Source organism: Cellvibrio sp. pealriver, assembly GCF_001183545.1.
Classification (GTDB): Bacteria; Pseudomonadota; Gammaproteobacteria; order Pseudomonadales; family Cellvibrionaceae; genus Cellvibrio.
Map to the genome: position 1 here is coordinate 326414 of NZ_KQ236688.1, position 57671 is coordinate 384084.

The window sequence follows — 57671 nt, forward strand, 5'->3', positions numbered from 1 at the left end:
GTTTTTAAAACCCTATTGATTAAAAGTTGGGCATGGCATTACACATAAGTATAGCATTGAAAAAACTGGCGCAAGAATTTGCGCTTTGGATGACCTGTACCCACATAAGATAAGCGCTAAGTGCTTGTTTCCACTCTGATAAAAAAAGAAGTAAAAGTGTTGACACGAACGGGGGCGATCCCTAGAATGCGCCCCACTTCTGACGCAGACACTCGTTTGAAAAAACAAGCTAAGCACAGATGGTCCGGGTCCCCTTCGTCTAGTGGCCTAGGACACCGCCCTTTCACGGCGGTAACAGGGGTTCGAGTCCCCTAGGGGACGCCACGTTTAGCGGGAATAGCTCAGTTGGTAGAGCATAACCTTGCCAAGGTTAGGGTCGCGAGTTCGAGTCTCGTTTCCCGCTCCAACTTCTCTCACCAAGGGAAGTTAAAGTAGTAAGTAATACGTTTTAATCTGTTAGTGAAGTACGTTTTATTGTTGTCATCTAGGCAGCTTTCAAAATGTCCCCTTCGTCTAGTGGCCTAGGACACCGCCCTTTCACGGCGGTAACAGGGGTTCGAGTCCCCTAGGGGACGCCACATTTAGCGGGAATAGCTCAGTTGGTAGAGCATAACCTTGCCAAGGTTAGGGTCGCGAGTTCGAGTCTCGTTTCCCGCTCCAGTTTTACGCAATCCATTTCTAGTTTCATCAGTAGTTATACTGACCAGTAAAAATCTCTCTGGATATAATTTGCCCATTTGGGCGATAACGCACTCCTTTGCGTTTACTCTCTTTTTAATGCATACCCATCGATTTTGCGCGTGCTTCCTTGTAGCTGAAAGGTGTGTTTTGCTGTTTTGCATCTTCGCGTTGCTCATCCAGTCGCTGAAAAACAGCAATTTCCTCATCTGGCATGTAATGTAAGCAGTCGCCGCCAAAAAACCAGAGTAGGTCGCGATACAGTAGCGGCATCAGGTGTGGGTAGCTGCCGACAACACGGCACATCAATACTTGGCCCTGCTCTAAAAAACCAGTCCCCTGTGGTTGTTTCAATAAAAGTTCGAGTGCAGCGAGAAATTCCTGATCGTCTTCGCTGGAGAACTCAGTGTTAAATGGTGGTAATTGCTGGATCTGCGTACTGAAGGCGGTGAGTAACTCCAGATGATATGTGTAATACTCTTTATCATAAATAGATGGTTCTGAACTTGAAATCGACATGTTGCGCCCTGATCTGGTGGTAGATTTTCTGACCTTCATTCATTTCTGCGAGGGGTTATGACTCCGGCACTCTCACTAAGAAACCTGCGTAAAGTTTACAACGAAAAATTCGAAGCCCTAAAAGGTATTTCACTCGATGTGATGCCTGGCGATTTTTTTGCCATGCTCGGCCCTAACGGTGCAGGCAAATCCACCACCATTGGGATTATCAGTTCCCTGGTGCGCAAAACATCGGGAACGGTTGAGGTATTTGGTAAAAATATCGATACCGATTTTTCCGGAGCAAAAAAATACTTGGGCGTGGTTCCGCAAGAGTTTAATTTTAGTATGTTTGAGAAAGTGGAAGATATAGTGCTGCAACAGGCGGGCTACTATGGTTTGCCACGTAAACAAGCCGAGCTGCAAACCGAAAAATATTTGAAACAACTGAGTTTGTGGGATAAGCGTCATACACCTGCGCGCATGCTATCGGGCGGCATGAAGCGGCGCTTGATGATCGCGCGTGCGCTGGTTCATGAGCCGCAATTGTTGATTCTCGATGAGCCAACAGCAGGTGTTGATATTGAATTGCGTCGTTCCATGTGGGATTTTTTGCGCGAAATTAATGCTGCCGGAACCACTATTATTTTAACAACACACTATTTGGAAGAGGCCGAAAGCCTCTGCCGCAATGTGGCGATTATTGATCGCGGAACGCTTGTGCAAAACACCAGTATTAAAAATTTGTTGCAGCAGTTGAACAAAGAAACTTTCATTTTTGATGTAAAGGGGCATTTACAATCCTTGCCTCACTTGAATGGGCATCATGTTACACCAATTGATAATCATTCATTTGAGTTGGAGGTAGAAAAAGGGCAATCATTAAATGCGGTGTTTTCACAGTTGACTGAGCAGCAAATCGAAGTTGTCAGTATGCGCAATAAAGCCAATCGACTCGAAGAGATGTTTGTCGCTATGGTAAGTGCTAATAAAAATGAGGTGCAATCATGACCGTCAGTGAGCAGTGGATTGCATTTCTTACTATTTTACGTAAAGAGATAAAGCGCTTTACGCGCATCTGGATTCAAACATTGCTGCCCCCGGCGATCACAATGATTTTGTATTTCGTGATTTTCGGTAAGTTAATCGGCAGTCGTATAGGAGAGATGGGAGGCTTCAGCTACATAGAGTTTGTTGCTCCCGGATTGATCATGATGGCGGTGATCACCAATGCTTATGCCAATGTGTCATCGTCATTTTTTAGTGCAAAGTTTCAGCGCAGTATTGAAGAATTGTTGGTGTCGCCTACGCCTAATTATATTATTTTGCTGGGCTACGTAATGGGTGGTGTTGCACGCGGTATGGCGGTTGGTTTGATAGTGACGGGTATGTCGTTATTCTTTACTAATCTGCATATTCATCACTGGCTTACTACATTGTTCATTGTGTTTATGACCTCTGTATTGTTTTCATTGGCTGGATTCATTAATGCAATATACGCGAATACATTTGATGATGTTTCAATTATCCCGACATTTATTTTAACTCCGTTAACCTATTTTGGCGGCGTTTTTTATTCGATCAATTTGCTGCCGGAGTTTTGGCAACAGGTATCAATACTTAACCCAATTTTGCATATGGTTAATGCATTTCGATATGGCATGTTGGGTATTAGTGATGTTCATATCAGTATGGCATTGATTGGCCTGACGTTATTTGTGGTAATTCTTTTTGCTGTCGCTATGCATCTTTTAAAAACGGGTAAGCGATTGCGCGCTTGATTATGGAATTAATATGAGTCATAACCCTCTTGGGCAGCAGACAGAATATGTTTCTGAATATGCGCCCCAGTTGCTATTTCCAATTACGCGAGCTGAATCGCGTAAACACTTGTTGATAACTGATGTCTTGCCATTTTATGGTGTCGATATTTGGACGGGGTATGAGCTATCCTGGTTAAATCTTTCAGGTAAACCACAAGTGGCTGTTGCCGAATTCAGGATTCCGTGTGACAGCAAATACATTATTGAATCCAAATCATTCAAGTTGTATTTAAACTCTTTTAATCAAACTCGCTTTGCAAGTCAGAAAGATGTTTTGGTTGTGCTTGAACGTGATTTATCTGCGATAGCAAATGCAACTGTTGAGGTTCAATTATTGCCCATTACCCATGGCCACCCAAGTGGGCATTACTTGGAGTTTATTGCTCAGCCGACAGCCATTGAATTAGATGAATTAGATGTTTCTATCGATACTTATCATCCCTCGCCTGAGTTATTAATGACTGGATCAGCTATTGCTGAAGAGGTATTGGTCAGCCATTTATTGAAAACGAATTGCCCGGTAACCGGACAGCCTGATTGGGCCAGTGTGTTTATTTCCTACAAAGGTAATCAGATACTGCATGATAATTTGCTGCGCTATCTTATTTCTTTCAGGGAGCATCAGGATTTTCACGAGCATTGTGTAGAGCGGATATTTTGCGATATTTTGCGTGAATGCAAACCGCAATCGTTGAGCGTTTATGCGCGTTACACGCGGCGCGGTGGATTGGATATCAATCCATTTCGCTCATCGAATGAGCATGACAAGCCCTTCGATATGAGATTGATCAGGCAATAAACGAGCGAAATATATAAATCGGTGTTAACAGCAAAGTGATTATTTAATAAGTTAAATAATCACTTTGTCTTTCAAGCGGGCAGCTGCTTTTTCCAGTGATTCAATCACTTTTTGTTTGTCATAGTTACGCACTTTTTCCATATCCAAATACATGGAAAAGCCTTCGGCACGATCTTCAAAGTAGCTCTGGTTTTTACCCATTTCTTTACGCAAATCCGCAACTTGATACACTTTGACGGGCATTGAAAAACCTTTAACCTGGATTTCGCCTTTGTCGCGGCACATCACGGTGTCTTTCACCAGTGACCAAGTCTCATGGGAAATCAGGATTTCATCTGGTTCTGCTGCTGACTCAAGGCGGCTTGCGAGGTTAACTTGTGTGCCTAGCACTGTGTAATCGAGGTGATTGGATGTGCCGAAAGTACCTACGGTACAGTAACCGGTGTTGATACCCATACGAACTTGTAATGGCTTTTTGATACCTTGGTTAAACCATTCTTGTTGCATGGATTTGATACGTTTTTTCATGGCGATCGCCATGGCAACACAGCGTGTTGCGTCATCTTTTACGCCTTTGCTTGCACTATCACCAAAAAGAACCATGATTCCATCGCCCATGAACTTATCGATAGTGCCGCCATAATGGGCAACAATTTTCGACATCTCGGTCAGGTAGTGATTGAGTAATTCGGTCAATGCTTCCGCTTCAATTTCTTCGGACAATTGACTGAAGTCTTTGATGTCTGAAAAAAACACGCTGATGCGTTTACGTTCGGCTTGCAGGTTTTTATCGTCGCCACGATTAATGGCTTGCCAGACGGTAGGTGGTAGGTAGCGAGATAACTTATAAGCGCGGATCTTGTGCCATTTTTGCTCATTTTCGAGCTGCTTTTGACTGAGCATCAATTTGTGAAAGCGTTGATGCATGTAAATCGCGTAAACTAAAAAATAAGTTGCCACACCAATCAAGCTTGCGGCGCTTATCTGAATGCTGCTGGAAAGCACAAGTTGCGGTTTGTGTATGATCAAACTCAGGAGCACACCTACAGCAAAGGCGCTGTTGTCCTCCATCAACTTACGTGCACCGCCACTGATTAATGCGTTGAATTGGATCATCGTCAAGAACATGATGCAGGGTAGGATGCTGAAATCCGTCAGGCTTAGTACGATACCAATAAGGGCTGCATCTACATGGGATAGCCAGCGATTGATGCGGCTCATCAATTCCGGGATTTGTTTGCGGGTGAAATGATAAGTGGCGTAGGCGTATATCAATAAAAAGACAATCACACCCATGTGGGTGATGCTGGGGTTGTCCCAGTCAATAAAGGAAGCGAGCGTGCCGGATGCGGCAAAACAGATAAGTGCGCGAAAGTAATACTGTTGTATCGGTGATTCTGTTTGCAGCGGCTGACTTTCAGTCTTACTGTTCATTGGACTAAAACCTTGTTGTTATCAGTCAGTAAGTCAATCCCTACAATATTATTAATGCTTGCCCCAAGCCAGTGAATTAAACGGGTTTTTGGTGCAAATGTCCACTTGTTGGTGGTGCGCTGCCTCTTTTTCCAGTTGCTTATTATTTAAATTTCAATTCAAGGTATTTTTCTTCCAATTCGGTATATTGCTTGCGTAGCTCAGCAAATTCATCCTGAATTTTTTGGATGCTTGCCGGGTTGCTCTCGGTGCTTTCCGATTTTTGTTCAAGGTCGCTTTTTAGCTGATCATTTTCTTTTTCTAGGTCTTCCAGATTGCCCAGCAGTTCTTTGCTTTCTTGGGTAAAGCTCTGCAGGGTTTTTTTGATGCGTTGGTTTTCCTCCTCCAACAAGTGGTCTTTACCTAATAATTTTGCCTGCTCTGCTATTTGTTCGTGAGCCTTGTTCAGTTCTTCCTCTAACAATTGGACACAGGTATCGGATTCCTGCACAAAGCGTATCTGCCGTTGCAGCTGCTGTTCAAGCTCCTTGATGACTTGTTCTTTTTCTTCCGCACTTTCTGCTGTTTCCAGCTGGCGCTGCAGATTGTTGATGATGCGATATTGATCTGCCGCAACATTGCGCAGTTTCATAATTTCTTCGGCTGCACGGGGATCCTGACGTATGATGTTGATAGTCTTGTTTTCTACCGGTTGGCCAGTGAGGGCAGAGTTAGTGGATTGTATGTAGTGGCTAATATCGTTATAGCTGTTGCTGTATTGCCCTAATAACAGCTCATATTGCTCGCGGTCTGCGACACTATCGGCCATAGCGTACAGCTCATTGTAATAACCCTGAGCATTGGCTTGGGCTTCATTCCAGCGCTTCTCTAGATCAAAAAATAGCTTCTTGAATTTTTCCAGATTTTCTACCCGTTTTTTATACATCTCCAGTTCTTCGTTATTCTCGCTTGTGTATGACTCGGTGGGCTCGATTGTTGTTGGCAATAGTGGTTCGAGCGTCTCCCGAAAAATATTCCAATAACCTTCACTTCCCTGTACTTCGGTGGTACCTAATTCTTCTGCGCGCAGGAAGGCATAACGCAATGCGACAATACGCTGGTTAACGGGTTGGTCTGATGGTTGGAAATTGGCAATTTCCTGGCGGGGGGCAATTAGTGCAAAGCGATCCTGGGTTATTTCCAGTTGCTCATAGATCTGTTGCTTATACGTTTTGGCTGGTGTGCTGGCGGGTGCACTTGATGCGTTAATTGTACTGATCAGCTCACGTAGTTTGTCTTGTTGTCGGCGAATCAGTTTCTTTTGTTTGAATGCATATATCACCAAGAAAAACGCGGCAATCAATAATGCTACGTAAATTTCAATGGCGATTATCAGAATGAGAATGGGGACTTGCATACAATTAGTGGCCGTAGACTGTTATTAATGAGGCGATCTGGGCAGTCATCCTGCGGTATCCTTCTATCAATCGCTGATTTGGCTATCTTCCAGAAAGTATGGTACAGAATTGGCCAATGTTCGACCTGGTTATAACATCTACTGTTCATAGGCCTTTAAGCGGCAACCGTTTTTAATAGTGAAAGAGGAATAAGATTTTATGGATGCAATTACGGCATTACACCAGCGCGTCTCCAGCCCCCGGCTTACCGCACCTGCACCATCAACTGAACAGTTGGATGTGCTGTTCAGGGCTGCCGGGCGGGCAGCTGACCATGGCAATTTGCGTCCTTGGCGTTTTGTTGTCATCGAAGGCGAGGGGCTGCTTCGATTGGGCGACATATTCGTGAAAGCCGCTACTGCAAAAAATCCTGCTATCACCCAGTCAGAAATAGAGCGCTGCATTGCAATGCCCAAGCGTGCGCCCATGATTATTCTCGCTATTGCCAAATGCCAGCCCAATCCGAAAGTGCCCACAATAGAGCAAATTATTGCAGCAGGAGCGGCAACGCAGAACTTACTCAATGCGGCGTTTGCCTTGGGTATTGGTGCGGTATGGCGTACTGGTGATATGGCGTATGATCCAGTAGTGAGGCAAGCATTAGGCGTAGAGAATGGTGAAGAACTCATCGGTTTTATCTACATTGGTACCGCTACAGCTCCACCACATCAGCCGCGTGAACAAAACCCCGGGGATTTTTTTAGTATATGGCCACAGGAATAAGATTGCGTTTGGAGGTGTGCTTGTGTACATTAGCGCGCCTTCGCAGGGGGTAGCTAAAATGCCGCCAAGTTTGCGAAATTTTAAAATACGGTGAGATGTCCGAGTGGCCGAAGGAGCACGCCTGGAAAGTGTGTATACCGCAAGGTATCGAGGGTTCGACTCCCTCTCTCACCGCCATTAGTTCTGTGCAAACGTACGCGCATCGCAGTAGTCAGAACACTGCTTGTACAGATTGATCGAATTTTGTAGTTCATTGATTTATAAAGCATTAATTTTCCTTTCCCGAAAAAGAAAATCAAATTAAAGCTTGACTCACAAGAACCTGATCAATAGAATGCGCGCCTCAACAACGCACTCGTAGCTCAGCTGGATAGAGTACTCGGCTACGAACCGAGCGGTCGGAGGTTCGAATCCTCCCGAGTGCGCCATATTACTGTACGATACAGTCCAAAATCGTCCTAAACCCCGCGTAATTGCGGGGTTTTTTGTTTATACTCCATCCGATACAGTCCGATGCGATACCCCCGAATCCGATCAAGTTTGGGGGTATATTTGGGGGTACATTGAAATACCCCCGAATTTGATACCCCCAGACTTGAGAAATACCCCCAACGCATCCGGCTTGCACCCACTCATACCCCTACGGGCAGGTGACAGGATGGCGCTCACAGATATTCAGGTTAAAACAGCAGCCCCGAGAGAGAAGCCCTACAAGCTGGCTGACTCTGGCGGTATGCATCTCCTTATTAATCCCAATGGCAGCAAATACTGGCGACTGAAATACCGCATAGCCGGTAAAGAGAAGTCTTTGCCCTTGGGGGTGTATCCCGATGTGAGCTTAAAAGAGGCGAGGGCGAAGGCGGCAGACGCCAAGCGTGATATAGGTCAAGGGGTTGATCCGATGGCCGAGCGCAAAGCCCAAAAGCTGCAATTACATGCCGCCCATGAAAACACCTTTGAGGTTCTGGCCAATGCGTGGTTTGCGATGATCTCACCCGAGTGGTCGCCCACTCATAAAGAGCGCACCCAAAACCTGCTCAAAAACCATTTATTCCCGTGGCTGGGGCAGCGCCCTATAAATGAAATAACACCGCCGGAATTATTGGCCGTGCTACACAAGGTGCAGGATCGCGGATTATTGGAAACCGCCAAGCGCGCCAAACAGACTGCAAGCCAAGTATTTCGCTATGCAATACGCGTGGGCAAATTAACCAGTGACCCAAGCCGTGACTTAACCGGCGCACTCACCACCCCCAAAGTCACCCACTTTTCGGCCATTACAGAGCCGCAAGGTGTGGCCGCTTTAATGCACGCTATCGATGCCTATACCGGATCACCCGCCGTAAAAGCAGCGCTGCAACTATCCGCTTTATTGTTCCAGCGACCTGGCGAAATACGCCAAATGCGTTGGGATCAAATCGACTGGGACGCGGCAGAGTGGCGCTACTTGGTCACTAAAACCGACAAGCAACACATTGTCCCGCTGGCCGGTCAAGCGTTAAAAATCTTGCAGGAACTACAGCCCTACACCGAGCGCAGCGAGTTTGTATTTCCATCGGCTCGGGGTGCCGCACGGCCAATGTCTGAAAATGCGGTAAGGGTGGCACTGCGCACTATGGGTTATACCAATGAAGAAATGACGCCCCACGGCTTTAGGGCAATGGCGCGCACGGTATTGGATGAACAGCTTGGTTTTCCAGCGGAGTGGATCGAACACCAGCTAGCGCACAAGGTAAAAGACCCCTTAGGCAATGCGTACAACCGCACCAAGCATCTAAAACAGCGCAAAGAGATGATGCAGAAATGGGCTGATTACCTTGATGCCCTGCGCCTGCAAGCCCAATCCCCTAACGTTATTACCGCGAATTTCGGTCGAGCTGGTTAAAACGTTTCGACTACGGCGGTTTTGTAGTGGGGAACGCGGGGACACTGGGGAACGGTTACTCTCTCACGTAAGAAAATCAAAGAGTTAGATATAGTTTTATGTGTATTTATCGTTCCCCACTTACTTTTTAGAGAGTGGGGAACGTGGGGAACAATTGGCGGTTTGCGGCAACGGGCGAAACGACAATAATGATAATTATTCGCATGAAAAATGCCCGTTGCGCAAACTTAATTACAAGGCGTAGCTGTTTCATGGGTAATGATGAAGAACAATTTATTAATGAAGCTTCGGCGCAACTTGAGGCTAGGTGCGATAAAGACCTTAAAAAGCTGCGGCGTCAGTTGCGCGCAGCTGAGGCATTTGAAAAGCGCAATCAACAAGAATTGAAGGCGGGCTATTTAGATGATCTCCGGCACTCTCTGTCTAAACTTGAATATGGCTTTACCGAAAATAAAAAAGACTATCCCGATTGGGCACCTCGATCTCTTTTGAATCGCCTCTCTATATTGGATGGCGAGACAGGGGATTATCTCGGGCAGGGTGAATATGTAGAGGTGTTAGAGCAGCTGTGTACCAATAATCGAATGCGCAGCATATGGAGGTGGCTCAATAAAAATTTTCAGAAAAGTGAGTCTATTCCTAATTTTGACGTATTGGCATATCGATTTTCTAAGTGTGTATGTCATGCCTTTCATGGAATGAAAAGCTGGAACTCACTGACGCAGAAACAAGGAGAAAAGAAACTCAAGGAGATAGTTGGTCTAATCGGAAAGCTTTCAATTTTATTAGATGAATTTCCCGTTTCTGAGTGCGTTTTAGATGATTTTACTTCCGAGGAATTAAAGGCACTCAGGGATAGATTTTTTGGACATGTTCTTCGGGATGTGCGCTCTGAAATTCCGACTTATTTTTTATGGAAAATAGAGGATCATGCTGAGGAGCTATCTAGCAATTACGGGGATTTATATTTTTCAAGAAATAATCTCACTCTTAGCGATCTACTTAAAAGGGTTGAGTGTAGGCTAAGCAGTTCTTCTTTTAATTCCATAACTACTAACAATAGTGAGTCTGGCAGGTTGCGCTATTTTATTAGGGTTATGGCCAAATTTATGGAAGACCATTACGGATCAAGAAAAGACGCTCAGCTCGCGGAAATTGCGAATATATTTTTTGATACTCATGATATTGATGCAAAACGAGTAGCTGACTTGTTTAAGTCAAAGGCATAAAAATAGTAAAATAACAACCCGTAAAAAATAGAAATATTTGCGTTTTTTTCAGGTTTTTAAATCGATTTAACGCCTATTAAATACATAACCATCTAAACAAGACTAAAGGAGTCCGACTAGATGGTTAATCCCACCCCAATCAAAAACCAAGAACTTGGTTTTTACCGCGTTCCACAAATCACCGAATTACTCTGCATATCAAAAAGCACTTGGTGGCTATGGGTGCAAAATGGCAAAGCGCCGAAAGGCCGTAAGCTATCACCTGGCGTCACTGTATGGAGCCGTTCAAGTATTCACGCTTTTATTGAAAAGTTAGAGGCCGAAAGTACCGATACCACCCCGCCCGAGGCCGCCTAATATGACCTCTCGCACTCACGCCCAATACACCCAAACCCAAATCATAGAGCGCTGCGCCTGTATCACTCTGGATGATCTTTTGTCCCGTGGTGCTAATGCGCTCAACCCCATGTTTAAACGCCTTGCCAGCTTCATGCAAAGCGCCGCTGCTTACGATTGCGGCGCTCATTTATTGGAGTGGCCGGACGGCTCGCTAGTGTTGGTAATTAGCCATAACGCCCGCGACTTTTCGCAGCTATCGCCCGAGACAATTACCGCCGCTTATAGCTACACGGTGCGCGGTTGTGGGCTGATTTATCGTGACGTTGGGGGTGCCGACAATGCCGCCTAGTCTGCCGCTATTTCCGTTTACTGCATTGGATATTACGAAACCAAAAATCTATGAAGAAAAAGAGGACGCTATTCATGATCTAAAACAGCACGATAAAAGGCTTAGCGATAAGCAATATCAAGAGTTTTGCATCATCGAAAAAAGAAGGGATTATCAAAACTATTTTGTTCGTTATTTGGTTTGGGGTGATGGTAATTGGTCATGTGTATATGACCGTTTTAATTGGCCTTTAAGGGCTATTCAGCCCGGACAAATTGAGGCCGCATATCACGCATGTAAGGTGCTAATCGATAACCCAAAACAAATACCTAAGCATTGGTTTCACTTAAATGTAGGGGCGTTTATTGATCTGACCATCATTGATGAGGTGCGTATTGATAGCTAATACCGGCTTAGTCTCGCACTGAATGCCGCCCTTATCGGGTGCGGGAATAACGTTTGTTCATTGAAAAAAGAGTTTTTTAGAATGGGTAAAAAACTGGATTTTAAGAAAATAAATTCACTGGCTTTGGCGCAAGCTGAATCCATTGTTAGCCACTACGCTCCGGACGGGAAATTAAATGGCCGCGAATGGGTGGCGCGCAATCCCAATAGAAACGACAGCAAGGCCGGTTCGTTTTCTATCAACGTTGATACCGGCGTATGGTGTGATTTTGCCACTGACGACAAGGGCGGCGATTTGGTGAGTTATGTGGCTTATGTGTTGCGCCTAAGCCAAGGGGATGCGTTTAAAACACTGGCGCATTATTTGGGGGTTAGTGATGAACCCTTGGGCGAATTTGAGCGCACCAACACGGCCACACCGACACCCCCAAAGGCACCTAAAGAGCCAGCCTTTAAACCGATATTACCGCCACCACCAGACGCCGCCAAAACATGCCCTGTGCATTTTCCGCAATTCGGTAAGGCTTCGCACTATTGGAATTACAAAAGCGCATCTGGTGATCTGCTTATGCGTGTGTGTCGCTTTGATCGCACTACCAGCGCAGGCGAACGCGCCAAGGAATATCGCCCCGTTGTGTATGGCACTGGCACCAGCAAAGGCAAAGAGCGCACTGGCTGGCACTGGCGACAATTACCGGACAATCGACCGCTCTATGGGCTGGATTATTTGGCCGCTGCGCTGGTATCGGCTCCCGTGGTATTGGTCGAGGGTGAAAAAGCGTGTGATGCAGCGCGTGGGCTGTTTAATGCGTTCCCGTGTATGACGTGGAGCGGTGGCAGTAAAGCGATTGGCAAAACCGACTTTGCGCCCTTGGTTGGCCGTGATGTGTGGTTGTGGCCGGATAACGATTTGGCTGGTGATAAAACTATTGATGTGCTGCGCCCTGTGCTGAATGCCATAGGAGTTAAATCGTTTCGGGTTTTTGATTTATCGGTGTTTGCCCGTTTCATACCTGGCACCGGTGGCCAGTTGGTCGAGGGTGAATATACATGGCCAGAAAAAGCAGACGCCTTTGATGCAGTTGCACAGGGTTGGTTATCGCCACACATAAACGAACTGGTGCAACGTAATGCGCTGTTATTGCCATTAGAAGGCGAGACACCAGCACCGCAACCCATCATCACCCCCAATGACGAAAACGCCACCAGCGATAAAACAAGCGCAATCCCTTATGGTTTTAAAGTCGATGATGACGGGGTGTATGCCTATGATCCCAAAGCCGAAAAACACCGCCGGATTTGTTCGCGGCTGGATGTGCTGGCCTATTGCCGTGATGCTAATGATGCAGGCGATAACTGGGGAATTTTGGTGCGGTTTAATAACCGTGATGGCAAAGAAAAACGCCTTAATTTTCCGCTGGAATTGTTCGGCAGTGATGGCGGTACCGAAGTCACCAAACGCCTATTAGGTATGGGGCTGGAATATGACGCCCACCGCGAGAGCAAGCGCAAAGTATTGGAGTATTTACAAGGCCATAAAACCCAAGAGCGTATCGGGTTGGTACACAAAACCGGCTGGCACAAAAGCGCGTTTGTATTGCCGGATCGCATTATTGGAGGCACCGAAGAAACACTATTGTTTTATACCGAAGGTGCAAGCCTGTGCAAATTATCCGAGCGCGGCACCTTGGCCGAATGGCAAGAAAATGTAAGCCGTTATTGTATCGATAACCCCTTGGCCTTGTTTGCGGTAAGTGCGGCTTTTTCTGCGCCCTTGGTTGATTTGCTGGGGGTGGAAACAATGGGTTTTCACTTTTATGGCGATAGCTCTTGGGGCAAGTCCACGCTGTTAAATATTGCGTGCTCGGTATTTGGTAAACCGGACGATTATAAAAAAACGTGGAGATCAACTTCTAATGGTATGGAGGCCGTAGCCGCTTCCCATTCTGAGATGTTGTTAGCTCTGGATGAAATAAACCAAATGGAAGGCCGATATGTGGGCGAGATAATTTATATGCTTGGCAATGGCAGTGGAAAGACCCGTGCAAATGATCGTGGCGGTGCGCGTGATGATTCGCACCGCTGGCGCTTTACGTTTTTATCCAATGGTGAAAAAACATTAGAGCAATACATGGGCGAAGCCGGTAAAACTCAAACCGCCGGAATGGAAATGCGCTTTTTGGAAATACGCGCAACATTGCACGATTCAGAGGCCGATATTAAACGCATGGGGGTGTTTAACAATGCGCATGGGCTAATGGGCGGCGCGGCGCTTTCAGAGCTACTAAAAGGCACTATGGCGCAATACCACGGCACAGCCTTTCCCGCGTTTTTAAATGCGCTGGTGCGAGAGCTGGAAGGTGACAAGCGAAGTAAATTTATTGCATCCATGTTGTCGCGGTTGGAAAAATTCAGAAAGGAACGCTTAACCGATAATGCCAGTGGGCAAGTGCATAGGGCTGCGGTTAAATTTGCGTTAGTGGGTTGGGCGGGTGAGTTGGCCACACACTGGAAAATCACCGGTTGGCAACAAGGTCAGGCGATTAATGCAGCGGCCAATTGTTTTAATACCTGGCTTCGCGCCCGTGGGGGTGATGGCAATTTTGAAGAAAAGCAAATGTTGGAGCATGTGCGCCAGCAATTCACCAAATACAGTGAATCACGCTTTAAACGCTGGGATGATCCCGAAGAAAGTAAAAATGCGGTGATCGATTCGCATGTACCTATTGCGGCTGAATGCTGGGGTTATCGGCGTGAGCCGCGCATTAAAGATTATTTAGAGGGTGATTCGTCAGACGTGATTTTTTACGTTTACAAAGACGCATTTAAAAACGATATTTGCAAAGGTTATGACCATAACCGCATCGCCAAAATGCTGCGCAACTTGGGGGCTTTACAGCCCACGATAGAGGGCAATGGTAAGGAACGTATGGATAGAAAAGAAAAGCTACCACGCATGGGAAATAAACGGGTTTGGTGCTACAAAATCACGCTATCCGCGTTAATGGCCGAAGGCGAGGAAAGCGAAAGTGATTTACAAAATGTTGCGGGGTTTTAGTGGTTAGTGAGTGATAAAAAAGCCGGTGTTTTTTCACCGGCTTTTTAGTTTTTACTGGTATTCAATGAGGATTCTTATCTGCTCCAAATAGCCTTCAACTCCCCATAGAGCGTTTTGTATTGTTTCGTGGCTGAGTCTCTCTGTATCGTCACCGTTAAACTGTAAATCAAGTAGCTTAAGAGTAGCGCTAGCCCGTGAAATTGCGCAAAAAATTGCATCTTTATCGAGCTTGCCTTCATCGCAAGAAAATAAATAATTTTCTGGTGTGCCATTAGGCTGAACTTGAAACGAAACTTTATCGCCGATTGGGTTTGTAACACCGCCAAAAATTGGGTTTGAAATTGTGCCGTTGCTCATTTTGCTCACCAGTTTAAATTAATTTTTAGCGTGAATAAGTGGGTGCACTGATTCGTAGGCGTGGTCGATCATTATTTCCATTTGATCGATATGCCCCTGCACTGACCAAAGCGCCTCTGCGATTGTGTGGGGGTGAATCGTATCTGCACCCTCGGTGTTGAGCGCTACTATCAGCATGGTTAAAACTGCGTTTACTCTACCTTTGGCGCAGTTGATCGCATCGATGGGGAATAATTCATCTTTTGGGATACTCATAAAACCTTCTGGTGTGTCACCGTAGTTTTTTGCGGCTGCTTTGCTCATGATTAATTGCTCCAATGATTAATGAATAACACGGGTTTTGATGAATGCTTTCGGGTTGGTTTTACGCACCCGCTCAAGTGTGGCGAGTGCTTCTACCTGGCTGCTGAATTCACGGGCGATCAATTGCACGTCCCGCACTTTGCGCCGCCAGTCGGTAATAACATCGGTATGGATAGTAAAAACGGCTTGGTGCGCGGTTAAAGCGGCCTGTGATACAGTGCTGTTACTCATTAGCTGATACCCATTCAATCGGTTAATGATGAAGCCCGAGGGTGTTGCCGCACTCTTGGGCTTTTTTATTGGCTTTACGTGGTCTAATATAGACTCAATAAAACACATTATCAATCTATTATTGGCTTTATTTTGTCTAAATTAGACCTTTTTGGGGGTGTTATGTTGTCTGGTGCTCAATGCCGAATGGCTAGGGGCTTGTTGTGTTGGAGTGTCCAAGTGCTTGCGGACAAGTCAGGGGTAGGCACAACCACGATTAAGCGGGTAGAACTAATCGATAGCGTTTTGGATGGGGCACAGGTGCGCACCCTACAGGCCATAGCCAAGGCGTTTACTGATACCGGCAAGGTTCGCTTTGATGGCCTTGATGGGGTGTATATCGTGGGCGAGTGATGCCCATTTGCTTAATGTTCCACGGCTTCCCTGTGTGCTAATCCCGTCTTTATTTCCCGTCGTTGGTGCTAATCCTTCACTGCTCTTGGGGTGCATCACCCCCATATTATCGCCCTTGCATGGGCTTAATTAGACTTTGTTCCCCACTTTCAAAACCCAGTGGGGAACGGTGTTTGGGGAACTTTTCACTAATTAACTATAAGTAAATCAATAACTTAAAAATCGTTCCCCACTTTCCCCGTGTTCCCCACCCAAAAAAGAGGCTAGGGAATATCTGCGCTATAAATAACCCTTCCCCCGCCCCCTTTTAGTGGTGCCACTTGTGCGCGATGTTCCACGCGGATAGATGGCGCTTAATGGCTTTCAGGTTTGTACGGATTAGCCTTTTTATTGTTGGGTTTAGGTCGGCTTTCGCCGGTGTTTGGTAGGTTCTTCCGGTGACTCTAATCAATGCGGGAGGTAGCGCCGTGCTTTCTGCGTAGCTCCACCATGTATAGGCTTCCTTCCTTGGTCGGTGGGGGTGTCTAAAAGTTTTAAGCCCTAGCCTGAATGACCGTTCTCCCCGCATTTATTTCATACCTGGCAAATTAAATATAAAAAGCCAATAGGTAGGGGTAGGTTTAAACCTTGGCTATGATGGATCGGACACCGCACCTTCAATGAGATTTTTACGTACGCCGAATTGAAAAGAGATTCACCATTAGGTAGATGGGAGGGGGTGGGTTAAAACCTTGGCCGTGATCGGTTGGACACCGCACCTTCAATCGTTTTTTTGTGGGCCCGAAAATTATAGGGGGGGGATTAAATGCTATGGGGTATTGGTGTCACCCCCCACCCTTTAGGTTCTTCCCGAGGTTTTTAATCATACGGAGCAATGCCTCGCACTAAATCGCCAAAGATGGTCGGCTATAGGGGGTTGTGGTGGTAAAGATCACCCCCAATTTGTGGGGCACATTTGAAGTCTGGGGGTATATTTGGGGGTATATGGAAAGATCGAATAGGTTGTATGTCAATAAAAACAATGACTTACATTGGTTATTCAAGTGATCCCGAGGCGCCATATACAAAAGCCCGCTTCAATAGCGGGCTTTTTCGTTTCTGCTTGTCGCTGTTGTGTTAAATCTGCGTTATTAAACCTCAATTTTTAACCTCGCTTATTGCTATCCATTCATCCTTTGCTATACCCAAAGCAGGTGGGGGAGGTTGAGGTAACTGTAGCTGCTCCTGCGTCTTGGGTTGGATCAAGTGAGGATATCGTGGAGCTTAAAAATTTAATTGATAACGCACAAAAGTTGCCAAATATTCCTAAAGTAGTACAGGAGTTAATAGAGAGTTTCGGCGACGAAAATATTAACAATGAAGCTATTGCAAAAAAAATCAGCTCGGATCAGGTGTTAACTGCCAAGCTGTTGCGTGCTGCTAATTCGGCCCATTATGGCGGTAACCGTAAGGTAGGTTCGGTAAATGATGCCGTGTTTATCTTGGGTTTTAACGCAGTGCGTACGCTGGTATTGGCCTCGGGTATCACGGGGGCATTTAAGGCACCGGAAGGATTTGATCTTCCCGCTTTTTGGCATAATAGTTTTGCTGTGGCGGCTACCTGTAAATGGCTGGCAAAGTTCTCTAAAGATGATGCTGAAACAGCATTTACCTGTGGGATGATCCATAACATTGGTGAATTATTAATTCACATTTTATTGCCTGAAGAGTGTAAAGAAATTCAAAAGGTTGTAGACAGAGGCGCACGCAATTCTGATATTGAAAAAAATGTGTTGGGATTCAATTTCCCTGAGGCGGGTGCTGAATTGGCTAACCGCTGGAAATTCCCCGATGCAATTGTCGATGGTATTCGTTATCAATTGAATCCATCATCAGCTCCTCAATTTTCGCGCTTCGCGGCGTTGATCAATATTGCTGACTACATCGTGCATGAAAATGAGAAGGGGTCTGATTCTGAATTGCTTGAACATTTTCCTAATGAGCTGGCTACCCAGTTGGGAATCAATCTGGTGAAACTGATGGAGCGAATTGATGAGACCAAAGATTTGATGGGAGGCTTTGACGAATTGCTGCATTGATTCGCCAAGGTTGAATTGATAGCAAAAAGCCCGTGTTCTGCACGGGCTTTTTATTTGATAGATCGACCATAGATTATTGGCAATCTGCCAGCGCTTGTGCGAAACAGATGTCAATTTCAGCCGGTGTTGTTTTGCGTTTGATGGCCTCAAAGAAAACAGCAGCCTGAGGATATTGTCTGCTTAAGTACATCAGCCATTGTTTGACACGATTGCCGCAATTGCGCTCGCAATAAAGTGGTGTTGTCAGCTTGTAGTAGTCGTAGAGCATTTCACAGATTTGTTGCCAGCTCAGTGGTGTGTACTCTTCTTCATTTATATGCGCTTTGATTTGTCGCGCAAGGTCAGGGCAGGCCAGCAGGCCACGACCGAGCATTACATCGGTGCCATTGGATTGTTCGCGGCAGCGCAGGTAGTCATCCACAGACCAAATTTCGCCATTGGCAACGACAGGGATTTTTAATTCCGCGCGAATATCGGCAATGTAATGCCAATACGCGGGCGGCTTGTATCCATCGGCTTTGGAGCGGGCATGAACCGTTAATTCGTTTGCACCAGCTGCTTCTACCGCGCGGGCATTCTCCATGTAGCTATTGCGATCTTCATAGCCCAGGCGGATTTTGGCGGTGACGGGAATCTCCTGGGGGACTGCGTCGCGCACTGCTTTAATAATGGAATAAACCCGGTCAGGTGTGCGTAACAGGCAGGCACCGCCTTCATGGGAATTAACCGTTTTGGCGGGGCAACCAAAGTTGAGATCGATCGCTTTTGCGCCATAACGAACAAGTTCTTGTGCGTTGATTGCCATGGGTTCAGGTTTACTGCCTAGCAGTTGCACACGCACGGGAGTTCCGTTTGGGGTTTTGCAATCGCGTTCCAGTTCCTGTGCATACTTATAAAAGACTTTGTAAGGAAGCTTTTGGTCGGTAACACGGATAAACTCGGTGACACAGCCATCCAGACCGCCAATGCGCGACAATATATCGCGCACATGATGTTCAACAACGCCCTCCATCGGGGCTAGCATAATTCTCATCAGATGACTCAGATCCGTTTACGGATTCATTAACAGGTTTACTTCAAGGTCGGCATTTTAGCGGTTTTGGTTGATAATTTGCCCAGCCCTGCGTAGATTGCGCGGCCTTTTGCGATGTCTTTTTAGTAATAACATCCTATTTTCTGACTGATATATCGAGGTTTTTCATGACCCAGCCTGTTTTCCACGACCTGATTAGCGACAGCCAGTTGCGCAAAGCGATTGATGTATTGGGTTACGAACAGCCAACGCCCGTGCAATTAAAGGCAATTCCGGCTGCAGTAGCGGGTGAGAACCTAATTGTCAGCTCCAAAACAGGCAGTGGTAAAACAGCGGCATTTTTGCTGCCAGCTATTCAATCGATACTGGCAAAACCGCCGGTAAATCGCAGCTCAACCCGTATCCTGATCCTTACACCAACACGCGAGCTCGCGCGTCAGATCGTTAAAAATGCTGAACAACTGTTGAAATTTACCAGCCTGAAAGTGGGCATGATTTGTGGCGGTGAGGAGTTGAAATACCAAAAAGCCATGCTGCGTAAGAACCCGGAAATTGTTGTGGGTACGCCTGGCCGCCTTGCCGAACATGTTATGCATAAATCAACCGAGTTTTCCGGGTTGGAATTCTTGGTATTGGATGAAGCTGATCGTATGCTTGATATGGGATTGAGTGAGGATGTGCTGAAAATTACCGCGACCTGCCGTGCTGAGCGCCAGACGTTATTATTCTCTGCCACCATGGAACAAAAAGGTTTGCGTCATCTCATCAAGCAGGTGATTCAGGGAGAAGCAAAAGAAATTTATATTGATGAAAAACCCAATGCAATTATCCAGCAAATGATGCTGGCAGACGATTACAAACATAAAGAGAAATTATTGATTGCGCTGTTGGCAAAAGCGACGTTTGAGAAGGCAATTATCTTTACCAACACCAAGGCGCGAGCTGCTCAGCTGGATAATTTCCTGCGTTATAACAAATACAAAGTCAGCTGTTTACATGGTGATATCACTCAGGACCAGCGCAAAATTACGCTCGACCATTTCCGGCAAGGGCGTACCCAATTATTAGTCGCGACAGATGTTGCAGCGCGCGGTTTGGATATTCCCGGTGTGGAATTGGTGGTGAATATTGATGTGGCTCATTCGGGTGATGAATACTTACATCGCATCGGGCGTACCGGTCGCGCGGATGCCGAGGGTAGGGCTGTTACTCTGGTCGATGCCAAAGAATGGAATCTGTGCAAAAGTATTGAACGCTATTTGAATGCTAACTTTGAAACGATTGGTATGCCGGGCTTGAAGGGTAAGTATCAGGGGCCGGATAAAGTAAAGGCATCAGGCAAAGCGGTTGGCAGCAAAAAGAAAACTGTCAAAGATGATAAAACCGATGCTAAAAAGCCTAAGGTGAAAGTGCGCGAGCGCGATAAGAAAAATGTTGGTAACCGTCGTGTTCCGACTGCAGTTAAAAATGCCCAGTTGGTTGATGGTTTTGCACCGCCTAAAAAGAAAATCAGTAAAAATCTGGATGATGCCGGAGAGGAATAGGGCAGTGTAATCTGACCTTTTAATGCTTTCTGGTGATGTCATTTTTATTGCAAAGAAGTGATTGACCCAAGTCAAAAATAAGCCTAGTATCAAATCAAGGGTGACGAACACAACCAGTAGTTGCCCGCAACAATCTGAACCACAATGGGTTGCCTTTTTGAAACGCAATTCTGGTTTAGAATCGCAGACAAAAATCGTTTTGTTTGCAGTCATACTTCTGTCATAGCGTTTTGCTTTACTTGATGTGTTTTGTTTATTTGAACGGATATTTGAAATAAATATCTAAAGAATTGAACAGCGCAAACTGATTATGGGTTTGCAACATTGAAAGAGGAGGGTAAACGACCATCATGTAATCCACACAATAACTTGCGTAAATCGGGTGACTCATACTAGCGGGTATTGCCTTAAATACTCGTGTTATTTACCGACCTGAAGGGGATTATGATTTATGGCAAAAAAATCGCATGCCAGACGCAGTGCAAATCACCAACACTATGACGACAACAGTTACTCGACGTCACGGCATAAGTCGCGAAAGAATCCACGGACTGATGACAACATAGTTGACCTTAAATCCCGCTCGCAACAACTTGAAACTGCTTACTCTCCCCCTCGCTCTCCCCAACCGCTCCGCGCGAAAACAAAATCCCAGCAACAATACATCAACGCCATCAACTCTCACATGCTGACTTTTGGTATTGGCCCAGCCGGTACCGGCAAAAGCTATTGTGCAGGTGCGTTGGCTGCCGAGGCTTTGGAGTCTGGCCGAATTGAGCGGATTATCCTTACTCGCCCTGCGGTAGAGTCTGGTGAAAACCTGGGATTCTTGCCCGGTGATCTGGACCAAAAATTCTCGGTCTACATCGATGCCTTCCGCGACATTTTAAATGAGCGTTTGGGAGCAGGCACAGTGGATTACTGTTTACGCCATGGGCGCATAGTGGCAGCACCACTCGCTTTTATGCGCGGCAAAACATTTAACAGCAAAACCTTTGTCATCCTTGATGAAGCGCAAAACACCAGCCCTGCGCAAATGAAAATGTTTTTAACGCGCATCGGTGAAGATTGTAAGGTCGTCATCAACGGTGACATCAAACAAAGTGATATCCGTGGCCCCAATGGTTTGGCTGATGCAGTAGAGCGTTTGCAAGGTTTGCCGAATGTCTACGTGCATGAGTTTGAACGTGAAGATATTGTCCGCAGTGGTTTGGTGCGCGATATTATCGACCGTTATGAGGTGCCTGAAGAGAGCTGAGTTTTTTCATTCATGCTCTCTTTGAGTTGAGGCGTACTGTTTGGTAAAACACATTAAGCATACGCCTCTGCTTTCTCATCTATGACTTGCTTATTAAACGGTGAGTCGCCATCCTGCGCGCTTATTTTTCTGCTTCTCTTCTTATACTTCATGATGATCTTATGAATGATTTGCGTTGCCCACTGTGCAAACAGCCTTTGCAAATAAACTCGCAAGGTGTGGCTTGCGACAATCGCCACCAGTTTGATCGAGCCAAAGAAGGTTATTTCAACCTGCTGCCGGTACAACATAAAAACTCCCGTGAACCAGGGGATGCGAAAGAGCAATTATTGGCGCGCCGACAATTTTTAGAGGCGGGTTTCTTTGAGCCACTGAAGCAATACCTGCAGACGCTGATGCCGACACACGCTCAATCGCTGCTGGATATTGGATGCGGTGAAGGCTACTTCACCCGCGGGTTTGCTGAAGTCTTGCCGCAAGCAAAGGTCTACGGTATCGATATTGCCAAAGCGGGCGTGCGGCTTGCTGCAAAATCTGCGCAGGACAAAAACCGTCATGTATTTGCCGTGGCATCCAGTTTTGATCTGCCTTTTACAGATCACTCGATGGATGTTATTACGCGAATTTATGCCCCCAGCAAAGATGCCGAGTTATGGCGTGTAATAAAATCGGAAGGCTTATTGGTTATAGTAACGCCTGCTGATACGCATTTATTGGAATTACGCCGCCGTATATATCGAGAAGTACGGGCGCATCAACATCCTCCCGCTCCTGAAGGTTTTAGCGCGTGTGGGCAGCATCGTTTGAAAGGCGATTTGATGGTTGATACGCCGGAGTTGTGTGCAGCGTTATTGTCGATGACGCCTTTTGCATGGCGGTTACCCGAAGCGTTACAAGCGGAAATTGTGGCGACGGGAATAAAGGACAGTTTTGACTTTACGATCAGTCTTTATCGACGGATTTGATTGACCAATTTGACCGATCAGAGAGTTCTGTAAGTGGTTTCAGCTTATAGCTATAAGTGCGTTTTTGGTTATAACTAGGAGGTATTCGTCACAAAAGTAAATTCTATTGTGGAATAAATCTTCAGTAAGTTATGATTAAAAGCTAGCTTTGGATGTTTTTTGTGCCATTACGCCATTACCATTACGCTATTAAAAGGTGCGTAATATTAAAAACATGCATCGTCAGGTCTTATCAGTTAAGCGATATCGCCTTGTAGCTATCAAAAGATTTTACCAAAGCAGCGGGTTAACGACCGGAAGTGCATTGGTAGGCTTCGATAGGGATTGTTTTGCCTCCTGCGTATTTTCTTCCTGTTTTTTCCCGTCGCGTTTTGTCTTATTTCATTTATAGCGGTTGCCCTGTGCAGCTCAATGTGGAAAACATTACATGACAGCTTCTTTATCAGGCCGTATCTCTCTGGTCATCCATTCTGTGGTGCTGGTGTCTATTTGTGCGTTATCGGGTCAGGTTGCAGCGCAAGCCCAACAAGCCGCAAACACAGTAAAAGATGCAGCATTGCAAGCGATAGAGTCCAACCCTGATGTTCAAGCCAGCTGGCATGAATTCCGTGCTGCCATCCAGGATGTGCGCGTTGCGCGGGCAGGCTACTTGCCATCGGTTGATGTTGGCACGTCAACGGGAAAATCCAATCGCGATTACGATGGCCGTGCGAGTTACACCAATAATCAGGCTCAGGTGACTCTCAGCCAAATGCTGTTTACCGGTTTTCGCACATCGGGTGAAGTGGCTCGTTTTGATGGCGTGCGTTTGGTGCGCTACTACGAATTGTTGAATACGGTTGAAACCACTGCGCTTGAAGCGGTGCGCGCCTATGAAGATGTCAAACGCGACCGTGAGTTGGTGAAATTGGCGCGCAATAATTACGCAAAGCATCAGGAAGTATTTAATCAAATCCAGGAGCGTGCTGAATCCGGTGTTGGTCGTCGTGTGGATCTGGAACAAGCTGCTGGGCGTTTGGCGTTGGCGGAGTCCAACTTGTTGACCGAAGCATCCAACTTGCATGATGTCACAGCGCGTTATTTGCGTGTTGTTGGCCAATTGCCGGCAGACGATCTTGCGGAAGTAGATTTAGCCCGGCAAACACTTCCGGAAAATATCCGTACCGCATTGACTCTGGCTTACCAAGGCAACCCCGGTTTTCATGCAGCGATAAAAAATATCAGTGTTGCGCAAGCCGCCGTAAAAGTAGAGCGTTCTGGTTATTATCCAAAAGCAGAATTGCGCGCGCGTCAGGTGACCAGCCGCAACCAAAATGGTTTTGATAATCGCACAGACCCAGATAGTTACGGCGATGAAAGCGCCGTAGAGCTTGCGATCACTTACAACCTTTACAGTGGTGGAGCTAACCGTGCAGCGGTGCGCCGTTCATTGGAGCAAGTGAATCAGGCAAAAGATTTGCGTGATCAAGCCTGCGTGGATTTACGCCAGAATACACAAATTGCTTACAACGATGCGCAGCGTATTCGTGAGCAATTAACATCATTACAACAGCACCGCATGTCGAGCGATAAAGTGCGTACGGCTTATGCAGAGCAATTTAATATTGGCCAGCGCACCCTGCTTGATTTGTTGGATGCCGAGAATGAATATTTCCAGGCAAGCCGTGCGTTAATTATTGCCAACAGTGAATTGGAATTAGCCTATGCCCGTTCCTTGGCTGCGATGGGCAGTCTGTTGCCTGCGTTGGGAATTGTGCGCGATGGCTTGGGTATTTTGCATGACACCAAAGTAGAAGATACGTTGAACATTTCGGCATCGGCTTGCCCGGATGATGCGCCTGTCGCATTAGGCCGTGATGATTTGATCAGCGCCGTAACACCACTCGCGGGCGATGCCTTATTTGATGTGGGCAGCTCGGAATTAAAAGCAGGTGCTGCGCAGAAATTGGATCAATTAGTTGCCGATATTAAAGCGACCGACAATGTAGTACAGATCAATATTGCCGGACATACCGATAACACCGGAACCGATGCATTGAATATTCCGCTGTCTAAAGCGCGCGCGCAACGTGTGCGTGATTATTTTGTGCTGAATGGTTTGGAATCTATCCCGATGACAGTCGATGGTTTTGGTTCTACCCGCCCTGTTGCCGACAACACCAGTGTGGCAGGTAAGGCGGCGAACCGCCGTGTTGATGTCACTGTCACCCGTCGCGAATAACGACGGACAGGGTTTGTATTAAAAATGAAACGCATCAAACCGGTAGATTTGATGCGTTTTTTTATGTCTGGATATTGGCAATAAAATTGCGTGCGGCCTAATGGCCAACTATATTACAAAAGCTTTTTTCCTGACCGCCTGCCTGCTGCACCCGGAGTGACAATGACCCTTGATGTTCAACCAACCACGGATGTTTCTCCGGTAGCCAATAGTGGTGGGCCACTGCTTGAATGTTTATTGCTGGTTGCGCGCGCGCATCAGCTGGTGTGTACCCGTGAATCATTGCTGGCAGGTTTGCCGTTGGATGCGCAGCAATTATCACCATCGCTTTTTCCCCGTGCTGCTAAACGTGCAGGGCTCGCCAGTAATATTGTGCAGCGCGATTTGTTGCACTTAAACCCTGCATTATTTCCCGCCGTATTATTGCTGCAAGATAATCAGGCGTGTGTGTTGCTCTCGTTAGAGTCCGATAGCGCCCGGGTGTTGTATCCGGAATTGGGCGATGCAGTAGTCAACATTCCCATAAACCAATTACAAGAACAGTTTACTGGACGTGCATTTTATGTGCGCCCACAAGAGCGCTACGATTTGCGCGCAGCAGAAATTGGCAAAACAGCCAATAGTAAAAATCGTGATGCTCATTGGTTTTGGGGCGTGATTGCAGAGCATAAATATTTATATCGCGATGTATTGCTTACTGCATTGCTCATTAATTTTTTTGCGTTGGTATCGCCACTGTTTGTGATGAACGTGTATGACCGTGTGGTGCCCAACCATGCGACGGATACCTTGTGGGTACTGGCAATTGGGATGTTGATTGCGATCAGCGCTGATTTTGTGCTGCGCATGATGCGTGCCTGGTTTGTAGACCTTGCAGCAAGCCGTGTTGATGTCACCTTGTCGGCGTCTATTATGGAGCGGGTGTTGGGGATGAAACTCTCTGAACGGCCTGCATCGGTTGGATCTTTCACTGCGGGTTTGCAATCCTTTGAAGCAATCCGAAGTTTTATTTCATCGGCAACCATTTTGGCGCTGGTTGATTTGCCCTTTGTGTTGTTGTTCCTGATTGTGGTGTTGTTAATTTCCTGGCCGCTGGTATTTCCGGTATTGGTTGGTGTTGCATTGGTAATGATTTATACCGCTGCCGTGCAACACAAAATGCATTTGCTGTCTGAAAATTCCATGCAGGCATCGGCGCAGCGCAATGCCACTTTGGTTGAAAGTTTACATGCGCTGGAAACCGTAAAAATATTAGGCGCAGAAGGGCGCATGCAATCCATTTGGGAAAAAACCACACTGTTGGTTTCGCGCGTGGGTGTCAAAATGCGTTTGCTATCCGGCTCGGTGGGCACAAGCACTTTGTGGATCCAACAAGCGGTATCAGTAGTCATTATTATTGTCGGCGTGTATCAAATTATTGAGGGCAACCTGAGTCAGGGCGGGTTGATTGCAGCTTATATGCTGGCATCGCGCGTGATGGCTCCAGTAGGCCAAACGGCCGGCTTGTTAATGCAATATCACAATGCTGCAACGGCGCTGACGGCACTGGAACAGATTATGGAAAAACCAGTGGAGCGCCCGCTGGACAAACAATGGATCAGTCGCCCGCATTTACAGGGCGGTATTGAATTTAAAAAAGTTGCGTTTAAATATCCGCAAGATGAGCGCGAGGTATTGCGCGATGTATCGTTCAAATTAAATCCCGGTGAACGTGTTGCGATTCTTGGCCGCAATGGTTCCGGCAAAACCACTATCGAAAAATTAATCGCCGGTTTGTATGAATCAACATCCGGTACCGTCTTGCTGGATGGAATTGATATCCGTCAACTTGACCCTGCGGAGCTGCGCCGCAACATGGGTTATGTATCGCAAGATGTGAATTTATTTTTTGGTTCGCTGCGTGACAATATTGCCTTTGGTTCGCCTCACGCGACGGATGAAATGATTTTGGAAGCGGTGCGCTTGAGCGGGCTCACGGATTTTGTAAACCAACATCCGATGGGATTGGCGATGCCGGTAGGTGAGCAAGGGCAGTTATTATCGGGCGGCCAACGCCAGTCGGTCAGCATTGCGCGCGCGTTGTTAAATGATCCTTCTATTCTTTTGCTGGATGAGCCCACCGGTTCAATGGATCACACCAGTGAAGAAGAATTCAAACGCAATCTAATGCGTTTTGCCGCGCACAAAACCTTGCTGGTGATTACACATCGCACCTCGCTGTTGGAGTTGGTGAATCGCATTATTGTGATTGATGCTGGCAAAATTGTTGCAGACGGGCCTAAAGACCAGGTTGTGGAAGCCTTGCGCCAAGGTCAGATTGGGAGGGCTTCTTGATGAGCCAGACCAATATGCCGCATGAGCTACCAAACACAGCACAAACCGCTGCGCAGAAAAAAATGACGCGCGACCAGCTCTGGTTTGAAAAGCTCGGACGCTGGTTGGATAAATTGGGAATTCCTGCAAGCCGTATGATTGATAAGGCGTATGCGCGCTGGCTTGATCCATTGCATGAGCAACCCAAAGATTGGGTGACCGATTCGGATTGGGCGCGTTTGCAACAAGAACCGATTAAAGCGCGCTTGTTGTTGCGCATGATCGCGCTGATTATTTTTATATTGTTAGTGTGGGCTGCGTTTGCACCTTTGGATGAAGTGGCGCGCGGTGAGGGTAAAGTAATTCCGTCATCGCAACTGCAAGTGATCCAGTCATTTGATGGCGGTGTTGTGCAAGAGGTGTTGGTGCGCGAAGGGCAAATAGTCAACAAGGGCGACTTGTTGTTGCGTATTGATCCCACGCGGTTTATTGCGACCTTTCGTGAAAATCGCGCGGAATATTTATCGTTGCAGGCGCGCGCTGCACGCTTGCAAGCATTGACCTCCAACAGTGAATTCACTTTGCCTGACGATTTATCGAGCGAGGCGCCGGATATCGCTTTGCATGAACGTAATCAGTATGAATTTAACCGCAAGGAATTAGACGAGCAATTAAGTATCGCCCGCAGCCAGCTGGATCAGCGTACCGAAGAATTAAATGAAGTCCGTGCAAAATTAACCCAGGCAACGCGCGCGCTGGAGTTGGCAACCCAGGAGTTAAATGTCACCAAACCTTTGTTGGCGAGCGGTGCTATTTCGGAAGTGGAAATTTTGCGCTTGGAAGGTGAGGTCGCGAATGCCAAGGGCGCGCGCGAGCAATCGCTTGCACAAGAATCGCGTTTGTTATTGGCGATTGAAGAGTCGCAAGGAAAATTGCGCGAGACAGAATTGCAGGCGAATAACAAATGGCGTGCAGAATTATCGGATGTGTTGAGCAAAATCGCTGCGCTTACGGAGAGCAGTACTGGCCTTGCCGACAAAATTAAATTAGCCGAAATCCGTTCACCGGTGCGCGGTACTGTGCAACGTGTGTTTACCAATACGGTAGGCGGTGTGGTGCAACCGGGGCACGAAGTGATTGAGATGGTGCCGCTGGATGATGATTTATTGGTGGAGGCGAAAGTGTCGCCCAAAGATATTGCATTCCTGCACCCGGGGCAGGAGGCGATTGTGAAATTTACCGCCTACGATTTTGTTGTTTATGGCGGTTTGCGCGGAAAAGTGGAGCACATCAGCCCCGATACCATCACCGATGAAAAAGACCGCACGTTTTATATTGTGCGGGTGCGCACTGAACGCGCCGGTTTTGATCCAACACTGCCGATCATGCCGGGGATGATGACGCAAGTGGATATTCTTACTGGCAAGAAAACCGTATTGGCGTATTTGTTAAAACCCGTGTTGCGCGCACAACAAAATGCGATGACTGAACGATGAGCCAACATTTGTTTATTGCGCCTGCGGATATCCAATCACCGCGTTGGCGGCAGGCATTCCCCACTGCGTTTTTTGCACAGGATGCAACGCTTCTGACGCACGCCGATTGCGTGTGGCTGCTGGTGCGCAACGATGACGATATGCGTGCGTTGCAATCTATCGCTGCGCACGGAAAAAAAATCATCGCCATGACCCAGATCGAATCGGGCGAGCAAGCGCGCAGCGTATTGGAATCGGGCGCGAGCGGTTATGTGCATTATCTGGCGGCCGCTTCTGTGCTGGAGCAGGTTGCGCAAGTCGTCGCTGCAGGTGGTATGTGGTTGGGCGCGGACTTGATGCGCCAGCTGGTATTGGCAACCGCGCGCAGTTTGCCAGCGACCAAGCCGGTCAATGGCAAACCGGTCGATTTAACCCAACTGACCAGCCGTGAGTTGGCGGTCGCCGAGCGGGTGGCGGCAGGCAAGACTAATAAAGAAGTCGCGCGCGAGCTGGATATCACCGAGCGCACAGTGAAGGCTCATTTGGGTTCTGCATTTGAGAAGCTCAATGTGCGTGATCGTTTGCATCTGGTGTTGGTCATGTCGGGGCGGGCTGTCACTTAAAACCTTTTTTGAAAAATCCTTCATTTTTTTGTCGTTATTCTTATAAGTAGATAAAAATAATCTGCTTATTGTCCTTTAGTCCAATGGCGTAATTTTCATCACTTACTAGACTGCCCAACATACCCTCAATGTGAGTTGGTTCACATTCAATATGACCCGGAGTCAGTCTATGAGTAATGCCGTTGCAACCGTTGCGTTCCTTCAAGGTCAAGCCTGGGCGAAAGCGCCTGATGGCAGCTTGCGCCCTTTGTCTGTGGGCAGTGTCCTGAATGATGATGAAGTGCTGGTCACCGCCCAAGGTGCCCAGGTGCAACTGGATTTTGGCAATGGTGAGCCTGTTGCCATCAACGGTGGTCAGGAAGTGGCCATGAGTCGCGACTTCAACGCTGACACGGCGACAACGGCAGATGAGGCCGAGTTGGATGGTGCCAGCGTAGACGAGGCGTTGACGGTTCTGGAGCAGGGCGGGGACCTGTTGGAAGAGTTGGAAGAAACTGCAGCAGGCAATAGCGGCGGTGGTGGCGGTTCCGATGGTGGCAACAGCTTTGTGCGCCTGAGTCGCACCCTGGAGTCAACGGACTCTCTGGCATTCAATTATCAAGTGAGTTCGACAGGCGCTGGCGGAGCCGGAGAAAACGATGCGGGTGTCAGCGGTTACATCAACCGCGCTCCCGAAGCCATCGATCAAAGTTTGTCTGGTAATGAGGATGAAACCATTGCCGGCCAGATTATCGCCTCGGACCTGGAAGGCGATACGCTCACCTTCACTCTGGCTAGCGCACCGGTTAATGGCACTGTGGTGCTGGATGCTGCTACCGGCCAATTTATATTCACCCCCAATGCCAACTACAACGGCAGTGACAGTTTTGTCGTCACAGTGACCGACAGTCGCGGTAATGCAACGACTACCACAATCAGTTTGACGATTGCGCCAGTGAATGACGCGCCTACCACCAATGACATCAACCTCACCACCGATGAAGACACGCCGGTGAATGGTCAGGTGGTCGCGCAGGATATCGAAGGCGATACCTTGACCTATGTTGTATCTGGCCAACCAACCAGCGGTACTGTGACCCTTGATCCGGCAACCGGTGGGTTTGTGTACACCCCCAACCCCGACTTTAACGGTAGCGATAGTTTTGTTGTGACCATCAGCGATGGCAATGGTGGGACTGCGACCAGCACAGTGCGGATTGGTGTGAATCCTGTCAACGATGCCCCGGTGAGTAGCGACCAAAACCTGGCAACACCGGAAGATACTCCGATTGATGGTCAAGTGACTGCCAGCGATGTTGATGGCGATACCTTGGCTTATAGCGTCTCTGGTCAGCCTGCTAACGGCACTGTCGTGCTTAACCCTGCAACGGGTGAGTTTACCTATACCCCTAACGCCAACTACAACGGCAGTGACCGCTTTGTGGTCACCATCAGCGATGGCAATGGCGGCACCACGACCAGCCTCATCAACATTGGTGTAACCCCGGTGAATGATGCGCCGGTGAGCAGCGACCAAAACCTCACAACGCCGGAAGATACTTCCATCAGCGGCCAAGTGGCTGCCAGTGATGTCGATGGCGATACCCTGGCCTACACGGTTTCTGGCCAGCCAGCCAACGGTACAGTGACCCTGAACCCTGCCACCGGTGGATTCATCTACACCCCGAATCCGAATTACAACGGCAGCGACAGCTTTGTTGTCACCATTAGCGATGGCAATGGCGGCACCACAACCAGCCGTATCAACATCGGCGTAACACCGGTGAATGACGCGCCTACCGCAAGCAACCTTAACCTGACTACCCCGGAAGACACGCCCATTGGGGGCTCCATCAGCGCCGCCGATGTAGATGGTGACAGCCTGACCTTCTCGGTTTCCGGTGCTCCATCACAGGGTAGCGTCACACTGAACCCTGCCACAGGCAGTTTCACTTACACCCCGAATACGGGTTACAACGGCAGCGACAGCTTTGTGGTTACCATCAGCGATGGCAATGGCGGCACTACCACTAGTGTCGTGTCTATCGGTGTGACACCGGTAAATGGCGCTCCCACGTCAAGCAACCTGAATTTGACCACCGATGAAGACGTACCGGTGAATGGCGCTATCAGTGCGAATGATCCTGATGGCGATACCTTGTCTTACAGCATCACAGGCAACCCGGCGAGTGGCACCGTGGTGTTGAACCCCGCAACGGGCACATTTACCTATACCCCGAATTCTGGTTACACCGGTGGTGACAGCTTTGTGGTGACAATCAATGACGGTAACGGTGGTACTACTACCAGTACGGTCACGATTGGTGTGAATCCGGTTATTCCCGTTAACCAGGCCCCGGTTGCAGTAGGCGATGCATTCACTGTTGCTGAAGGCGGCACCCTCACAGTGACCGCGGCCAATAAAATCACCTTGAATGACACTGATGCAGAGAGTGATCCATTAACGGCAATCCTGGTCACTGGCCCATCTAACGGTACATTGACTCTCAATGCCGACGGCACTTTCACTTATGTTCATAACGGTAGTGAAACAACAACCGACAGCTTCACCTATAAAGTGAATGACGGTACCAGTGATAGTAATACCGTCACTGCGAGCATTAATGTGACACCTGATAATGATGCGCCGGTATCTTCCGACATCAACTTGACTATGGACGAAAACACCTCGGTCAGTGGCAGCATCAGTGCAAGCGATCCGGACGGCGACCCTCTGCATTACTCGGTGAAAGGTGGCAACGCCCACGGCACTGTTATCATGAATCCTTCAACTGGTAACTTTATCTACACCCCTAACCAAGACTACAGCGGAAGTGACAGCTTTGTCGTCACAGTGCGTGATGATAAGGGTGGCTCGGTAGACATCACTGTAAGCATTGTGGTTAACCCGATTAATGATGCGCCTACTGCTGTGGATGATGCCGTGTCAGTACGTCAGGACACCTCGGTAACGGTGGCTGTGAAGGCAAACGATACCGACCCGGAAAACGACAGCCTCTCAGTGACTGGCGTTACCCAAGGTGTTCATGGTTCGGTGGTGATTGATGCGGTGACGGGCAATCCCATCTACACACCGAATGCCGGTTATGTTGGTACTGACACCTTTACCTACACCATCGACGATGGCAATGGCGGCACTGACACCGCCAATGTGACGGTCACGGTGACTGCCAATACAGCACCTGTAGCAGTGGCCGATTCTATTACCTTGTTTGAAGGCGGTGTTGCCACGAGTCTGGATGGTGGTGCTACCAGTCTGCTGGCAAACGATACAGATGCCGACGGAAATCCGTTAACAGCTATATTGGTTACTGGTCCAGCTCACGGAACCCTGACACTCAACGCCAACGGTACTTTCAGCTATATCCACGATGGCAGTGAAACCACGGTCGACAGTTTCACCTACAAAGTGAATGACGGTACTGTGGATGGTAATACCGTGACTGTTAACATCAATGTCACGCCGGTGAATGAAAAGCCGATCGCGGTTGATGATTTCTACACAACGGCAGAAGATACACCCATTGTGTTCGATCTGGCTGATTGGCTGCTTAACGATTCGGACCCGGATGGCGATACCATTGCAGCATTCAGTGCGGGTGCAGTAGTCAATGGCACCTTGTCCTATGTGGGCGGCAAACTGACCTTTACCCCTAACGCTGAATACAGTGGCCCAGCGTCATTCAAGTACAGCATTCATGATGGACATGGCAACACTGCCACAGCGACGGTTCACATCACTGTGACTAACGTGGATGACCCTAGTGTTTTGCTGGCTGATGTCGTCAATGCCAATGAAGACACAGTGGCCAGTGGCAATGTGTTGTCCAATGACACCGACGTAGACAGCCCACTGCAAGTCGTCACCTTCGTTATGAATGGCACCGGCTATAGCGCTGGCGATCTGGTCAGTGTGCCGGGTATCGGCAGCCTGACTTTGCAAGCGAGTGGTGCCTTTACCTTTACGCCAGTAGCCAATTACAACGGTCCGGTTCCCCAGATTACCTACACCACCAATACGGGCCTTAGTAGCACACTCGATATCACTATTGACCCTGTCAATGATGCGCCGGTGGCCAATAATGACTCCATAACCACCACCCAAAACGTGGCGGTGGAAATTACCCTTTCAGACCTGACAGCAAACGACACCGATATCGATGGCCACACTTTGACAGTGTTCGCCGCCGGTGCAGTAACTAACGGTTCCCTGGCTTATATCGGTGGCAAGTTGCACTTCATTCCTGCCAACAACTACACAGGCCCTGCTTCGTTTACATACAGCATCACTGATGGACATGGCGGTACCAGCTCTGCAACGGTCAATATCACCGTCACTGCAGCACCTAATGTATTGCCTGAAACCAATGCGTTAACAGTTTCCGGCGATGAAGACACACTCATTACCGTCAACCTGTCGGGTAGCGACAGCGACGGTACCGTTGCGGGCTATGTCATCAAATCCCTTCCGGCCAATGGTTTGCTGTATAGCGATGCGGCTATGACCACCTTGGTGAATATTGGTGATCTGGTAACCGGCCCCGTGTATTTCAATCCAACCGCTGACTGGAACGGTAATACCAGCTTCAGTTACGCCACAAAGGATGATCAGGGGTCAGAAGATGCCACGCCTGCGACAGTAAGCATCACCGTCAACCCTGTGGCTGACCCAGCCCTGATCGGCTCAGGTACCGGTAGTGTGAAAGAGGATACTCTGGCGCAAACAACGACCAGTGGCACTCTGACTATCAGCGATGCCGATGCAGGCGAAGCTTCATTTAATGCCAGAACCAATAGCCCCGGCACTTACGGACATTTCTCGATTGATGCGGCGGGCAATTGGACTTACAACATTGATAACACCAACCCTGCTGTTCAGGCACTGAAAGAAGGTGAGATCAAGCAGGACACGTTCTCTGTCACCAGTCTGGATGGCAACAGCACGACAGTTACCATCACTGTGCTAGGTACTAACGATGGTCCTGTTGCGATGGCCGATACAGCCAGCGTCAACCAAGATACAGTCCTGACTCTTACCCCCGCGCAATTGTTGGTAAACGATACCGATTTGGATGGCGACACTTTGTCTATCGATTCCGTACAAGGGGCGGTTAATGGCACTGTGAATCTGGTAGGGGGTAACGTGGTATTCACCCCAACGGCGGGTTATCACGGCCCGGCATCCTTCACTTATACCGTTATTGACGGCAAGGGCGGAAGCTCGACCGCCACCGTAAGTGTCACTGTTGCCAAATCCAACACAGCTCCCGATGCGGTAGACGACCCTGCAGGTTCATCAGCGTATTCAGTTGCATTCGGCGATTTCTCTGCATCGGACTTGTGGACCAATGTAGACAGTAAAGGGATGACAGTTAACCTTTCAGGCTACAAGGCCGACAATACAGCGGCATCTCTTTACATAGGCACCGTAGACGGTAATGCCAATACCCTTGGTATTCAGGGAACACCAAGAGGCACTTCTCTAGTGCCGGATCAGATTGAATACGATATTGCGACAGGAAAATCTGAAGCTTTGGTGATGACCTTCAATGGCAACCTCAATCAAGCCAATTTCAGTGTTAGCCGGCTGTTTCCGGGAGAAAACGGCGGTGAAGTGGGTGTATGGGAGGCGTACTTCGATGGTGTATTGGTGGCCTCAAGTACCTTTCGCTTATTGGGAAGCAGTGAACAGGGTAGTTTTAGCATCAATACCGGTAACGTTGTATTCAATAGTATTAAATTCAAGGCTTTGAGTACGGTCGACGGATCTGGCGATGGAGGTGATTACTTCCTGACTGGATTCAGAGGTGCAGGTCCTGCCTCTATCAATGGCTCTCTTAAGGTGATTGAAGGTGTTGCAAATACCATCAGTGCTGCAAGCTTGCTTGCCAACGATAGCGATCTGGATTTGGATACTCTGAGTATTTCAAGTGTGCAGGGAGCAGTGAATGGTACAGTGAGTTTGGTTGGTGGAAACGTCATGTTTACCCCTACCAGCGGCTACGTAGGCACTGCCAGTTTTACTTACACCCTGAGCGATGGCCACGGCGGTTCTGATACTGCAACCGTCAGCTTGTTGGTTGGACGCAGTAATCAGGCTCCTACCCTCGGTGACGATAGCAGTATGACCAAAATGAATACGGCCATCAGCATTCCCACTTCTGTTCTGCTTGCTAACGATTCTGATGCTAATGGGGATGCGATGACGCTCGTCAGTGTCCAGGGGGCTACTAATGGAACCGTTAGCTTATCAGGCTCAAATGTAGTCTTTACGCCTGTCACTGGATTTGAAGGTGCCGCCCGCTTTACCTACACCGTCCGTGATGCTCTTGGTGCAACCAGTACTGCCACCGTGAATGTCACCGTAGGCTCGGCAACTACACCTAGCATGGTTGTTACCAAATCACTGGTTGCAGTTGCCCATGGTACCGGTGGAACCAGTGTGAAATTCCCGATTATCACCAAGCTGGTGGATACCGATGGCTCAGAAACCCTTTCAATTAAAGTCAGCAATGTGCCAACAGGGCTGAGTTTTAATGCAGGAACCAATTTGGGTGGTGGCGTCTGGCAATTTACCGAAGCGGATCTGCCCAACCTGACATTAAACCTGCCAGGCAGCTATACAACACTTGCGACTAATCTGACTGTGCAAGTCACCTCTACCGAAATTAACGGTGGTGCAACAGCATCTGTATCGAATGTGGTGACATTGAAGGCAGCCTACACAACAGTAGATATCACCACCACAGAATCTGGTAATTACACAGGGTCATCTGCCAATGAATTTATTCAGGGTGGTAACGGCAATAATACGATTAACGCTAGCAGCGGTAACAACGTTGTTTATGGCGGTGCCGGTGATGACAACCTGAGTGCGGCGGCCGGTTCGGATGTCTTTTTTGGTGGTAGTGGTAATGACACCATCAATGCTGGCTCCGGGTCTGACCGTATCAGTGGTGGTTCAGGCAATGACACGCTTATTGGTGGAGATGCCGGTGAAAACTTTGTGGATGTCTTTGTCTGGTCACTGGGGGATCAGGGGGCAGCTGGTACGCCCGCGGTCGATACCATCCAAAATTTTTCAACAAGTGCAGCAGGCAGTAATACCGCTGGTGGTGATGTATTGGATCTGCGTGATTTGTTGCAAGGCGAATCGGTTGGGGCATCCAATGGTGCGGGCAATTTGGCCAACTATCTCCACTTTGAAATATCAGGGGGCAATACTATTATCCATATCAGTCATACAGGTGGGTTTGCGGCCGATAGCCATTCTGTTGGTGGAAGCTTCACCAGTGGTGCAGAGACACAGCAAATTGTATTGAGCGGTGTGAATCTGCAATCACTTTACAGTGGCGCTACAACTGATCAACAAATTATTACCCAGCTACTCAACAATAATAAGTTGATTACTGATTAATAAAAAATGTTTATTGCGAATAAAAATCCCGCACGACAGTGGGATTTTTTACGCGAACTTTTTTACAGAAGATTGTTGGTAGAGGGCTGTATGTTTGTAAAACGTAATCCAACTGGTGAAATTATTGCCATCAGTAAAGTGGCAGACGGCAATATTGGCGAAGTCCTTGCCGATGACTCGCCCGAGCTGCTGCAATTTATCCAGAGTGAAAAGTCGCCTGAACAAATTGCGTTGGAGCAAACAGACCAGTCTATGGCGCGTGTAATGGAAGACGTTGTGGGTTTGTTGGTTGAGCAAGGTGTTATCCGTTTTACGGATTTACCCACAATCGCACAAGACAAATTATTAAATCGTCGTGAGTTGCGCGGTAAGCGAAAGGGCATAGAGTTGTTAGATGATGGCGACAACTTGCCTTTATGAAATCAATGATGAAAGCCGCACACAAAAACGGCTAGTGTTTAAAAAATCAATCAGCCAATAAAAAACCGTTGTGAGAAGATCGCAACGGTTTTTTTATTTGTGACACAACCGTGTCCAACTTAAACAATATGCGTGCCGGTAAATCCATCCAGGCCAATTTTAATCAGCGTTTGTTGCTCTTCTTCACTGATTACGCCTTCGGCAATCATTTGAATACCCAATGAGTGCCCGAGTGTACAAAGACTTTGGACAAAACTCTGGCTGCTGATGTTGTGTTGTATATCGCGCACAATGGCGCTATCAATTTTCAAATAGGCCAAGCCCATATCTTGTAAATTAGCAAACTGGGTAAATTCCAAACCTACGTGTTCCAAACCTACACGGCAGCCCAGTGTGCGTAAGCGGGTTGAAAAAGCGCGCAACTCTTCCAGGTGGCGTAGTGCGCAGACTTCAGGAAATTCAATCCACAAGCGCGCGCTACAGTTGGGGTTTTCAGCTAGTAATAAAGCTGCTTGTTCACGGAAATTGACACTACAGAGCGATGCCGCCGACACATTGATTGAAAGCGGAGTCGGGCAACGGTTTAATTCGGCGAGCGCGAGTTTTAATACCGCGATATCGACATCGGGCATAAGCCCCAAGCGTACTGCCCATGGCATAAAATATCCGGCAGGTTTTAATGCTTCATCCAGCTGTAAGCGCACAGCAGCTTCTTCATGCAATAAATCCTGATTGCTTGTGCGCACCGGAAATTTTGCCAGCGACAGATTCTGTGATGATAGGGAATGGCTGATCGCATCGCGCCATTGGCTGAGATTGTGTTGTGCATAATCAATCTGATGTGGCGCAATTGTCACAACAGCGCGATTGCCTTTTAGCTCTGCTTGCGCAAGAGCCCCATCGAGTTTGTGCAATATTTCATTGCACTTGTCACCATGATGAAAACTGCACAGTGCCAAAGGTGTGGCCACTTTATCAAAGCCTCCGGCAATCAATTGGAAATTGAGCGCTTGGGAAATTTCTGCGCTGATAATATCAATCGGCGTGTCGGTGGGGATCAGCAAACTAAAATCACTGCCGTTCAAACGCCCCGCATAACTATCGCGATGTTTGTTTTGGATATCGCTGAATACTCCGGCAATTGCACGCAGCAACTGATCAACTTGTTGATGGCCTAAGCGATTGTTGAGGTCATGTAATTGCATGACTCGCGCAATTACCATCACACCGTTAGATTGCAATTCTTCGCTGGTTAATTGGGCATCCAACAAATTTAAAAAATGGGTGCGATTGGCAAGGCCGGTCAACATATCAGTCTGCGATTCACGTCTGAGTGATTCAAGTTGGCGGGCTTCTTTATCCAGCATTTGTTTAACGCCTTGCGATAAGGTGTTCATCGCCCGAACCAGACGCTGAAATTCTTTGGTTCTCGGTTCTTCCGAGACAATAAAGCGGCGTTGGCCGATGGCTTCGGCCTGATCCACAATCAAATCCAATGGACGTGAAATATATTTCAGGATGAAACTACCGATCAAACCACTGAGCAGTGTTGCGATAATAAACCAGTCCAATAAATTGCGTGTATTGCTCCACAGTGCTTCCACTGCATAACGCGAATGACTTTTTACAAGTAATGTCCCTGCTTGTTGCCAGCCATCTTGTATTTGCGCGATTCCGGGTGCTGCATCCAGTGCAACCCATCGCGCAAACCAAGCGGGAACCTGTGCCGCATCTTTATCATTATCTTCAAAATTGCGTGCGACAATCGGTTTGTTGTTAGCATCCTGAAACAGAATGTATTCGTAATGGCCTGCATCAAATTGTGCGGTGATCAATAACTCCAGCGTGACCGGATCTTTCTCTGGCATCTGTGAAATAGACAGGGCAAGGGAGTTGGCGTTATCGATATTTTTTAAACGCAATTGTTCTTGCAGATAAGTTTTTGCAGTCAGGATGCTGATAATAAAATTACCGGCAAGCGCTAATAGCAACAGTAAAATAATGCCTATCCACAATTGTTTTATCAGTGACATGGTCTGTGCCTTTTGGTATCAATTTTTGTCATTTGCATTCTTTGCATATTAAAAGCCTTCCTCATGAACTCGTGCCAACAAGTCACGCCAGCGCGATAAGCGTGCAGTGGGGTCAGCAGTGGTTTCCTTATTACCTACCCACAAACCTTCGCTATTAAAGCTGAACACCGGGCGCAAATCCGGCCGTTGGTTTGCAGGTTCAATAGTGTTGATCAGGCTGTCGAGGATCAATGGGGTTGCATCGGGTGTTGAGTAATAGCCCAACACCATATGCGCCTGGAAAATTTTGCTCTGGGCTCCGCCGATTTGCGCTTTAACATAAATCAAGCGCAACTGTTGGTCAGAAAAACCTAACTGCAACAAGCTGAGGTATTTCGCGATGGTGTAATCCTCGCAGTCACCCGCACGCATGCCCATCAGATCTAATGGTGTTGCCCAGAAGTCTGATTTTTTCCACAGCACAACATCTTCCGTGTAGCGCACGTGGCGATTAAAAAATTGGTTAACCTGGATGAGTTTGTCTTCAGTGGAATTGCGGTTGGCATCGGCCAGCATTCGCTGCCAGGCATCGAGCAGCGCAATACCGTCATCACCATAACGGCTGCGCATGGATTCCTGCATTTTTTGCGGGTTAATATCGGCACTGACCAGCAGTGAAAGTCCGAGCAGCAAGAGCGGTAATTTAATGCGTAATGCCAGTGAGCCCGGCAATTTCCATGTGCTGCCGCGCGCAAAAAAACTAGGCAAACGCATGCACTGGCTCCGCTAATGTCGGCTTGCCTGTAGCAATTGTGGGAGGGCGGGTAAAAAAATGCGGCATCTTGTTCTGGTAAGTATCAAATCATCAACATGCATCGCAGTATAGACAGTGATTTGATAGCGCGGTTTGAAAATTATTGCCGCGCTGGGTTTGGCCTATCCAGTGCTGAATGGGCCAGCAACCAAAGGTGATGTGGAAAAAGTAGGTGAACGCAGAGCAAGAGTCAGACGAAATACTCCGGGTGCTCCTGCGGAATCACCTCAAGAATGTTGTATACATCTTTGAGATGCACGCTCATTGCCGCTGCCGCTTTTTCGGCTGAACCTTCTTTGATGGCTTTGATAATCGCACTGTGTTGATTGAGAATGCGTTTGTACTGGCCGCTCACATGCAGGCTCAAATTGCGCACGCGATCCATATGGGCTTTTTCTGCCTCAATAAAAGACGCTACACGTGGGTATTGGGTAAAACCGGCCAGTGTTTGATGAAAATCATCGTCGAGATTCTGAAAGGCGAGTGCATCATCATCGGCGGCGGCGGTCTTTTGGTCGGTGATGATTTTTTCGCAGTGACTAACTGCTTCAAGACGAATGGCTTCATCGCTATTGGTCGCCAGCTGGGTGACTACAGCAACTTCAAGCGCTTCGCGGATAAAACGCGCTTCCAGAATTTTCTCCATGCTGAACTTGGATACATAAGTTCCGCGTTGGGGCAGCACCTCTACAAAACCAATATTGGCGAGTTGGATCAGTGCTTCGCGCACAGGGGTTCGGCTAACGCCAAATTGTTGCGCCAGAGCCGTCTCCGACACCATTTGTCCAGGGAGTAACTCCATACTGATGATGGAGTCGCGGATGAAACCAAAAATCTGGCTGGCCGCGGGGCGGTCAAAGGACAGGCCTTTGGATTCAGGGCGCATATTTATTACAGGCTGTTTAGCCACGTTTATCTCCTCGGATACTCAATATATCAGCGTAACCAGCTCAGGCCTGGGGCTCGATGCCGGGCAACCATGCCACAGACCTTGTGGGTAAACAACAAATGACATGAAAATTACCGCCCCAAAATCTGGGGTTTAATGATGATCATTAGTAAACAAATATTCAACGATAAAACCAACTGAAATATCATAAAGTCATTTTGACAAAAAGCTTGACCTACTAGTATGCAAGGATTAGGATTAACTCAATGTTCATTGGTTCATCGCCGATTTTCCAATGAGCAGGGGTTGTGTTTGACCTTTATTCTGGCGGAAGTTTTCCGCCAGTTTTTTCTTGAAGTAGTTTTGAGTTATCCCGTTGACTGCGTAATGCAGTGTTTATCGTTGTACATGAATCTCTCTTGTATTTTCGGATATTCCGTCAGGCAGCTCTGTAATAGCAGAGCTGCCTTTTTTATTTATCGGGATTATTTATCCTGAGATTGAGCTGCCAGTTTACGGCAGTGATCAAAGCGCTTCCAAAGTGGCTCGTAAGTATCGTCAGCGACACCACCCAAACCAATCCATTCGACTAACAATGCGTGAAAAGACGATGGCTCGAAGCGGCTATCGCGCTGACCAAAAGCGACCTGCATTTGTTTGACTTGGTATTCCATGCGGCTTTGTTTATCGCTGTCGGGCGATTCCTGACCGGTAACAATTTCAGCGCGTATGCTCAGTGTGCGCAATAGTTCAGCGTTGGCTGCCTGGCTTTCACGTGTCAATTCATTTGCCTTGGCCAAGCGTTGTTGCAGCGCACTGAGTGTGCCATTCGGCCAGCGTGGTGTGTCGGCCAGTAACTTATCCAATGCCGATTTTTGCACTGCCAATTGCTCTGCCGGTTGTTGTGCCAGTATTGCCAATTCATATTGACGTGTTGCATCCAGAGCAGAGAACAAATCTGCCCAACGCTGTTCTTCGGCTTTTGTCTTTGCGGTATTGCGCTGGGTGTTGATGGCGGCAATGCCTGCATGAAATTTATTGTGCAGTTGCTTGGCTGCTTCTTTTGGAAGTTCCAGATCATTAAATTGAACGGTAATGTTATCGATGTCGGCTTTTGCCGCCGCAATTGCTTCCAAACTTTGTCCTGCAATAGCGTGCAGTTGTGCAATCAATTGTTCTGCCTGGGCAATAATTGCCTGACGCTGTTCTTTAGCTGCTTCAAACGCCTGGTTGCGCAGTGCAAACACAGCATCACAATGTTTGCGGAACTCTTGCCACAGCTGCTGATCTTCTTTGTGCCAACTTTTGCCAATCGCTTTCCATTGAGCTTGCAATTGTTTAACGGTTTCCGTTGCTGAGCGGCTGTCTGTACTGTTTAGCAATAACTGGGCTTGCTCAACCAACGCTTGCTTGGCGTTTTTGTTCTGCTCATATTCAGCGGTAATTTTATTGAACAATTGTTCCATCAGGTTTTCGAATTCTTTCTGTAGTTCATTGCCGGCTTTACGCGGTACAGGCCAATAGTTTTGCCATTCGGCGCGTGCAGTTTTCAATGTCTGTTCAACATCTTTCCAGACGGCATTGGCAAAATCGTAACCCTGTAAATATTGTTGCAGTTGTTTAACCAGCTCGCGGCGCTTTTCCAAATTGTTGTCGCGCTCTGCAGCTTGTGCTTCAAAAAAATCTTTACAGGGTGCGTAAGCAATAGCAGACGCTTGCTGGAATTGTTGCCATAGTTCGTCATCTTGTTGCTGTACACCTTTGCTCACTTCTTTCCAACTATCTTGTAATTCATGGATTTTGGTGGCGAGTGTTTCAGGGTTCATACTGCTGTTTGCCAGTGATTGCATTTGCGCAATCAACGCTTCTTTTTTGGGAGTAACGGCGAATTCATGCCAGTCTCCTAGTTTGGCTAGCTGCGCTTCAAAGTCGTCGATTTTGTTTTGGATTCCTTTCGGAATGTCGGCAAGCTGGCTACGTTTTTCCTGCAGTTCTTTTTGGATTGCGCGCGCTTTACGCACAAACCCTTGTTCTGCAGCCCATAGACCCTTGCGTGCAAGTTCACTGAAATCGCGCATTGCATTTTTGGCAGCTTGCTCTGCCTGATGGCGCTGTGCCCAAAGTGCATCCATTTTTGCTTTGGCTTCAGTTAAGGCTTCGGGCAATTCATCGCCAAGATCTTTGGCAGATTTCATAAGTTGTTGCAACTTCTGCTGGGTGCTTTTTACCAGATCAGAATCTTCTACTTGTTCCAGTTTTTCAGTCAGCTGTTTAACCGTTCCAGAGGTTTTGATCTGGTCGATCAAATTCAATGTTTGTTGTTTACGCTGTTCAAATTCTTTGGTGAGTTTTTCCAGCGGTAAATGACGATTCGCAGCCAAACGTACAGCATTGCTTAATTCGTGTATTTTTACTTCATAGTTGGCATTCAGCAGATCATCAACATGGCTTGTACTGTAAATATCGGCGGCCAATTTTTTCAAGCTGGAGAGTGCTTCTTCGGCCAGTTGCAGGGCTTGCTTATCAAGCGCTTGTTTTTCTTCTTCATCTGCAATCGCTTGCGCTTGTGCGTTGATTTTTGCCTCGCAAGCAGCAAGCGCTGCTTGATAGCGGGATTGGACAATAATGGAAACCTGCCCAAGATTGTCCCATTCACTTTGCAGTACGTCCAGTTTGGCTTTGAAGAGTGCGTCGGCGTCGAATTGGGCGTGACGTTCAATTTTCTCGCAAATACGTTCTGCGCTGGCTTCCAGTTCTGCGATTTTTGCGTCTTCTGCTTTAAATACGTCCAACTTGGTTTTTACGATTTTAAAGACATTTTTATCTTTGGTTTTTACTACCTTGGCAAGTTGTTCCAATATTTCACGGCTATGAATTTTTTCTGCTGCAGCTTGGCGTAATTGGCTGGTAGCCCCATCGCTTGCCAACTTGAGTAATTCACTTTCATCGTTGGTTTGCTCAACGACATCCAGCGTAATAACCGGCTTCGGTGCTTTAGGTTCTGCTACCGGAATAGGTGCTGCCTTGATGGGTTCAACTTTGGGTTTGGCACCAAACAATTTGCGTAATAATTTCATAGTCGTGGCTCGTCAGTCAGTGATGGTAGTAATGAGTGTTACAGAAGTTGTTGCAATAAAATTTGTACCGGGTGCGGCAGCTTTAGGTTATCAATGCGCTTGGTTTGGCTGCGGCAGGAGTAACCGGTGGCAGTTAACTTTCCACTGTTTGCGGGATTGTTAACAACTTGCGACCAGGAAAGTGAGTAGATTTTTTTGGAGGTTTCCACATTGCTGGTTTCGTGGCCATACGTGCCTGCCATGCCGCAGCAACCGGTTTCAATCACATTCAGTTTTTGGCCCAGTGTGTTGAATATGGTCTGCCAATCTTTAATCGAACTTACGGCATTGGTTTTTTCGGTGCAGTGCGCAAGCAGTGAAAAATCGGCGCTTTTGAACTCGCGTGTTTTTTCGCTGAGCTGCTCGCTTTGTTTGGCCAGCCATTCCTGTATTAGTTGCACTTTGGGTGCGTTATCGCCTAATACTTTTTTATATTCCGCGCGGTAAGCCAACGTCATTGCGGGCTCTATACCAACTAATGGAATTCCCGAAGAGGCAAGACCGTTCAATTGTGTTGCATTTGCATCGGCGGCTTTGGCAAACGCTTTTAAAAAGCCGTGGACTTGTAAAGGCTTTCCATTCGGTTTAAAGGGGGCGAGCAGGGGAACAAAGCCCAGTTTTTTAAGCAGTGTCAATGTATCAATCACCAACGGTGTTTCAAAATAACTGGTGAAGGCATCTTGCACCAAAATAACTGCGCGGGATTTTTCACTGGCAGACAGTTGTGCGATGTTTTCAAGGGTGGCGTAATTTACATCGAGCTTTTGCGCTGCAGTGTGTAAGTTGATACCGGTTAACAGCGGGCTGTCTACCATACCGATAAAGCGCGCCATAAAGCGTTGCATAAATTGCGGCTTCATCACCAGGTTGTATGCCCAAGGCATTTTAGCGAGTGTAGGAATCATAAATTCCAGACCGCCGATGAAATAATCTTTTAACGGACGCAAGTAGCGGCTGTAATAAAGCTCCAAAAATTTTGCGCGAAATTCTGGCACATCCACTTTGATAGGACACTGACCAACGCAGGACTTGCACGCAAGACAGCCCATCATGGAATCGTGTACTTCATGAGAGAAATCATATTCGCCCTTGCGCTTACCGAGCGTATTGATTACACGTGCAGGTAAGCCAAACACAAAGCTGGCGCGCTTGAGTTTTTTACTTTCTTCTACTGCGTTAACGCCGCGTTCACTCATTTGTTTGAGCCATTCACGCATTAATGATGCACGGCCTTTCGGTGAATGTTTGCGTTCGCGTGTGCCTTTCCAGCTCGGGCACATAGCATCATTCGGATTCCAGTTGTAGCAGAGGCCATTGCCATTGCAGTGCATGCCTTCGCTGTAACCTTCCCATACTTGTACCGGAATTTTTCTATCGATCTGGCCGCGTGTTGGCACACCGTCAATTTTTAACAATGCGATATCAGCAGATGGTGTCGCAATTTTTCCGGGATTTAATTGGTTGCGCGGGTCAAACGCGGCTTTGATGCGTTGAATTTGTGGATAGAGCTCGCCAAAAAATGCCGGCGCATATTCCGAGCGAACGCCCTTGCCGTGTTCACCCCACAGCAGGCCATTGTATTTTTGGGTAAGTGCGACCACTTTATCGGTAATTACACGCACCATCTTTTCTTGTGCAGGATCTTTCATGTTGAGCGCCGGGCGCACATGCAAAACACCTGCGTCTACATGGCCGAACATGCCATAGGTTAGTTTGTGCTCATCCAACACTGCGCGGAATTCAAAAATAAAATCCGCCAGGTTTTCCGGTGGTACAGCGGTGTCTTCAACAAACGGAACCGGGCGGATTTCTCCTTCGACGTTACCGAGTAGTCCCACGGCTTTTTTGCGCATTCCCCAGATTTTATTGACCGCATCATTACCCCATGCGATGGAGTAACTAATGCGCCCTGTGCTGCTGTCTTGCGCTGCTTGGTCTAATAAATCAGTCAGTTTTTTTACATCTGCTTTGAGTGCATCATCGGAATCAGCCGTGTATTCAACCAGATTGATTCCCTGGATTTTTTCACCGCTTTCCGGTGCAGGGAAAAATTCAGACACGCTATGCCATACGATATCGTTCATCGCCAGATTCAATACTTTTGAATCGACGGTTTCGATAGAGGTTGGATCGGCTTTCATGAGTTGCGTGGCATCGCGCAGCGCGACGTTGAAATCGCGATAATTCACATTAATCAGCGCACTACATTTTGGAATAGGCAATAAATTGATTTTCGCCTCGGTGATAAAACCGAGCGTGCCTTCACTGCCGCACAAAATATTGTTGAGATTGAATCGCCCCTGTTCATCGCGGATATGTGCCAGGTCGTAGCCGGTGAGGCAGCGATTTAATTTGGGAAACTTTTGTTCAATAAGCGCATGATGCTCACGTTGGATCGCATCAATAACGCGGTGCACTTCGCCCACGCGGTCTTCGCGCCGCCATAAATCTTCCAGCGTCTTTTCATCAATTGCGGACGATGTCCATTCGGTGCCATCGAGCAGTACGGTTGTTAATTCCAATACGTGATCGCGGGTTTTTCCATAGCGACAAGAGCCTTGGCCTGATGCATCGGTATTGATCATGCCGCCGATGGTCGCGCGATTGCTGGTGGAAAGCTCCGGAGCAAAAAATAATCCGTGCGGTTTGATCGCCGCATTCAGTTGGTCTTTGACGACACCACATTGAACGCGCACCCAGCGCTCTTCAACATTGATTTCCAGAATCTGGTTCATGTATTTGGATGTGTCTATTACCAAACCATCGGTCAGCGATTGACCATTGGTACCAGTACCGCCACCGCGCGGGCTGAGCACGATATTTTGGAATTGCGGTTCCTGGCTGAGTTTGGCAATACGCACCAGATCAGCGGTATCACGCGGGTAGAGCACGCCTTGCGGCAACACTTGATAAATGGAGTTATCGGTCGCTAATACGGTGCGATTGGCATAGTCCGGGTTCAAGTCGCCGCTAAAGCCGGCATCGCGCAGGGCGTTGATGAAGCTGAGGTAGAGCGATTGGACGGGAGATGTCTGGTCAATACGTGGAATCATGGGGCGGTCATCGATCGGCTGCTATTTGATAGGTCGCCATTCTACTCCCTTGCCTTTTCAATGTCCTGATCTTGCAGCTAAAACAAAAACTGCCGCAGAGGCGGCAGTTTGAAATGGAAGCTTGGGAAGTAAGTTGACTGGTTAAAGCACAGAAATCGCTGTACCTGTTTCCTGGTGAGTGGATGTACTGTTCTGGTTGTCATCACCTGTTTGGCGGGTATTGGCGGACAATCGACTACCTGCACCAGTGGTTGCAATGCGGAATTCTTCCTGCTGCTGATGCCAAGCAATAATTTTATAGTAGTTAAGAACGTTATCGACAAATTTGACTGGTTCCCAGCCGCGCATATAGCCATGTTTGGCGCGGCTGTAATATTGCTGCTTCGATAACAGTGGCATGTATTTGCGCACATCTTCCCACTTGCTTGGGTTACCGCCCATGCGTTCGGTTAGCACGCGTGCATCTTCCAGGTGGCCAAGCCCTTGGTTGTAGGCCGCGAGGGCAAAGTGCAGACGCTCTTCTTCTTCAATTCGCTCGGGTAAACGCTCCAATAACATACGCAGGTATTTGGCACCGCCATAAATGCTTTGTTGGGGATTTTCGCGGTCTTTGATACCCACGGCTTTTGCAGTGTTTTTTGTTAGCATCATCAGGCCGCGAACCCCGGTATGAGAGCGAGCATCGGCTTTCCAGTGCGACTCCTGATAGCTAATTGCTGCCAGTAATTGCCAGTCAAGATCAAACTTGTCCGCAGCGAGTTTCATGTCCTCAATCCATTGCGGCAGGCGTTGCTCCAGCCGATAGGTAAAGGCCATGGCTTCGCCGGTGGTGACCTCTTCTATATGGCGATCAAAAAATTCTTCGGTCACTTTAGCCAGTGAGCCGTCGGCTTTAATACTGTTCAGGTATTTTTGGGCTGCATCGAACAGGCTGTTGTCTTTTTGTGCCGGGAATGCCCAGGCTAAAGGTTGTGGGTCGCTTACATCAAACGCCAGACGGGCTTTGGGATAAGAATAACGATTAAGGTCATAGGCGCTGGAGTCGATCACGGCATAATCCGCTTCGCCTTTATTGACCATATCCAGCAGATCGATCATTTCGGCGTTTTCCAGTGGCTGCCACTGGAGGTAAGGGAAGTCTTGTCGCAGCTTGCGCAAACGCGCCCAGTGCGATGGATTGGCAATCACCAGCACTTTCTTGCCCTTGAGGTCTTTAATGCTGGCAGGCATAGGTAGGCGGCTGTTGTAGACCAGCTGCTGGGTAATTTGCATAAAAGGCGTGGAAAAGCGCAGTGTAGTATCGGTGCTTTCAAGGGCAGTGAGGCCAGCAGCGGCGAAATCCACTTGCTGCGCGGCAACGCTATCGAGCATCTGGCCAAGGTTGGGCTGGTCTTCAATGACCAGATTTACGCCGAGCGAATCCGCAAAGCCTTTTACAAGGCTATATTCAAAACCTGTGAGGCCATTGGAGCCTTCGTAATAAGTAGTAGGGCCGTTGCTTGATAAAATGCGCAACTCGCCTGCTTCCAGCACCTTTTCCAACTGGGTTGGGGGGGTGCTGCGTACCAGCAAAACACTGCTGGCAAACAATGACGTGCCGACAACAAGGCTCGTCAGGATGGACTTAATCACTAACACTGATGGTTTGCGAATTTCCATAAGGGGTTACTCCGGTTGCTGAACTGCAACGCCCGAAAGGGTGTTCTCTTCGTGTGTGCGCATTCATGCCGAATCCAATCCATTAATGACCCGTGCAAATACCCCGCCATGGTATAGGCACTTTTTTTGTGTGCCTAGCTTGTTTTTTGAGCATATATGGGCTAGCGGTTTTGGCTAAAAAGTGACCTTTTGGTGTTGGGGCCAGATCTGGTGCGGGATACAGCAGATTTGTGTATATGAAAAGAAGCCGACAAACGGTCGAAAAAAAGTAAAAAAATGTGATTTCAGGCCTTATTTAAGGTCCAATGTTGCGCACAAAAACGCGCGATTTCGTAAGTTTTTGTAAAAAATCTGCACAAAAATACGGCAAATATTCAGATTTTTTAGTTATAAGAACTTATTTGCGTTCGCACGATTAATTTTTTTATCGAATTACTAAAAAGTTATAAGCAGAAACTTGAAGTTTAATTTTAGGGGTATTTATTTTCCGATTCGTTTTTCATTCTGTAGAAAAGCGAAAAAATATTATGGATTTTTATTTTTACATGATGATGTAAGCATCGATCAAATGATGCAGAGAAATTTATTATTTAAAATAACTCTCATGATACTAGATTTTAAAATTCCATTTTTTGTCAGATACGCAATGTTTTTAGCCTGATCCCTTATGATCATCTGGTAATCAAAAAAATTATATGTCGTAAATTCATGGGTGTTTTCGTTTGATTTTTTTCGGTTTAACAGGGTAGGTAAATTTTTATGGAAAATCTCACTGCTATTTAAATAGCATTTTTGTTTTTCATGGACATCATGATTCGTGCTTCAGTTTATTGAGAAAGCTATTTTTCTATTTAATAATTCAGAAAATTTTTCGTTCTTGTTTTTTCTGAATAATTGATTTTTTGATACGGTGAAAAAGGCAGAAATTTTATTGTTGCGCTGGCGAATGTCTTTTGAATGCCCGAAGTGAAGATTCTTATCTATACAATCAACTGAAGCATCTGGCACTGAGGTTGATGTTCTAGCGTGCAGATACCACTGGTGTTGAAAGCGGGTTTGGTCGGGCGTTTGTTATTGCACGCTATTTGGGAATTACTCCGGTGGCACTCAGCCGTATCCGCAAACGCCTTGATATCCAATCAGCAAGCTGGACAGGGTAGGGGAAAAAAGTCTCTCGGGCAGTGCCTAAATCCAGTACAATGCGCGCCTCTCTTTTGTCATTAATCCTTTGTTACCACCCATGCCGAGGCTCTTCCCACTATGTTAATCCTGCGTGGCGCTCCCGCTCTTTCCAGTTTCCGTACCCAAAAACTCCTGTCCAGTCTGCAACAACGCGTTCCTGCGGTGACCGGTGTCAGCTCGGAATTTGTCCACTTTGCCAATGTGTCTTCCCCCTTGAGTGATGCTCAACAGCAAGTTCTCAAGCAGTTGCTGACCTATGGCCCCAAAGTAGAGCAAGAAGCCAGTCATGATGGTGAGTTATTCCTTGTGGTTCCTCGCCTCGGTACGATTTCCCCTTGGGCATCCAAGGCCACGGATATTGCCAAAAATACCGGTTTGGAAAATGTGAAGCGCATTGAGCGCGGTATTGCTTACTATGTGACTGGCGCTGCTGCTGCTGATCGCGCCGCTATTGCTGCCCTGTTACATGACCGCATGGTGGAAACGGTATTTGATAGTTTGGAAGCGGCAGAACAGTTATTTATCCAACAGCAACCGGCAGCACAAACCTCGGTAGATATCCTCGGCGGTGGTCGTGCCGCTCTGGTAGAGGCGAATAAATCCCTCGGTTTGGCGCTGGCCGAAGACGAAATCGATTATCTCGTAGAAAGCTTCACCCATTTGGGCCGCAACCCGATCGATGTCGAGTTGATGATGTTTGCCCAAGCCAACTCCGAGCACTGCCGCCATAAAATCTTCAATGCGTCATGGACTATCGACGGTGAAGAGCAGCAGCGCAGTCTGTTCAAAATGATCAAAAACACCAATGAAGTGGGCGGTGAAGATGTACTTTCCGCTTATGCCGATAACGCTGCGGTAGTGGTTGGCCACGAAGCAGGGCGCTTCTATCCGAACCCTGAAACCAAAGCCTACGAATACACCCAACAGCCAATTCATATATTGATGAAGGTGGAAACCCACAACCATCCAACCGCAATTTCTCCGTTCTCGGGTGCAGGTACCGGTGCCGGTGGTGAAATTCGCGATGAAGGTGCTGTTGGCCGCGGCTCCAAGCCTAAAGTTGGCTTGACCGGTTTCACCGTATCCAACCTGCAGATCCCTGGTTTTGAGCAGCCCTGGGAACAGAATTACGGTAAACCTAATCGCATCGTGAATGCGCTCGACATCATGATCGAAGGCCCCATTGGCGGTGCGGCGTTTAACAATGAATTTGGTCGCCCGAATATTTGCGGTTATTTCCGTACCTTTGAAGAAAACTTTGACGGCGAGCGTCGCGGTTACCACAAGCCAATTATGTTGGCGGGTGGTTACGGCAATATCAAAACTGAACATATCGAGAAACCGCCCTTCGGCGCGGGCACCAAGCTTGTTGTTCTCGGTGGCCCGGCGATGTTGATCGGCCTTGGTGGTGGTGCTGCGTCTTCGATGACTTCCGGTTCTTCCTCTGAAGATCTGGACTTCGCCTCCGTACAACGCCAGAACCCCGAAATGGAGCGTCGCTGTCAGGAAGTGATCGACGCCTGTTGGCAGTTGGGTGATAAAAACCCCATCGCGTTTATTCACGATGTTGGCGCAGGTGGTCTCTCCAACGCATTTCCTGAGCTGGTAAAAGACGGCGGCACCGGCGGCAAGTTTGAATTGCGCAATGTACCCAATGATGAGCCGAGCATGAGCCCATTGGCGATTTGGTGTAACGAATCGCAAGAGCGTTATGTGCTGGCGATTGCGCCGGCAGACCTGCCGCGCTTTGAAGCCATTTGCCAACGCGAGCGCGCGGCTTACGCTGTTGTCGGTGAAGCGACTGACGAAAAACATTTGTTGGTTAATGACAAACATTTCGATGCAAAACCGGTTGATTTACCAATGTCAGTATTGTTTGGCAAACCGCCAAAAATGCATCGCGTTGCGGAAAAGCACACTGCAAAAACTAGCGAGTTCAGCACTGCTGGTATTGAATTAAAAGAGGCTGCTGAGCGCGTTCTTAAACACCCAGCGGTAGCGAGCAAAAATTTCCTGATCACCATCGGCGACCGTTCGGTAACCGGTATGGTTGCACGCGATCAAATGGTTGGTCCGTGGCAAGTTCCTGTTGCCGATGTTGCGGTAACTACCATCAGCTATGACTCCTACGCAGGAGAAGCGATGAGTATGGGCGAGCGCACACCGGTTGCTTTGTTGGATGCGCCAGCATCTGGTCGCATGGCGATTGCGGAAGCGATTACCAATATCGCCGCAACGCGTATTGCAAAACTGTCTGATGTAAAACTGTCAGCCAACTGGATGTGCGCTGCTGGCCATAAAGGCGAAGAAGAAAAACTGTATCGCACAGTAGAAGCCGTTGGTATGGAATTGTGCCCGGCACTGGGCATTACGATTCCGGTTGGAAAAGATTCCATGTCCATGCGCACGGCGTGGAAAGAGGGCGATGAAAACAAAGCGGTAACTGCGCCGCTGTCGTTGGTAATTTCTGCGTTCTCGCCTGTGGTCGATGTGCGTCAAACCTTGACTCCACAATTGCGTACAGACAAAGGCGATACTGATTTAATTCTGGTTGATCTCGGCAACGGTAAAAACCGCTTGGGCGGTTCTATTCTCGCGCAGGTTTACAACCAGCTTGGTCAAACACCTGCGGATCTGGATTCTGCTGAGCAACTCAAAAACTTTTTTAATGCAACGCAAGCAAGTCTTGCTGCCAATGAATTGCTCGCATACCACGACCGCTCTGATGGTGGTTTATTCGCGACCATTGCAGAAATGGCTTTCGCTGGTCATACCGGTGTAAGCATTAATTTGGATGGCTTGGGTGAAGATGCGCTTGCTGTACTGTTCAGTGAAGAAGCGGGTGCCGTAGTACAAGTTGCGCGTGCGCAATCTGCTGCAGTGCAGAAACGTTTTGCTGATGCGGGATTAAAAGTCAATGTCATCGGTGGTTTGAACAGCAGCGATTCTTTAAATATCAGCCTGAACGGAAAAGTATTGTTCGATCAACCGCGCGCGCAATTGCAAGCGCTGTGGAGCGAAACCAGTTATCGCATTCAAGCGCTGCGTGACAACCCTGTGTGCGCAGAACAAGAATTTGCCGCGATTACAAAGCCAAATCCTGGTTTGAGCGTAAAACTCAGCTACGACCAAAATGACGATGTTGCTGCTCCGTTCATTAACACTGGCGTTCGTCCTGCTATCGCCGTGTTGCGTGAGCAGGGTGTTAATGGTCACGTGGAAATGGCGGCGGCATTTGATCGCGCTGGTTTCAAAGCCGTTGATGTGCACATGAGCGATTTGCTTTCAGGTCGTGTATCACTGGAACAATTCAAAGGCTTGGTTGCCTGCGGTGGTTTCTCTTACGGTGACGTATTGGGTGCGGGTGAGGGTTGGTCGAAAACCATTTTGTTTAACAACAAAGTGCGCGATGAATTCGAACGTTTCTTCCATCGCAACGACACTTTCAGTTTGGGTGTATGTAACGGTTGCCAGATGATGTCCAACCTGAAAAATCTGATTCCCGGTGCTGATCATTGGCCGCGTTTTGTGCGTAACTTGTCTGAGCAATTTGAAGCGCGTTTTAGCTTGGTACAAGTACAGGAATCGTCATCCGTTTTGTTTAAAGGTATGAGCGGTTCGCATATGCCAGTAGCGGTTGCACACGGTGAAGGCTATGCCGAATTTGCCAATGCAGATGCGCTGAACGTGTGTAACGAGAGTGGCACGGTTGCGCTGCGTTTTATCGACAACAATTTGCAAGCAACTGAAACCTATCCGGCTAACCCGAACGGTTCTCCATTGGGTATTACCAGCGTTGCCAGCAAAGATGGTCGCGTCACCATTATGATGCCGCACCCCGAGCGCGTATTCCGCGCAGTGACCAACTCCTGGAAACCGGATGATTGGAAAGACGATGGTGCATGGTTGCGCTTGTTCCGCAATGCGCGCGTGTTTGTGAGTTAATTACTGGCAATCCAAAATTCTCAACAAACAACATCATGTATAAAAATTATGTATAGGAGGCTTCGGCCTCCTTTTTTGTTTCCAATGGCACCACCTCAGTACTGTTAGTCACAATTTCTTACAATTCTTTTGAATTCCCTTTCGCATACTCCGGTACGACAAATTGACCTGATGCAATACAAAAAGGAGCGATGAAGATGAAAATATCAAACGGCGTTACGCGCTGGTGCGGCGTTATTCTGGGCTTGTTGTTAGCGGCTTGTGGTAGCGATGATTTACCCAAACCCAGTATCACTGTTGCACACGATGGTCTTGATGGACGAATCATCACGCGTTTGTATGCTGATAAGCAGACGTTGTTAGCTGCGACGGATCGCGGCTTGTATCGCAAAGTAAGCGCGCAGCGCACGTGGGAGGCTGCAGGGTTGGTGGATCGGGAAGTGTTGGATCTTGCGATTATCGCTCCCAATCACTATCTCGCCACGACAGAGCGCCAACATGATGATTCGGTTGAACATCGCTTATTTGAAACGCTCAATGGCGGTAGTACATGGCAGGAGATTGCACACAATTTTGGTGGTGATGAAGGCACGGAGGCGTTGTACGGCATGCACTACGATGATGACAACAACGCCCTTTATGCGACTGGTATTGAGGCGTTGGGTGTTTCTTACGATGAAGGGCGCAGCTGGCAATTGCTGAGTGGTATGTGGCATGGGTTTGGGCAGCGCAAAACTATTGTAAAACGCAACCCTGCAACTAACGAAATTTGGTTCGGCGGGCAAAATGCTTTCGAGCAATTGGTGTTGAATGTGTATTCTCTGGATACAAAAGAACTGCGTAGCTATCGCGATTTGTTGCCCAACCCCAGCGTGATTTACGGTATTCAATTTGATCGCGCTCGCCCTGACTGGGTGATGGTATCGGGTGAGGGAGGGGTGTTGGCCAGCAGCAATCGCGGAGCCAATTGGACTACGTTAATTGGCGATGTGGATTATCGTTTTTACTTTGATGTCGCCATAGATCCATTAACACCTGCGACGTTTTATACCGCGGGTTGGGATAAAAATTGGGATACTCCGCAGCCCCTGATTTTTGAAGTATCTAACGATGGCGGCCAGCGATGGAAGAAATACCGTCATAATGACCCCACGCTGTTTGGCGGCGTGCGCAGTATGATCGCCGTGGTTGAAGACGGCAAAACCCGCGTCTATTTAGGCTTGTATCGCGGCGGCATTATGAAAGTCACGATTCATTAGTTTCATATTCATTTCCCTGCAGACTACAAAATATTACAAACTCAACCGGGATGTATTAGTCTCCCGGTTTGTTTTTGTGCTTCAATAACTTACGAACATATGCCGAAAGCGATAACGCTACCGGGTTCGGGGGCGGCGCTGTTACCCATTGAACCCTGAATTACGTATAACGTCTTATTCATTACTTGCAGCAGTGTTGCAGGAATAGTCTCCAAAATCCTCGTTAATGAAACAGGTAGATAATGCTATGAAAACCATGAAACACACTATGACAACGATTGCACTGGTGGTGCTGGCAGCCAGTGTGATAACCGGTTGTTCATTTACCAAACCCCATGAAAAAGAGGCCCAGTTAAAAGCCGACAAAGCAGGCCTGACAGCCGTTGAGAAAACACGCTTTGATGGTACGTTTATCGCCAAAGGTGCGGAGTTTTCGCAATACAAAAAGTTGTTGGTTGAGCAACTGGATTTGAGCGATGTGAAAATCCGCAAACAGACGGGAACCAATATGGTTTACGACACGCCTTGGGAGTTGAATGACACAGATCGTCGCTATTATTCAGAGCGTTACACTGAAGCGCTGATGAATAATTTGATTGCCGATGGTACTTACTCAACCGCCGTGCAAGCAGGCCCGGATGTGATGACGGTATCTGCCAAAGTATTGGAAATTGCGCCTTTGGCTAGCAAAGACGATATGAAGGGCCGCCCCAACCGAATGAAAGTGTATAGCGAAGGTATGGGGACCATGACTCTGGAAATTTCGCTGTACGACTCCGTATCCGGTAAGCCGCTTGCGATTATTACTGACCAGCGTGATTTGGGAAAAATATGGGAGGAAAATAATCGGGTGACAAACAATATCCAGGTGCGTTTGGCGTTTAACCATTGGCTGCGTAATTTGCGCACCGAGCTGGATAAAGTATCGGATCGTCATTAATCCACTATTAAGTGGTGCATAAAAAAAGAGGAAAACCCGAACGGGTTTTCCTCTTTTTTTATCACGCTTTCTATCACACTTTTTTAGCTTAGCCGCTTCTTTTTAATCACTTCTTTTTTCACTGCAATAAAAAGAAAAAGTGCTTCAATCAAATGCTGTGAAAAAATCGCGATTATTTCAAATCGTCGAGATACTTTTCAGCATCCAGTGCCGCCATACAACCAGAGCCAGAAGAGGTAATCGCCTGACGATAAATGTGGTCGGCCACATCACCCGCTGCATATACACCTTCAATGCTGGTTTGGGTGGCGTTGCCTTCCAGACCGCTTTTTACTTTGATATAGCCGTTGTGCATGTCCAACTGGCCTTCAAAAATATCGGTGTTAGGTTTGTGACCGATGGCGATGAATACACCGGCAACATCAATTTCCTGGGTTGCGCCATCTTGCGTGCTTTTTAAACGCAATCCGGTCACACCGGAATCGTTACCCAATACTTCTTCCAACTGATGGTTCCAGATGACCTTGATGTTGCCGTTGGCTACTTTCGCCATCAGTTTGTCTTGCAGAATTTTCTCTGATTTCAGTTTGTCACGACGATGGATCAACGTGACTTCACTTGCGATATTGGACAAATACAGTGCTTCCTCTACAGCGGTATTGCCGCCGCCAACAACGGCAACTTTTTGGTCGCGGTAAAAGAATCCATCACAGGTTGCACACGCGCTTACGCCTTTGCCCATGTAAGCTTCTTCTGATGGCAAGCCCAGATATTGCGCTGATGCACCGGTAGCAATAATCAATGCATCGCAGGTGTAAGTGCTAGAGCCAATCAGTTTGAATGGACGTTCAGTCAAGATGGTCTCATGAATGTGGTCAAACACGATTTGGGTATCAAAACGCTCTGCATGTTGTTGCATTTGCACCATCAAATCTGGACCTTGTAGGTCATGAACGCCACCAGGCCAGTTTTCTACTTCGGTGGTGGTGGTCAATTGACCGCCTTGTTGCATGCCGGTGATAACCACAGGTTTCAGGTTGGCACGTGCGGCGTAAATAGCAGCAGTGTAACCAGCAGGGCCGGAGCCGAGAATAATCAGGCGATGGTGTTGTACGTCACTCATAGGTATTCCTTGATCTTAATAAAGATGGGATAGTCGAATAGGAGGTAATCGCAATGTGGGGGCATGATAGGCCAATCACAATAGCCGTGCAAAATTGTCTGGCTCAATCTGCCGGATTGGAAATGGCTATGTGGGGATTTAGTGCACTGGATAGCGGCGCAGATTAACGACAATGCGTGCGACCGCGTGCTCGAAAATGTGATCGAATAGTGTGCTTGCAGAATGGGTGCCGGCGGATTTGGTTAGCCCGTCATGACACCCAGAGTAGACATACGGTTTGTCCATTCTTGTGCGCTATGGCTGCGCAAAAGTTGTTCAAATGCGGCGGGAGAAAGCGGTTTTGAAAATAAATAACCTTGCAATAAATCGGCACCATAATCGCGGCAAATCCGCGCTTGTTCGCGAGTTTCTAC

The 57671-nt window shown here is 47.7% G+C and carries 39 protein-coding genes and 6 tRNA genes (1 of these 45 cut by a window edge); 29 read left to right on the forward strand and 16 right to left on the reverse strand.

What is annotated here, in order from left to right; all coding sequences use genetic code 11:
- Positions 1–248: 248 nt before the first annotated feature.
- The 4 genes from VC28_RS01395 to VC28_RS01410 all read left to right on the forward strand — a co-directional run bounded on the left by VC28_RS01395 (position 249) and on the right by VC28_RS01410 (position 660).
- A tRNA-Glu gene (locus VC28_RS01395) sits at positions 249–324 on the forward strand.
- A 6-nt stretch (positions 325–330) separates the two neighbouring features.
- Positions 331–406 (forward strand) — tRNA-Gly (locus VC28_RS01400).
- 96 nt (positions 407–502) lie between these two features.
- A tRNA-Glu gene (locus tag VC28_RS01405) sits at positions 503–578 on the forward strand.
- Positions 579–584: 6 nt separating this feature from the next.
- A tRNA-Gly gene (locus VC28_RS01410) sits at positions 585–660 on the forward strand.
- 114 nt (positions 661–774) lie between these two features.
- On the opposite strand, the gene VC28_RS01415 is transcribed toward VC28_RS01410, so the two are convergent.
- Complete coding sequence (locus VC28_RS01415) at positions 775–1197, reverse strand: PA2817 family protein (protein WP_231591612.1); 423 nt, start codon at positions 1195–1197, stop codon at positions 775–777.
- A gap of 57 nt (positions 1198–1254) precedes the next feature.
- Between VC28_RS01415 and VC28_RS01420 the strand changes: the two genes are divergently transcribed.
- The 3 genes from VC28_RS01420 to queF are packed head-to-tail and all read left to right on the forward strand — an operon-like array spanning position 1255 to position 3798.
- Entirely contained in the window at positions 1255–2187 is a 933-nt protein-coding gene (locus tag VC28_RS01420) for an ABC transporter ATP-binding protein (RefSeq protein ID WP_049629087.1), read from the forward strand.
- The gene (locus VC28_RS01425; protein WP_049629088.1) at positions 2184–2957 is read left to right on the forward strand and encodes an ABC transporter permease; all 774 of its coding nucleotides are present in this window, start codon (positions 2184–2186) and stop codon (positions 2955–2957) included. Before VC28_RS01420 ends, VC28_RS01425 begins: the two co-directional genes overlap by 4 nt.
- Before the next feature lie 13 nt (positions 2958–2970).
- The gene (gene queF / locus VC28_RS01430) at positions 2971–3798 is read left to right on the forward strand and encodes an NADPH-dependent 7-cyano-7-deazaguanine reductase QueF (RefSeq protein WP_197085470.1); all 828 of its coding nucleotides are present in this window, start codon (positions 2971–2973) and stop codon (positions 3796–3798) included.
- 51 nt (positions 3799–3849) lie between these two features.
- Here queF and VC28_RS01435 read toward each other — a convergent pair whose 3' ends face one another.
- Together VC28_RS01435 and VC28_RS01440 are read right to left on the reverse strand one after the other, a co-directional pair.
- Positions 3850–5232: an adenylate/guanylate cyclase domain-containing protein gene (locus VC28_RS01435; protein WP_049629090.1), complete on the reverse strand. Its 1383-nt coding sequence runs from the start codon at positions 5230–5232 to the stop codon at positions 3850–3852.
- A 142-nt stretch (positions 5233–5374) separates the two neighbouring features.
- Entirely contained in the window at positions 5375–6628 is a 1254-nt protein-coding gene (locus VC28_RS01440; protein WP_049629092.1) for a hypothetical protein, read from the reverse strand.
- Between the two features lie 199 nt (positions 6629–6827).
- Here VC28_RS01440 and VC28_RS01445 point away from each other — a divergent pair, with 199 nt between their 5' ends.
- From VC28_RS01445 to VC28_RS01485, 9 genes are all read left to right on the forward strand, one after another.
- The gene (locus VC28_RS01445; RefSeq protein ID WP_049629093.1) at positions 6828–7391 is read left to right on the forward strand and encodes a nitroreductase family protein; all 564 of its coding nucleotides are present in this window, start codon (positions 6828–6830) and stop codon (positions 7389–7391) included.
- A gap of 89 nt (positions 7392–7480) precedes the next feature.
- Positions 7481–7568, forward strand: a tRNA-Ser gene (locus tag VC28_RS01450).
- A gap of 174 nt (positions 7569–7742) precedes the next feature.
- A tRNA-Arg gene (locus tag VC28_RS01455) sits at positions 7743–7819 on the forward strand.
- 230 nt (positions 7820–8049) lie between these two features.
- Positions 8050–9276: a tyrosine-type recombinase/integrase gene (locus VC28_RS01460; RefSeq protein ID WP_049629094.1), complete on the forward strand. Its 1227-nt coding sequence runs from the start codon at positions 8050–8052 to the stop codon at positions 9274–9276.
- A gap of 251 nt (positions 9277–9527) precedes the next feature.
- Positions 9528–10505: a hypothetical protein gene (locus VC28_RS01465; protein ID WP_049629095.1), complete on the forward strand. Its 978-nt coding sequence runs from the start codon at positions 9528–9530 to the stop codon at positions 10503–10505.
- A gap of 120 nt (positions 10506–10625) precedes the next feature.
- The gene (locus VC28_RS01470; protein WP_049629096.1) at positions 10626–10862 is read left to right on the forward strand and encodes a helix-turn-helix transcriptional regulator; all 237 of its coding nucleotides are present in this window, start codon (positions 10626–10628) and stop codon (positions 10860–10862) included.
- Between the two features lies 1 nt (position 10863).
- A complete protein-coding gene (locus VC28_RS01475; RefSeq protein ID WP_049629097.1) occupies positions 10864–11193 on the forward strand; it encodes a hypothetical protein in 330 nt (109 codons plus the stop codon).
- Entirely contained in the window at positions 11183–11578 is a 396-nt protein-coding gene (locus VC28_RS01480; RefSeq protein WP_049629098.1) for a hypothetical protein, read from the forward strand. Before VC28_RS01475 ends, VC28_RS01480 begins: the two co-directional genes overlap by 11 nt.
- An 81-nt stretch (positions 11579–11659) precedes the next feature.
- Positions 11660–14635 carry a DUF927 domain-containing protein gene (locus tag VC28_RS01485; protein ID WP_049629099.1) on the forward strand — a complete coding sequence of 992 codons (2976 nt, stop codon included), beginning with the start codon at positions 11660–11662 and terminating at the stop codon, positions 14633–14635.
- 51 nt (positions 14636–14686) lie between these two features.
- Here VC28_RS01485 and VC28_RS01490 read toward each other — a convergent pair whose 3' ends face one another.
- The 4 genes from VC28_RS01490 to VC28_RS19670 form a co-directional block, all read right to left on the reverse strand.
- Positions 14687–14992, reverse strand: a complete 306-nt coding sequence (locus VC28_RS01490; protein ID WP_049629100.1) for a hypothetical protein — start codon at positions 14990–14992, stop codon at positions 14687–14689.
- An 18-nt stretch (positions 14993–15010) separates the two neighbouring features.
- Positions 15011–15295, reverse strand: coding sequence for a hypothetical protein (locus VC28_RS01495; protein WP_049629101.1), 285 nt, complete (start codon positions 15293–15295; stop codon positions 15011–15013).
- Positions 15296–15313: 18 nt separating this feature from the next.
- Positions 15314–15526, reverse strand: a complete 213-nt coding sequence (locus VC28_RS01500; RefSeq protein ID WP_049629102.1) for a hypothetical protein — start codon at positions 15524–15526, stop codon at positions 15314–15316.
- A gap of 309 nt (positions 15527–15835) precedes the next feature.
- Positions 15836–16024, reverse strand: a complete 189-nt coding sequence (locus VC28_RS19670; protein ID WP_156184259.1) for a hypothetical protein — start codon at positions 16022–16024, stop codon at positions 15836–15838.
- 1052 nt (positions 16025–17076) lie between these two features.
- Between VC28_RS19670 and VC28_RS01510 the strand changes: the two genes are divergently transcribed.
- Positions 17077–17997 (forward strand): HDOD domain-containing protein, encoded by a 921-nt coding sequence (locus tag VC28_RS01510; RefSeq protein WP_082191357.1) that lies wholly within the window; start codon positions 17077–17079, stop codon positions 17995–17997.
- A gap of 73 nt (positions 17998–18070) precedes the next feature.
- On the opposite strand, the gene VC28_RS01515 is transcribed toward VC28_RS01510, so the two are convergent.
- Entirely contained in the window at positions 18071–19030 is a 960-nt protein-coding gene (locus tag VC28_RS01515) for a tRNA dihydrouridine synthase (RefSeq protein ID WP_049629105.1), read from the reverse strand.
- Positions 19031–19197: 167 nt separating this feature from the next.
- Here VC28_RS01515 and VC28_RS01520 point away from each other — a divergent pair, with 167 nt between their 5' ends.
- From VC28_RS01520 to VC28_RS01560, 9 genes are all read left to right on the forward strand, one after another.
- Positions 19198–20574 (forward strand): DEAD/DEAH box helicase, encoded by a 1377-nt coding sequence (locus VC28_RS01520; RefSeq protein WP_049629106.1) that lies wholly within the window; start codon positions 19198–19200, stop codon positions 20572–20574.
- Positions 20575–21025: 451 nt separating this feature from the next.
- On the forward strand, positions 21026–21832 hold the full coding sequence (locus VC28_RS01525) for a PhoH family protein (RefSeq protein ID WP_049629107.1): 807 nt from the start codon (positions 21026–21028) through the stop codon (positions 21830–21832).
- Between the two features lie 161 nt (positions 21833–21993).
- Positions 21994–22797 (forward strand): putative RNA methyltransferase, encoded by an 804-nt coding sequence (locus tag VC28_RS01530; RefSeq protein ID WP_231591613.1) that lies wholly within the window; start codon positions 21994–21996, stop codon positions 22795–22797.
- Positions 22798–23224: 427 nt separating this feature from the next.
- The gene (locus VC28_RS01535; protein ID WP_231591614.1) at positions 23225–25018 is read left to right on the forward strand and encodes a TolC family outer membrane protein; all 1794 of its coding nucleotides are present in this window, start codon (positions 23225–23227) and stop codon (positions 25016–25018) included.
- A gap of 162 nt (positions 25019–25180) precedes the next feature.
- A complete protein-coding gene (locus tag VC28_RS01540; protein WP_049629108.1) occupies positions 25181–27352 on the forward strand; it encodes a type I secretion system permease/ATPase in 2172 nt (723 codons plus the stop codon).
- Positions 27352–28827 carry an HlyD family type I secretion periplasmic adaptor subunit gene (locus VC28_RS01545; RefSeq protein WP_231591615.1) on the forward strand — a complete coding sequence of 492 codons (1476 nt, stop codon included), beginning with the start codon at positions 27352–27354 and terminating at the stop codon, positions 28825–28827. Before VC28_RS01540 ends, VC28_RS01545 begins: the two co-directional genes overlap by 1 nt.
- A complete protein-coding gene (locus tag VC28_RS01550) occupies positions 28824–29429 on the forward strand; it encodes a response regulator transcription factor (protein WP_049629109.1) in 606 nt (201 codons plus the stop codon). The genes VC28_RS01545 and VC28_RS01550 overlap by 4 nt, the downstream gene beginning before the upstream one ends.
- 169 nt (positions 29430–29598) lie before the next feature.
- The gene (locus VC28_RS19675; protein WP_049629110.1) at positions 29599–36846 is read left to right on the forward strand and encodes a retention module-containing protein; all 7248 of its coding nucleotides are present in this window, start codon (positions 29599–29601) and stop codon (positions 36844–36846) included.
- A gap of 90 nt (positions 36847–36936) precedes the next feature.
- Positions 36937–37266, forward strand: coding sequence for a hypothetical protein (locus VC28_RS01560; protein ID WP_049632078.1), 330 nt, complete (start codon positions 36937–36939; stop codon positions 37264–37266).
- 119 nt (positions 37267–37385) lie between these two features.
- On the opposite strand, the gene VC28_RS01565 is transcribed toward VC28_RS01560, so the two are convergent.
- The 6 genes from VC28_RS01565 to mltF all read right to left on the reverse strand — a co-directional run bounded on the left by VC28_RS01565 (position 37386) and on the right by mltF (position 48809).
- Positions 37386–39299: a bifunctional diguanylate cyclase/phosphodiesterase gene (locus VC28_RS01565; RefSeq protein ID WP_049629111.1), complete on the reverse strand. Its 1914-nt coding sequence runs from the start codon at positions 39297–39299 to the stop codon at positions 37386–37388.
- Between the two features lie 48 nt (positions 39300–39347).
- The gene (locus VC28_RS01570; protein ID WP_082191358.1) at positions 39348–40052 is read right to left on the reverse strand and encodes a transglutaminase-like cysteine peptidase; all 705 of its coding nucleotides are present in this window, start codon (positions 40050–40052) and stop codon (positions 39348–39350) included.
- Between the two features lie 230 nt (positions 40053–40282).
- Entirely contained in the window at positions 40283–41002 is a 720-nt protein-coding gene (locus VC28_RS01575) for a GntR family transcriptional regulator (RefSeq protein WP_231591616.1), read from the reverse strand.
- A 464-nt stretch (positions 41003–41466) separates the two neighbouring features.
- Positions 41467–44058, reverse strand: coding sequence for a DUF349 domain-containing protein (locus VC28_RS01580; protein ID WP_049629112.1), 2592 nt, complete (start codon positions 44056–44058; stop codon positions 41467–41469).
- A 38-nt stretch (positions 44059–44096) separates the two neighbouring features.
- Complete coding sequence (locus VC28_RS01585) at positions 44097–47150, reverse strand: D-2-hydroxyglutarate dehydrogenase YdiJ (protein WP_049629113.1); 3054 nt, start codon at positions 47148–47150, stop codon at positions 44097–44099.
- Between the two features lie 141 nt (positions 47151–47291).
- Positions 47292–48809 carry a membrane-bound lytic murein transglycosylase MltF gene (gene mltF, locus VC28_RS01590; protein ID WP_049629114.1) on the reverse strand — a complete coding sequence of 506 codons (1518 nt, stop codon included), beginning with the start codon at positions 48807–48809 and terminating at the stop codon, positions 47292–47294.
- A 1260-nt stretch (positions 48810–50069) separates the two neighbouring features.
- Here mltF and purL point away from each other — a divergent pair.
- From purL to VC28_RS01605, 3 genes are all read left to right on the forward strand, one after another.
- Positions 50070–53936, forward strand: a complete 3867-nt coding sequence (purL, locus tag VC28_RS01595) for a phosphoribosylformylglycinamidine synthase (RefSeq protein ID WP_049629115.1) — start codon at positions 50070–50072, stop codon at positions 53934–53936.
- A gap of 197 nt (positions 53937–54133) precedes the next feature.
- Positions 54134–55195: a beta propeller repeat protein gene (locus tag VC28_RS01600; RefSeq protein ID WP_049629116.1), complete on the forward strand. Its 1062-nt coding sequence runs from the start codon at positions 54134–54136 to the stop codon at positions 55193–55195.
- Positions 55196–55442: 247 nt separating this feature from the next.
- The gene (locus VC28_RS01605) at positions 55443–56135 is read left to right on the forward strand and encodes a DUF3313 family protein (RefSeq protein WP_049632081.1); all 693 of its coding nucleotides are present in this window, start codon (positions 55443–55445) and stop codon (positions 56133–56135) included.
- A gap of 172 nt (positions 56136–56307) precedes the next feature.
- Here VC28_RS01605 and trxB read toward each other — a convergent pair whose 3' ends face one another.
- Both trxB and VC28_RS01615 read right to left on the reverse strand, forming a co-directional pair.
- Positions 56308–57258 (reverse strand): thioredoxin-disulfide reductase, encoded by a 951-nt coding sequence (gene trxB, locus VC28_RS01610; protein ID WP_049629117.1) that lies wholly within the window; start codon positions 57256–57258, stop codon positions 56308–56310.
- 242 nt (positions 57259–57500) lie between these two features.
- Positions 57501–57671 carry the 3' end of a putative bifunctional diguanylate cyclase/phosphodiesterase gene (locus VC28_RS01615; RefSeq protein ID WP_049629118.1) on the reverse strand. It continues 1587 nt past the right edge of the window, so only the last 171 of its 1758 coding nucleotides appear in the window; its start codon lies off the right edge, out of view; its stop codon occupies positions 57501–57503.

Bases quoted from the DNA above. Each gene is read 5' to 3' on its own strand.
- VC28_RS01425 (WP_049629088.1), top strand. From the start codon at position 2,184: ATGACCGTCAGTGAGCAGTGGATTGCATTTCTTACTATTTTACGTAAA.
- VC28_RS01460 (WP_049629094.1), top strand. From the start codon at position 8,050: ATGGCGCTCACAGATATTCAGGTTAAAACAGCAGCCCCGAGAGAGAAG.
- VC28_RS01495 (WP_049629101.1), bottom strand. From the start codon at position 15,295: ATGAGCAAAGCAGCCGCAAAAAACTACGGTGACACACCAGAAGGTTTT.
- VC28_RS01560 (WP_049632078.1), top strand. From the start codon at position 36,937: ATGTTTGTAAAACGTAATCCAACTGGTGAAATTATTGCCATCAGTAAA.
- VC28_RS01500 (WP_049629102.1), bottom strand. From the start codon at position 15,526: ATGAGTAACAGCACTGTATCACAGGCCGCTTTAACCGCGCACCAAGCC.
- VC28_RS01485 (WP_049629099.1), top strand. From the start codon at position 11,660: ATGGGTAAAAAACTGGATTTTAAGAAAATAAATTCACTGGCTTTGGCG.
- queF (WP_197085470.1), top strand. From the start codon at position 2,971: ATGAGTCATAACCCTCTTGGGCAGCAGACAGAATATGTTTCTGAATAT.
- VC28_RS01585 (WP_049629113.1), bottom strand. From the start codon at position 47,150: ATGATTCCACGTATTGACCAGACATCTCCCGTCCAATCGCTCTACCTC.
- VC28_RS01420 (WP_049629087.1), top strand. From the start codon at position 1,255: ATGACTCCGGCACTCTCACTAAGAAACCTGCGTAAAGTTTACAACGAA.
- VC28_RS01540 (WP_049629108.1), top strand. From the start codon at position 25,181: ATGACCCTTGATGTTCAACCAACCACGGATGTTTCTCCGGTAGCCAAT.
- VC28_RS01520 (WP_049629106.1), top strand. From the start codon at position 19,198: ATGACCCAGCCTGTTTTCCACGACCTGATTAGCGACAGCCAGTTGCGC.
- VC28_RS01465 (WP_049629095.1), top strand. From the start codon at position 9,528: ATGGGTAATGATGAAGAACAATTTATTAATGAAGCTTCGGCGCAACTT.
- VC28_RS01605 (WP_049632081.1), top strand. From the start codon at position 55,443: ATGAAAACCATGAAACACACTATGACAACGATTGCACTGGTGGTGCTG.
- mltF (WP_049629114.1), bottom strand. From the start codon at position 48,809: ATGGAAATTCGCAAACCATCAGTGTTAGTGATTAAGTCCATCCTGACG.
- VC28_RS19675 (WP_049629110.1), top strand. From the start codon at position 29,599: ATGAGTAATGCCGTTGCAACCGTTGCGTTCCTTCAAGGTCAAGCCTGG.
- VC28_RS01435 (WP_049629090.1), bottom strand. From the start codon at position 5,232: ATGAACAGTAAGACTGAAAGTCAGCCGCTGCAAACAGAATCACCGATA.
- VC28_RS01445 (WP_049629093.1), top strand. From the start codon at position 6,828: ATGGATGCAATTACGGCATTACACCAGCGCGTCTCCAGCCCCCGGCTT.
- VC28_RS01415 (WP_231591612.1), bottom strand. From the start codon at position 1,197: ATGTCGATTTCAAGTTCAGAACCATCTATTTATGATAAAGAGTATTAC.
- VC28_RS01600 (WP_049629116.1), top strand. From the start codon at position 54,134: ATGAAAATATCAAACGGCGTTACGCGCTGGTGCGGCGTTATTCTGGGC.
- VC28_RS01535 (WP_231591614.1), top strand. From the start codon at position 23,225: ATGACAGCTTCTTTATCAGGCCGTATCTCTCTGGTCATCCATTCTGTG.
- VC28_RS01470 (WP_049629096.1), top strand. From the start codon at position 10,626: ATGGTTAATCCCACCCCAATCAAAAACCAAGAACTTGGTTTTTACCGC.
- VC28_RS01475 (WP_049629097.1), top strand. From the start codon at position 10,864: ATGACCTCTCGCACTCACGCCCAATACACCCAAACCCAAATCATAGAG.
- VC28_RS01545 (WP_231591615.1), top strand. From the start codon at position 27,352: ATGAGCCAGACCAATATGCCGCATGAGCTACCAAACACAGCACAAACC.
- VC28_RS01440 (WP_049629092.1), bottom strand. From the start codon at position 6,628: ATGCAAGTCCCCATTCTCATTCTGATAATCGCCATTGAAATTTACGTA.
- VC28_RS01550 (WP_049629109.1), top strand. From the start codon at position 28,824: ATGAGCCAACATTTGTTTATTGCGCCTGCGGATATCCAATCACCGCGT.
- VC28_RS19670 (WP_156184259.1), bottom strand. From the start codon at position 16,024: ATGGGGGTGATGCACCCCAAGAGCAGTGAAGGATTAGCACCAACGACG.
- VC28_RS01515 (WP_049629105.1), bottom strand. From the start codon at position 19,030: ATGAGAATTATGCTAGCCCCGATGGAGGGCGTTGTTGAACATCATGTG.
- purL (WP_049629115.1), top strand. From the start codon at position 50,070: ATGTTAATCCTGCGTGGCGCTCCCGCTCTTTCCAGTTTCCGTACCCAA.
- VC28_RS01570 (WP_082191358.1), bottom strand. From the start codon at position 40,052: ATGCGTTTGCCTAGTTTTTTTGCGCGCGGCAGCACATGGAAATTGCCG.
- VC28_RS01480 (WP_049629098.1), top strand. From the start codon at position 11,183: ATGCCGCCTAGTCTGCCGCTATTTCCGTTTACTGCATTGGATATTACG.
- VC28_RS01565 (WP_049629111.1), bottom strand. From the start codon at position 39,299: ATGTCACTGATAAAACAATTGTGGATAGGCATTATTTTACTGTTGCTA.
- VC28_RS01490 (WP_049629100.1), bottom strand. From the start codon at position 14,992: ATGAGCAACGGCACAATTTCAAACCCAATTTTTGGCGGTGTTACAAAC.
- VC28_RS01525 (WP_049629107.1), top strand. From the start codon at position 21,026: ATGGCAAAAAAATCGCATGCCAGACGCAGTGCAAATCACCAACACTAT.
- VC28_RS01530 (WP_231591613.1), top strand. From the start codon at position 21,994: ATGAATGATTTGCGTTGCCCACTGTGCAAACAGCCTTTGCAAATAAAC.
- trxB (WP_049629117.1), bottom strand. From the start codon at position 57,258: ATGAGTGACGTACAACACCATCGCCTGATTATTCTCGGCTCCGGCCCT.
- VC28_RS01580 (WP_049629112.1), bottom strand. From the start codon at position 44,058: ATGAAATTATTACGCAAATTGTTTGGTGCCAAACCCAAAGTTGAACCC.